General features: G+C 67.4%; 56 protein-coding genes and 2 tRNA genes. 28 read left to right on the plus strand and 30 right to left on the minus strand.

Annotation, left to right across the window (positions count from 1 at the left end; translation table 11 throughout):
- The 8 genes from M7H19_RS08215 to M7H19_RS08250 form a co-directional block, all read left to right on the plus strand.
- Positions 1-793, plus strand: a 793-nt coding sequence (locus M7H19_RS08215) for an acyl-CoA dehydrogenase family protein (protein WP_298179105.1), incomplete at its 5' end; no start/stop codon positions are given.
- A complete protein-coding gene (locus M7H19_RS08220) occupies positions 790-2397 on the plus strand; it encodes a carboxyl transferase domain-containing protein (protein ID WP_298179109.1) in 1608 nt (535 codons plus the stop codon). The genes M7H19_RS08215 and M7H19_RS08220, both read left to right, overlap by 4 nt.
- A 7-nt stretch (positions 2398-2404) precedes the next feature.
- Positions 2405-4402: a biotin carboxylase N-terminal domain-containing protein gene (locus tag M7H19_RS08225; protein WP_298179111.1), complete on the plus strand. Its 1998-nt coding sequence runs from the start codon at positions 2405-2407 to the stop codon at positions 4400-4402.
- Positions 4399-5556, plus strand: coding sequence for an acyl-CoA dehydrogenase (locus M7H19_RS08230; protein ID WP_298179113.1), 1158 nt, complete (start codon positions 4399-4401; stop codon positions 5554-5556). The genes M7H19_RS08225 and M7H19_RS08230 overlap by 4 nt, the downstream gene beginning before the upstream one ends.
- Positions 5557-5586: 30 nt before the next feature.
- Positions 5587-6429, plus strand: a complete 843-nt coding sequence (locus tag M7H19_RS08235; protein WP_298179115.1) for an NAD(P)-dependent oxidoreductase — start codon at positions 5587-5589, stop codon at positions 6427-6429.
- Complete coding sequence (locus tag M7H19_RS08240; RefSeq protein WP_298179119.1) at positions 6419-7042, plus strand: TetR/AcrR family transcriptional regulator; 624 nt, start codon at positions 6419-6421, stop codon at positions 7040-7042. Before M7H19_RS08235 ends, M7H19_RS08240 begins: the two co-directional genes overlap by 11 nt.
- Before the next feature lie 464 nt (positions 7043-7506).
- Complete coding sequence (locus tag M7H19_RS08245) at positions 7507-9726, plus strand: carbon starvation CstA family protein (RefSeq protein ID WP_298179121.1); 2220 nt, start codon at positions 7507-7509, stop codon at positions 9724-9726.
- Positions 9723-9959, plus strand: a complete 237-nt coding sequence (locus tag M7H19_RS08250) for a YbdD/YjiX family protein (protein ID WP_298179125.1) — start codon at positions 9723-9725, stop codon at positions 9957-9959. The genes M7H19_RS08245 and M7H19_RS08250 overlap by 4 nt, the downstream gene beginning before the upstream one ends.
- A gap of 90 nt (positions 9960-10049) precedes the next feature.
- Here M7H19_RS08250 and M7H19_RS08255 read toward each other — a convergent pair whose 3' ends face one another.
- Positions 10050-10949 (minus strand): dihydrodipicolinate synthase family protein, encoded by a 900-nt coding sequence (locus M7H19_RS08255; protein WP_298179128.1) that lies wholly within the window; start codon positions 10947-10949, stop codon positions 10050-10052.
- A 548-nt stretch (positions 10950-11497) separates the two neighbouring features.
- Here M7H19_RS08255 and M7H19_RS08260 point away from each other — a divergent pair.
- Positions 11498-12898: an APC family permease gene (locus M7H19_RS08260; protein ID WP_298179131.1), complete on the plus strand. Its 1401-nt coding sequence runs from the start codon at positions 11498-11500 to the stop codon at positions 12896-12898.
- A gap of 234 nt (positions 12899-13132) precedes the next feature.
- On the opposite strand, the gene M7H19_RS08265 is transcribed toward M7H19_RS08260, so the two are convergent.
- The 8 genes from M7H19_RS08265 to M7H19_RS08300 all read right to left on the minus strand — a co-directional run bounded on the left by M7H19_RS08265 (position 13133) and on the right by M7H19_RS08300 (position 21783).
- On the minus strand, positions 13133-13969 hold the full coding sequence (locus M7H19_RS08265; RefSeq protein WP_298179134.1) for a class II fructose-bisphosphate aldolase: 837 nt from the start codon (positions 13967-13969) through the stop codon (positions 13133-13135).
- 7 nt (positions 13970-13976) lie between these two features.
- Positions 13977-14861: an SIS domain-containing protein gene (locus M7H19_RS08270; RefSeq protein ID WP_298179136.1), complete on the minus strand. Its 885-nt coding sequence runs from the start codon at positions 14859-14861 to the stop codon at positions 13977-13979.
- Positions 14862-15914 carry an ROK family protein gene (locus M7H19_RS08275; protein ID WP_298179139.1) on the minus strand — a complete coding sequence of 351 codons (1053 nt, stop codon included), beginning with the start codon at positions 15912-15914 and terminating at the stop codon, positions 14862-14864.
- A gap of 6 nt (positions 15915-15920) precedes the next feature.
- Positions 15921-16850 (minus strand): carbohydrate ABC transporter permease, encoded by a 930-nt coding sequence (locus M7H19_RS08280; protein WP_298179142.1) that lies wholly within the window; start codon positions 16848-16850, stop codon positions 15921-15923.
- A complete protein-coding gene (locus M7H19_RS08285) occupies positions 16847-17764 on the minus strand; it encodes a sugar ABC transporter permease (RefSeq protein WP_298179144.1) in 918 nt (305 codons plus the stop codon). The genes M7H19_RS08280 and M7H19_RS08285 overlap by 4 nt, the downstream gene beginning before the upstream one ends.
- A gap of 63 nt (positions 17765-17827) precedes the next feature.
- On the minus strand, positions 17828-19051 hold the full coding sequence (locus M7H19_RS08290; protein ID WP_298179146.1) for an extracellular solute-binding protein: 1224 nt from the start codon (positions 19049-19051) through the stop codon (positions 17828-17830).
- Between the two features lie 82 nt (positions 19052-19133).
- A complete protein-coding gene (locus M7H19_RS08295) occupies positions 19134-20546 on the minus strand; it encodes a Gfo/Idh/MocA family oxidoreductase (RefSeq protein WP_298179148.1) in 1413 nt (470 codons plus the stop codon).
- A 298-nt stretch (positions 20547-20844) separates the two neighbouring features.
- Positions 20845-21783: a 1-phosphofructokinase family hexose kinase gene (locus M7H19_RS08300; RefSeq protein ID WP_298179149.1), complete on the minus strand. Its 939-nt coding sequence runs from the start codon at positions 21781-21783 to the stop codon at positions 20845-20847.
- 176 nt (positions 21784-21959) lie between these two features.
- Here M7H19_RS08300 and M7H19_RS08305 point away from each other — a divergent pair, with 176 nt between their 5' ends.
- Positions 21960-22745, plus strand: coding sequence for a DeoR/GlpR family DNA-binding transcription regulator (locus tag M7H19_RS08305; RefSeq protein WP_298179152.1), 786 nt, complete (start codon positions 21960-21962; stop codon positions 22743-22745).
- A 126-nt stretch (positions 22746-22871) separates the two neighbouring features.
- Here M7H19_RS08305 and M7H19_RS08310 read toward each other — a convergent pair whose 3' ends face one another.
- Positions 22872-23507: a TetR/AcrR family transcriptional regulator gene (locus tag M7H19_RS08310; protein ID WP_298179154.1), complete on the minus strand. Its 636-nt coding sequence runs from the start codon at positions 23505-23507 to the stop codon at positions 22872-22874.
- Positions 23508-23551: 44 nt separating this feature from the next.
- Here M7H19_RS08310 and M7H19_RS08315 point away from each other — a divergent pair, with 44 nt between their 5' ends.
- From M7H19_RS08315 to M7H19_RS08325, 3 genes are all read left to right on the plus strand, one after another.
- Positions 23552-24304: an SDR family oxidoreductase gene (locus M7H19_RS08315; RefSeq protein WP_298179157.1), complete on the plus strand. Its 753-nt coding sequence runs from the start codon at positions 23552-23554 to the stop codon at positions 24302-24304.
- Entirely contained in the window at positions 24301-25083 is a 783-nt protein-coding gene (locus tag M7H19_RS08320; protein ID WP_298179160.1) for an SDR family oxidoreductase, read from the plus strand. Before M7H19_RS08315 ends, M7H19_RS08320 begins: the two co-directional genes overlap by 4 nt.
- A 74-nt stretch (positions 25084-25157) precedes the next feature.
- The gene (locus M7H19_RS08325; RefSeq protein WP_298179164.1) at positions 25158-25760 is read left to right on the plus strand and encodes a TetR/AcrR family transcriptional regulator; all 603 of its coding nucleotides are present in this window, start codon (positions 25158-25160) and stop codon (positions 25758-25760) included.
- A gap of 8 nt (positions 25761-25768) precedes the next feature.
- Here M7H19_RS08325 and M7H19_RS08330 read toward each other — a convergent pair whose 3' ends face one another.
- The 7 genes from M7H19_RS08330 to M7H19_RS08360 form a co-directional block, all read right to left on the minus strand.
- Positions 25769-26920: an acyl-CoA dehydrogenase family protein gene (locus tag M7H19_RS08330; protein WP_298179167.1), complete on the minus strand. Its 1152-nt coding sequence runs from the start codon at positions 26918-26920 to the stop codon at positions 25769-25771.
- Complete coding sequence (locus tag M7H19_RS08335; protein ID WP_298179169.1) at positions 26917-28131, minus strand: acyl-CoA dehydrogenase family protein; 1215 nt, start codon at positions 28129-28131, stop codon at positions 26917-26919. The genes M7H19_RS08330 and M7H19_RS08335 overlap by 4 nt, the downstream gene beginning before the upstream one ends.
- Positions 28131-29339 (minus strand): acyl-CoA dehydrogenase family protein, encoded by a 1209-nt coding sequence (locus tag M7H19_RS08340; protein ID WP_298179171.1) that lies wholly within the window; start codon positions 29337-29339, stop codon positions 28131-28133. Before M7H19_RS08340 ends, M7H19_RS08335 begins: the two co-directional genes overlap by 1 nt.
- On the minus strand, positions 29339-30358 hold the full coding sequence (locus M7H19_RS08345) for a phosphotransferase family protein (RefSeq protein WP_298179174.1): 1020 nt from the start codon (positions 30356-30358) through the stop codon (positions 29339-29341). Before M7H19_RS08345 ends, M7H19_RS08340 begins: the two co-directional genes overlap by 1 nt.
- 106 nt (positions 30359-30464) lie before the next feature.
- On the minus strand, positions 30465-30926 hold the full coding sequence (locus M7H19_RS08350) for a MaoC family dehydratase (protein ID WP_298179176.1): 462 nt from the start codon (positions 30924-30926) through the stop codon (positions 30465-30467).
- Entirely contained in the window at positions 30923-31684 is a 762-nt protein-coding gene (fabG, locus tag M7H19_RS08355; protein WP_298179179.1) for a 3-oxoacyl-ACP reductase FabG, read from the minus strand. Before fabG ends, M7H19_RS08350 begins: the two co-directional genes overlap by 4 nt.
- 318 nt (positions 31685-32002) lie before the next feature.
- Complete coding sequence (locus M7H19_RS08360) at positions 32003-33121, minus strand: DnaJ domain-containing protein (protein WP_298179182.1); 1119 nt, start codon at positions 33119-33121, stop codon at positions 32003-32005.
- 300 nt (positions 33122-33421) lie between these two features.
- On the opposite strand from M7H19_RS08360, the gene M7H19_RS08365 reads away from it, so the two are divergent.
- Positions 33422-34195 (plus strand): hypothetical protein, encoded by a 774-nt coding sequence (locus M7H19_RS08365; RefSeq protein WP_298179185.1) that lies wholly within the window; start codon positions 33422-33424, stop codon positions 34193-34195.
- Positions 34196-34217: 22 nt separating this feature from the next.
- On the opposite strand, the gene M7H19_RS08370 is transcribed toward M7H19_RS08365, so the two are convergent.
- Positions 34218-34622: a DUF6401 family natural product biosynthesis protein gene (locus tag M7H19_RS08370; protein ID WP_298179187.1), complete on the minus strand. Its 405-nt coding sequence runs from the start codon at positions 34620-34622 to the stop codon at positions 34218-34220.
- 221 nt (positions 34623-34843) lie between these two features.
- Here M7H19_RS08370 and M7H19_RS08375 point away from each other — a divergent pair, with 221 nt between their 5' ends.
- The gene (locus M7H19_RS08375) at positions 34844-36532 is read left to right on the plus strand and encodes a serine/threonine protein kinase (protein ID WP_298179190.1); all 1689 of its coding nucleotides are present in this window, start codon (positions 34844-34846) and stop codon (positions 36530-36532) included.
- A 42-nt stretch (positions 36533-36574) separates the two neighbouring features.
- Here M7H19_RS08375 and M7H19_RS08380 read toward each other — a convergent pair whose 3' ends face one another.
- From M7H19_RS08380 to M7H19_RS08395, 4 genes are all read right to left on the minus strand, one after another.
- Entirely contained in the window at positions 36575-36928 is a 354-nt protein-coding gene (locus M7H19_RS08380; protein ID WP_298179192.1) for a hypothetical protein, read from the minus strand.
- Between the two features lie 124 nt (positions 36929-37052).
- Positions 37053-37766 (minus strand): metallophosphoesterase, encoded by a 714-nt coding sequence (locus M7H19_RS08385; protein WP_298179195.1) that lies wholly within the window; start codon positions 37764-37766, stop codon positions 37053-37055.
- Positions 37763-38047, minus strand: a complete 285-nt coding sequence (locus tag M7H19_RS08390; RefSeq protein WP_298179200.1) for a phospholipid-binding protein — start codon at positions 38045-38047, stop codon at positions 37763-37765. The genes M7H19_RS08385 and M7H19_RS08390 overlap by 4 nt, the downstream gene beginning before the upstream one ends.
- Positions 38025-38627 carry a hypothetical protein gene (locus M7H19_RS08395; RefSeq protein ID WP_298179203.1) on the minus strand — a complete coding sequence of 201 codons (603 nt, stop codon included), beginning with the start codon at positions 38625-38627 and terminating at the stop codon, positions 38025-38027. Before M7H19_RS08395 ends, M7H19_RS08390 begins: the two co-directional genes overlap by 23 nt.
- Positions 38628-38682: 55 nt before the next feature.
- On the opposite strand from M7H19_RS08395, the gene M7H19_RS08400 reads away from it, so the two are divergent.
- On the plus strand, positions 38683-38874 hold the full coding sequence (locus M7H19_RS08400) for a DUF2795 domain-containing protein (protein WP_298179207.1): 192 nt from the start codon (positions 38683-38685) through the stop codon (positions 38872-38874).
- An 84-nt stretch (positions 38875-38958) separates the two neighbouring features.
- A complete protein-coding gene (locus M7H19_RS08405; RefSeq protein WP_298179211.1) occupies positions 38959-40353 on the plus strand; it encodes an aldehyde dehydrogenase family protein in 1395 nt (464 codons plus the stop codon).
- A 30-nt stretch (positions 40354-40383) separates the two neighbouring features.
- On the opposite strand, the gene M7H19_RS08410 is transcribed toward M7H19_RS08405, so the two are convergent.
- The gene (locus M7H19_RS08410) at positions 40384-40929 is read right to left on the minus strand and encodes a YbhB/YbcL family Raf kinase inhibitor-like protein (RefSeq protein WP_298179213.1); all 546 of its coding nucleotides are present in this window, start codon (positions 40927-40929) and stop codon (positions 40384-40386) included.
- Between the two features lie 95 nt (positions 40930-41024).
- Positions 41025-42026: a selenide, water dikinase SelD gene (gene selD, locus M7H19_RS08415; protein ID WP_298179215.1), complete on the minus strand. Its 1002-nt coding sequence runs from the start codon at positions 42024-42026 to the stop codon at positions 41025-41027.
- A 157-nt stretch (positions 42027-42183) separates the two neighbouring features.
- Between selD and M7H19_RS08420 the strand changes: the two genes are divergently transcribed.
- The 7 genes from M7H19_RS08420 to M7H19_RS08450 all read left to right on the plus strand — a co-directional run bounded on the left by M7H19_RS08420 (position 42184) and on the right by M7H19_RS08450 (position 47882).
- Positions 42184-42275: transfer RNA gene (locus M7H19_RS08420), tRNA-Sec, on the plus strand.
- A gap of 30 nt (positions 42276-42305) precedes the next feature.
- Positions 42306-43607 carry an L-seryl-tRNA(Sec) selenium transferase gene (gene selA, locus M7H19_RS08425; protein WP_298179218.1) on the plus strand — a complete coding sequence of 434 codons (1302 nt, stop codon included), beginning with the start codon at positions 42306-42308 and terminating at the stop codon, positions 43605-43607.
- Entirely contained in the window at positions 43595-45346 is a 1752-nt protein-coding gene (gene selB / locus M7H19_RS08430; protein ID WP_298179220.1) for a selenocysteine-specific translation elongation factor, read from the plus strand. Before selA ends, selB begins: the two co-directional genes overlap by 13 nt.
- Before the next feature lie 183 nt (positions 45347-45529).
- Positions 45530-45889: a thioredoxin gene (gene trxA / locus M7H19_RS08435; RefSeq protein ID WP_298179223.1), complete on the plus strand. Its 360-nt coding sequence runs from the start codon at positions 45530-45532 to the stop codon at positions 45887-45889.
- Between the two features lie 65 nt (positions 45890-45954).
- Positions 45955-46227, plus strand: a complete 273-nt coding sequence (locus tag M7H19_RS08440; RefSeq protein WP_298179226.1) for a PASTA domain-containing protein — start codon at positions 45955-45957, stop codon at positions 46225-46227.
- Positions 46228-46956: 729 nt separating this feature from the next.
- Positions 46957-47421 (plus strand): NUDIX domain-containing protein, encoded by a 465-nt coding sequence (locus M7H19_RS08445; RefSeq protein WP_298179228.1) that lies wholly within the window; start codon positions 46957-46959, stop codon positions 47419-47421.
- 152 nt (positions 47422-47573) lie between these two features.
- Complete coding sequence (locus M7H19_RS08450) at positions 47574-47882, plus strand: hypothetical protein (RefSeq protein WP_298179231.1); 309 nt, start codon at positions 47574-47576, stop codon at positions 47880-47882.
- Positions 47883-47967: 85 nt separating this feature from the next.
- Here M7H19_RS08450 and M7H19_RS08455 read toward each other — a convergent pair whose 3' ends face one another.
- Complete coding sequence (locus M7H19_RS08455; protein WP_298179233.1) at positions 47968-48720, minus strand: alpha/beta hydrolase; 753 nt, start codon at positions 48718-48720, stop codon at positions 47968-47970.
- 149 nt (positions 48721-48869) lie between these two features.
- Positions 48870-49967 (minus strand): sn-glycerol-3-phosphate ABC transporter ATP-binding protein UgpC, encoded by a 1098-nt coding sequence (ugpC, locus tag M7H19_RS08460; RefSeq protein ID WP_298179236.1) that lies wholly within the window; start codon positions 49965-49967, stop codon positions 48870-48872.
- Positions 49968-50094: 127 nt separating this feature from the next.
- On the opposite strand from ugpC, the gene M7H19_RS08465 reads away from it, so the two are divergent.
- Entirely contained in the window at positions 50095-51303 is a 1209-nt protein-coding gene (locus M7H19_RS08465) for an ROK family transcriptional regulator (RefSeq protein WP_298179239.1), read from the plus strand.
- A 52-nt stretch (positions 51304-51355) separates the two neighbouring features.
- Here the strand turns inward: M7H19_RS08465 and M7H19_RS08470 are convergent, their stop codons facing one another.
- The 3 genes from M7H19_RS08470 to M7H19_RS08480 all read right to left on the minus strand — a co-directional run bounded on the left by M7H19_RS08470 (position 51356) and on the right by M7H19_RS08480 (position 52813).
- The gene (locus tag M7H19_RS08470) at positions 51356-51970 is read right to left on the minus strand and encodes an SRPBCC domain-containing protein (RefSeq protein ID WP_298179241.1); all 615 of its coding nucleotides are present in this window, start codon (positions 51968-51970) and stop codon (positions 51356-51358) included.
- A gap of 29 nt (positions 51971-51999) precedes the next feature.
- Positions 52000-52347, minus strand: a complete 348-nt coding sequence (locus M7H19_RS08475; protein WP_298179244.1) for a histidine triad nucleotide-binding protein — start codon at positions 52345-52347, stop codon at positions 52000-52002.
- Between the two features lie 112 nt (positions 52348-52459).
- Positions 52460-52813 (minus strand): Lsr2 family protein, encoded by a 354-nt coding sequence (locus M7H19_RS08480; RefSeq protein WP_298179247.1) that lies wholly within the window; start codon positions 52811-52813, stop codon positions 52460-52462.
- 622 nt (positions 52814-53435) lie between these two features.
- On the opposite strand from M7H19_RS08480, the gene M7H19_RS08485 reads away from it, so the two are divergent.
- Positions 53436-54629, plus strand: coding sequence for an aminotransferase class V-fold PLP-dependent enzyme (locus M7H19_RS08485; RefSeq protein WP_298179250.1), 1194 nt, complete (start codon positions 53436-53438; stop codon positions 54627-54629).
- A 117-nt stretch (positions 54630-54746) separates the two neighbouring features.
- Here the strand turns inward: M7H19_RS08485 and M7H19_RS08490 are convergent, their stop codons facing one another.
- Positions 54747-56069, minus strand: a complete 1323-nt coding sequence (locus M7H19_RS08490) for a M20/M25/M40 family metallo-hydrolase (RefSeq protein WP_298179253.1) — start codon at positions 56067-56069, stop codon at positions 54747-54749.
- 100 nt (positions 56070-56169) lie between these two features.
- Between M7H19_RS08490 and M7H19_RS08495 the strand changes: the two genes are divergently transcribed.
- Both M7H19_RS08495 and M7H19_RS08500 read left to right on the plus strand, forming a co-directional pair.
- Positions 56170-56257, plus strand: a tRNA-Leu gene (locus tag M7H19_RS08495).
- A gap of 288 nt (positions 56258-56545) precedes the next feature.
- Positions 56546-57553, plus strand: a complete 1008-nt coding sequence (locus M7H19_RS08500) for a ferric reductase-like transmembrane domain-containing protein (protein ID WP_298179256.1) — start codon at positions 56546-56548, stop codon at positions 57551-57553.
- The last annotated feature ends 118 nt before the right edge of the window (positions 57554-57671 follow it).

Genomic DNA, 57671 nt, shown 5'->3' on the forward strand with positions numbered 1-57671 from the left:
CAAGACCATCGGGGCGTTGGCGATCACCGAACCCGACGGGGGGTCGGACGTGGCGTCGTTGCGGACCACGGCGGTGCGCGACGGCGACCACTACGTCGTCAACGGGGCGAAGACGTTCATCACCTCCGGTTGCCGCGCCGATTTCGTCACCACCGCCGTACGAACGGGAGAATCCGGTGCGCACGGGCTGTCCCTACTGGTGATCGAGAAGGGCACGCCCGGCTTCTCCGTGAACCGCAGGTTGGAGAAGATGGGTTGGCACTGTTCCGACACCGCCGAGCTGTCGTTCGACGACGTGCGGGTTCCCGCCTCGCATCTGGTAGGGGCCGAGAACAGCGCCTTCGGTCAGATCGCCGTCCAGTTCGTCGCCGAGCGGCTCACGCTGGCCGTGCAGGCGTACGCCACCGCGCAGCGCGCGCTGGACCTCACGGTGGAGTGGTGCCGCCTGCGGGAGACGTTCGGCAGACCACTGATCTCACGACAGACCGTGCAGCACACACTCGCCGAGATGGCCCGCCGGATCGACGTCGCCCGCACCTACGTCCGCCAGGTGGCGGTACGCCATGCCGTGGGTGAGGAAGTGATCGCCCAGACGTGCTTCGCCAAGAACACCGCCGTCGAGGCGGGATCGTGGGTCGTCGACAAGGCCGTCCAGCTCCACGGCGGACTCGGCTACTCGCGTGAGTCCGAAGTGGAGAGACATTATCGGGACATGCGCATCCTCGGCATCGGCGGTGGCACCACCGAGATCATGACGACGTTGGCGGCCAAACGACTCGGATTCACCTCATGACGATTCTGAAATCCACTGTCGATGTCACCGACCCCCGGTACGTCGGCTATCGGGCGGCCATGCTGGACAAGCTCGCCGAAATCGAAGCCGAACACGCCAAAGCCGTGGCCGGAGGCGGGCAGAAGTACGTCGACAGACACCGGCGGCGCGGCAAACTGCTCGTACGCGAGCGTATCGAGCTGCTACTCGATCCCGACTCGCCGTTTTTGGAGCTCTCCCCACTGGCGGGGTGGGGCAGCGACTATCCGGTGGGAGCCAGCGTGGTCACCGGCATCGGCGTCGTCGAAGGCGTCGAATGCATGATCATCGGAAACGACCCCACCGTGAGGGGCGGAGCCAGTAATCCGTGGACCGTGCGCAAGATCTTCCGCGCGTCCGACATCGCACTCGCCAATCGGCTGCCCGTGATCAACCTGGTGGAGTCGGGCGGTGCCGACCTGCCGAGTCAGAAGGAGATCTTCATCCCCGGCGGGCGGTTATTCCGGGACCTCACCCGGCTGTCGGCCGCCGGTATTCCCACGATGGCGCTCGTGTTCGGCAACTCCACGGCCGGAGGCGCCTACGTGCCCGGCATGTCCGACCACGTGGTGATGGTGGAAGGCCGGTCGAAGGTGTTCCTCGGCGGGCCACCGCTGGTGAAGATGGCCACCGGCGAGGATTCCGACGACGAATCGCTGGGTGGGGCGGCCATGCACGCCCGCACCTCCGGTTTGGCCGACTACCTGGCCCGCGACGAGGTCGACGCCGTTCGGATCGGCAGACGGATCGTGCACCGGCTGAACTGGCGCAAGCTGGGTCCCACGCCGGAGAAGCCGACACCGCCCCGCTACGACCCCGAAGAACTGCTCGGGATCGTGCCCGACGACCTCAAAGTGCCCTTCGACCCCCGGGACGTCCTGGCCAGAGTGGTGGACGACTCCGCCTTCGACGAGTTCAAACCGCTCTACGGACCGAGTCTGGTCACCGGATGGGCGCGGATACACGGGTATCCGGTGGGGGTGCTCGCCAACGCGCAAGGCGTGTTGTTCAGCGAGGAGTCACAGAAGGCCGCGCAATTCATCCAGCTCGCCAATCAGACCGACACACCGCTGCTGTTCCTCCACAACACCACGGGCTACATGGTGGGTGCCGACTACGAGCAGGGCGGCATCATCAAACACGGCGCCATGATGATCAACGCGGTCTCCAACAGCCGGGTCCCGCATCTTTCGGTCCTCCTGGGAGCGTCCTACGGCGCCGGACACTACGGCATGTGTGGGCGCGCCTATGATCCTCGTTTCCTGTTCGCCTGGCCCAGCGCGAAATCAGCGGTGATGGGGCCACAGCAGCTCGCCGGGGTGCTCTCCATCGTCGCGCGCAACGCCGCGCAGGCCCGCGGCCAGGCCTACGACGAGGAAGGGGACGCCGCGTTACGCGCCGCCGTCGAAGCACAGGTGGAGGCGGAATCGCTGCCGCTGTTTTTGTCGGGCCGACTCTACGACGACGGGGTGATCGACCCGAGGGACACGCGCACCGTGCTGGGGCTGTGCCTGTCCGCCGTGCACTCCCAGGTCGTCCAGGGTGCCCGGTTCGACGGCACCGGTTTCGGTGTCTTCCGGATGTGAGGTCGCTGTGATAACGAATCTGCTGGTCGCCAACCGTGGTGAGATCGCGCTGCGGGTGTTCCGTACCTGCCGACAGCAGGGGATCGGCACCGTGGCGGTGTATTCGGACGCCGACGCCGACAGCCCCCACGTCGCCGCCGCCGACGCGGCCGTGCGACTGCCCGGCGTGGCCCCCGCGGACACCTACCTGCGTGCGGAGGCGGTGGTGACCGCAGCCCTCGACGCGGGTGCCGACGCCGTGCATCCCGGCTACGGGTTCCTCTCGGAGAACGCCGAGTTCGCCCGCGCGGTATCGGCTGCGGGACTGACCTGGGTCGGCCCGTCGCCGGACAGCATCGAACTCATGGGGTCGAAGGTCGAGTCGAAACGCGTCGTGGCCTCCGCCGGAGTGCCCGTGCTGGCAGAACTCGACCCCGACACCGTGACCGACGACGAATTCCCCGTGCTGATCAAGGCTTCCGCGGGAGGCGGTGGCCGCGGTATGCGGGTGGTGCGCGACCGGGAGGCACTGGCGGAGGCCGTGGAGAGTGCGCGCGCGGAGGCGGAATCGGCGTTCGGGGATCCGACCGTGTTCTGTGAGCGCTACCTCGAACACGGTCGGCATATCGAGATCCAGGTGTTGGCCGATTCCCACGGCACCGTCTGGGCGCTCGGTGAGCGTGAATGCTCCATCCAACGCCGACACCAGAAGGTCGTGGAGGAGGCCCCGTCACCGGCCGTGAACCCCGCTTTGCGCGAGCGGCTGTGCGAGGCCGCTCGCACGGTGGCGCGCGCGGTCGACTACATCGGCGCGGGAACCGTCGAGTTCCTCGTCACCTCCGACGGCGAGTTCTTCTTCCTGGAGATGAACACCCGACTCCAGGTCGAACATCCGGTCACCGAATGCGTCACCGGACTCGACCTCGTGGCACTACAGCTTCGTATCGCCGAAGGAGAAGCGCTCGTCGGAGAACCGCCGCAGGTACGGGGACACGCGATCGAGGCCCGTCTCTACGCCGAGGACCCGGTCGCGGACTGGCGTCCCCAGAGTGGCACACTGCACCGGTTCGCGGTGCGCGATGTGCGGGCGGAGTTCACGGTGCCCGATCGGCACGGCGTCCGGCTCGACGCAGGAGTGGTCGACGGATCCGTGGTCGGAGTGCACTACGACCCGATGCTGGCCAAGGTGATCGCATGGGGGCCCGATCGGGCCACGACCGCCCGGATGCTGGCCGGAGCTTTGGCCTCGGCACGCATCCACGGTCTTGTGACGAACCGGGATCTGCTGGTGGCGGTGTTGCGGCATCCGGAGTTCCTCGCCGGGAACACCGACACGGGCTTTCTCACTCGGCACCGAGCCGTCACCGACGCCACGCCCGCTGAGGCGACCGTGCGACTGTCGGTGTTGGCCGCCGCGTTCGCCGATGTCGCCCACAACCGGGCACGGGCGAAAGTGTTGGCCTCACTCCCGGCGGCATGGCGCAACGTGCCCTCGGCGCCGCAGGTGAAGATCTACCGGCACGGTGAGACCGAGCATCGCGTCCGCTACACCGCCGCTCGATCCGGACCGGTCGCCGAGGACGACCCGGACGTCGAGATCGTGGAGGCCACACCGGATCGCGTCGTACTGCGCCGGGACGGTGTGCGGCGCGCGTTCGACATCGCCCGCTACCCCGGTCTGGTCACCGTGGACTCGGCACTGGGCGCGGTGAACCTCACTCCGGTGCCACGTTTCTCCGGCCCGGAAGCCGAACTCGCCACGGGTTCGCTGGTCGCTCCGATGCCGGGCACGGTCACCCGGGTCGTCGTGTCGGTGGGAGACCGGGTACGTGCCGGACAACCACTGCTGTGCTTGGAGGCGATGAAGATGGAGCATCGCGTGGCCGCACCGGCCGAAGGCCGGGTCACCGAGCTCACCGCCGTCGAAGGAACCCAGGTGGAACAGGGCGTGGTGTTGGCCGTCGTGACACCCGACGAAGAGCGAGACGGGTCCGCCACCGCCGAAGCAGCGAAGGAGTCAGCGTGAACTTCACCGAATCGTCGGAACGGCAGGCGCTGCGGAAAGCCGTGGCCGAACTCGCCGCGAAGTACGGTCACGAGTACTACCTGGAAAAGGCCCGCAGCGGCGGCCACACCAGCGAACTGTGGGACGAGGCGGGCAGACTCGGCTATCTCGGTGTCTCGGTGCCCGAAGCCTACGGCGGTGGCGGTGCGGGGATCGGCGATCTGGCGGCGGTGTGCGAGGAGTTCTGCGCCGCGGGCACACCCATGCTGCTCATGGTGGTGTCACCGGCGATCTGCGCGACGGTGATCGCACGTTTCGGCACCGACGAGCAGAAAGCCCATTGGCTGCCCGGCTTCGCCACCGGCCAGGTGCGGATGTCGTTTGCCATCACCGAACCCGACGCGGGTTCGAACTCCCACCGCATCACCACCACCGCTCGCCGGGACGGTAGCGACTGGGTGCTGCGCGGACGCAAGGTGTTCATCTCCGGCGTGGATGAGGCCGACGCGGTGCTCGTGGTGGGCCGCACCGAGGACGCGCGGACGGGCAGGCTCAAACCCGCGTTGTTCATCGTGCCCACCGATGCCCCGAATTTCGAGTACCGGGCCATTCCGATGGATCTGGTGTCGGCGGACAAACAGTTCGAGCTTGTCCTCGACGACGTGCGTCTACCCGGTGACGCGCTCGTCGGTTCCGAGGACGCCGCTTTAGCCCAACTGTTCGCGGGACTGAACCCGGAACGCATCATGGGTGCTTCCTTCTCGGTCGGGATCGCCCGCTACGCGCTCGACAAGGCGGTGACCTACGCACAGCAACGCAGCGTCTTCGGCGCACCCATCGGCACACACCAGGGACTGGCGCACCCGTTGGCCGAGATCAAGATCGAGTTGGAACTCGCCAAACTCATGACCCAGAAAGCCGCGGCGATCTACGACTCCGGGGACGACGGTGCGGCGGGCGAGGCCGCCAACATGGCCAAGTACGCCGGGGCCGAGGTCGCCGTGCGCGCCGTCGACCAGTCAGTGCAGGTCCACGGCGGCAATGGACTGGCCTCCGAGTACGGTTTGGGCACGATGTTGGCCGCGGTACGGGTGGGCCGGATCGCTCCCGTGAGCCGGGAGATGGTCCTCAACTTCGTGGCCCAACACAGTCTCGGACTGCCCAAGTCGTACTGACGTCGTGAAGATCTCAGGAAGGAGTCACACGTGACCACGTTGGTCGGAAAGACCATCATCATGTCCGGGGGGAGCCGGGGCATCGGGGAGGCCATCGCCGTGCGTGCCGCGCGGGACGGCGCCAATGTGGCGTTGCTCGCCAAGACCGCCGAGCCGCACCCGAAGTTGCCCGGGACCGTCCACACGGCTGCGAAGGCGATCGAGGACGCGGGTGGGCAGGCACTGCCGATCGTGGGCGACGTTCGTGACGACGAGGCCGTGGTGTCGGCGGTCGAGCGCACGGTGGAGCAGTTCGGCGGCATCGACATCGTGGTCAACAACGCCAGCGCCATCGACCTCACCCCGTCGGAACATATTCCGATGAAGCGCTACGACCTCATGCAGGACATCAACGCCCGTGGCTCGTTCCTGCTGTCCCGCACGGCGATCCCGCACCTGCGCCGCGCCGACAACCCGCACATCCTCACCCTGTCGCCACCGATCCGGCTCGAGGAGAAGTGGTTCGAGACAGGGCACCTCGCCTACAGCATCGCCAAGTACTCGATGAGTCTGGTCACGGTGGGCCTGGCCGCCGAACTGCGCGCCGACGGCATCGCGGCCAACTCGTTGTGGCCACGCACGACCATCGACACCGCGGCCATTCGCAACGTGGTCGGCGCGGAGTTGTCGAGCCGCTCCCGCACCCCCGAGATCATGGCGGACGCGGCACACGCCATCCTCACCAAGCCGAGCCGGAAGCTGACGGGGCGGTTCCTCATCGACGACGAGGTGTTGGCCGCCGAGGGCGTCACGGACTTCTCGCGTTATCGCCTCGCCGAACGCGAGGAGGACCTCCAACTGGACTTCTGGGTCGACCCGGCCAATGACACGTGAACCGAGACAGGAACGCAGCAGGGCGACACGGCGGCGGTTGATGACCGCCGCCGTGGAGTGTCTGGCCGAACACGGCTGGACGAACACCACGGTGGCCCTCGTCGCCGAACGGGCGGGCGTGTCACGTGGCGCGGCCCAACACCACTTCCCGACCCGGGAGGACCTCGTGGTGGCCACGGTCGAGTTCCTGGCCGAGGAACAGATCGCCGAGGTGCGTTCCCGGGCGGAGACGCTGCCCCCAGGCCGCCGCAGGGCGTTGCCGGTGGCACGCATGCTGTTGAACCTCTACACCGGGCCGAAGTTCCGTGCCGCCCTGCATCTGTGGGTGGCGGCGTCCACCGACGAGGCTCTGCGTTCGGTGCTGGCTCCGCTGGAAGCCCGCGTCGGCCGGGAATCCCACCGAGTCGCGGCCGAGCTGCTCGGCGCCGACGAATCCCGGCCCGGTGTACGCGAGACCGTGCAGACCACGCTCGACCTGGCTCGGGGTCTCGGGCTGGCGAGTCTGCTCAGTGATGACTCGAAACGTCGCGAACGCCTCGTGCGGCAGTGGGCGACGGTGTTGGAACCGGTCGTGGAGGAACGCAGCGGAGGCCGGGTCCGCAGCGGGTCCTGAGGTTCGTCGCGGTCATTCCTCGTTTTCCGGCCATCGATGTCGATCGCCGTATTCATCGCAAGCGCCATCCTGCTGGAAATGTCCGTTATATAGGCATTCCCAGGCGTGTCCATAATGTTCCGATTCGAGGTGGGCGGTACTGCGTCGCCGCCGCTCTGTCCTGGCCGGATCACCTCCCGATCGCTTGCGTGGCCGGCTCACGAACCGTTGTGGGAAACACCCGTTAGGAGGGCTCAGCCTGGTCGCTTCGTGTGATAAATCTCTGAATCCTGACGATGCCGAGCAGCGCATACTCGCAAGGAGGCGGTACAGACCGCTGGACGAGTGACACTAGGGAGCACGTTCCAGCGACACCTTCCGACGTCGGTCGTAGAACACGGGTGAAAAGACGGGCCGATGACACTCCCACCACGGCACGCGACGAGCGCACCATTCGGATCGAACACACACGCGCAGGAGCACACATGGCAACGGTCGGGCATCCACCGGTCGAGGTGAACGACAAACCTCGATGGACACCGGGCAGAGTCGTGCTCTGGGTGGCGATCTCGCTGCTCGGGGCCATCGCCTGGACCATTCTCGCGTTGTCCAGGGACGAGCAGGTGAACGCGATCTGGTTCATTTTCGCGGCACTGTGCTCGTACGCGATCGCCTACCGGTTCTACGCGAGGTTCATCCTCACGAAGGTCCTCAAGGCCGATGACAAACGCGCCACTCCGGCGGAGCGACTGGAGAACGGCGCCGACTACAACCGCACCGACCGTCGAGTGCTCTACGGGCACCACTTCGCGGCCATCGCGGGCGCCGGTCCGCTGGTTGGCCCGGTACTCGCCGCGCAGATGGGCTACCTGCCCGGCACGATCTGGATCATCGTCGGTGTCATCTTCGCGGGCGCCGTGCAGGACATGGTGGTCCTGTTCTTCTCGATGCGCCGCAACGGCCGGTCGCTCGGGCAGATGGCCCGCGACGAGATCGGTCCCATCGGCGGTGCCGCCGCGATCCTCGCCGTCCTGGCCATCATGATCATCCTGCTGGCGGTGTTGGCGCTCGTGGTGGTGAACGCGCTCGCCGAATCGCCGTGGGGTGTGTTCTCGATCGCGATGACCATCCCGATCGCGTTCTTCATGGGTTTCTACCTGCGCTACCTGCGGCCGGGCCGGGTCACCGAGGTCAGCTTCATCGGCTGTGCCCTGTTGCTGTTCGCGATCGTCGCGGGTGGCTGGGTGGCCGAGTCGTCGTGGGCGCCGATGTTCACGTTGGACAAGGTCACGCTGGTCTGGTGTCTCATCATCTACGGTTTCCTCGCCTCGGTGTTGCCCGTGTGGATGTTGTTGGCGCCCCGGGACTACCTGTCGACGTTCATGAAGGTCGGCACGATCGCCCTGCTCGCGGTGGGTGTCCTGATCGCGATGCCTGCCACCACGATGCCCGCGTTCACCGAGTTCGCGTTCACCGGCGAGGGCCCGGCGTTCTCGGGCGCGTTGTTCCCGTTCGTGTTCATCACCATCGCCTGCGGCGCGTTGTCGGGTTTCCACGCGCTGGTCGCCTCGGGAACCACGCCGAAGATGGTGGCCAAGGAGCGGCAGGTCAAGCTCATCGGCTACGGCGGGATGCTCACCGAGTCGTTCGTGGCGATCATGGCGCTCGTCGCGGCCTGCGTGATCGACCAGGGTCTGTACTTCGCCATGAACTCGGCGGCGGGAGCCACGGGCGGCACGGCCCAGGGCGCGGCACAGTTCGTCAACGGACTCGACCTGCCCGGCGTGTCCACCACCCCGGAGGCACTCGACGAGGCGGCGGCCTCGGTGCAGGAGGAGTCGCTGGTGTCGCGCACCGGCGGCGCGCCGACACTGGCGGTGGGGATCTCGGAGATCCTCGGTGGGGTCTTCGGGGGCGCGGCGGCGAAGGCGTTCTGGTACCACTTCGCGATCATGTTCGAGGCCCTGTTCATCCTCACCACGGTGGACGCCGGGACGCGCGTGGGCCGGTTCATGCTGCAGGACACCCTCGGCAACGTGGTCCCGAAGTTCAAGAACACGTCGTGGCGGCCCGGAGCGATCCTGGCCAGCGCGGTGATTGTGGCCGCGTGGGGCTCGATTCTGTTGATGGGAGTCACCGACCCTCTCGGCGGAATCAACACGCTGTTCCCGCTGTTCGGCATCGCCAACCAGTTGCTGGCCGCCGTGGCGCTCACCGTGTGCGTGACGATCCTGTGTAAGACCGGCCGGGTCAAATACGCCTGGGTGCCGGGCATTCCCTTGGTATGGGATGTCGTCGTGACACTCACGGCCAGCTGGCAGAAGATCTTCAGCAGCGATCCGAACATCGGTTACTGGGCCCAGCACAGTGCCTACAAGGAAGCGATCGCGGCGGGCGAGACGTCCATGGGGCCTGCCGAGAACGTGGCGCAGATGGAACAGGTCGTGCGCAACACGTTCATCCAAGGCAGCCTGTCGATCCTCTTCGCCCTGCTGATCGTGGTGGTGCTCGTCGACGCGCTTCGGAAGTCGATCGGCGCCATCCGGTCCGGGCGGATCAGCGACACCGAACACCCGGCGGAGGAATCGCACGTGTTCGAGCCGTCGGGGCTGTTTGCCACCGCGGAGGAGAAACGTCTCCAAGCCCAGTGGCGGGAATGGGAAGCCGGACAAACCGGACAGGAGCCCACGGCGGTGCGGACATGACCGACCGTTCCGCCACGCGTCGCCTCGGCCTCTCGCGGGCTGGGGCGGCGCTGGCCCGTGGGTGGCGCGTGGTGAGTTGGTACGTCAAAGAAGTCGTCGGTGAGAACGACTATGAGCACTACGTGACGCACCTGCGTCGACACCACCCCGACACCCAGCCGATGTCCCGGCGCGAGTTCGAACGCGCCAAGTTGGACCGGATGGACACCGACCCGCAAGCCCGCTGCTGTTGATGCCCGGTGCGTGGCACCGGCGACGGTGCGTCCGAACAGGCTGTCCGCGGTGGGGCCTGCTCGTTCCTTGTGAGGAGGTCGAGCACTCTCCTATGGCCTGATGCCGAGTCCCTCGAGCACGCGAGCGACGTGGGCACGCTGGTCGTCGTCGAGGCCGAGAATCGGCAGCGGAAGACACGGGCGTCGGGCGAATCCCAGTTGCTCGGCGATCGCCGCGGTGACGTGTAAGCTTCCGCCGAGGTCGGAGAACAGGGCCCACAGCGGGGCGAGCCGCTCGGATTCGGCTGCCACTGCCTGATGGTCACCGTTCTGCGCAGCGCGTGTGATGCGCAGGGCGAGTTCGGGCAGGGTCCCGCCGATCACCGAATACCAGGCAGCACATCCGGAGACCAGTCCTGTCGCAGCCACGGCGTCCCCGGAGACCCCGATCGTCACCCACTCGGGGAGCGCGGCGCGGATCTTCGCGATATGGGCTCGTGCCTCGCCGAGATCGGTGGGCACGCCCGGGATCTTGAACGAAGCGATTCCGGGAAGTTCTGCGATCCGCGCGTACAGGTCGAGATTGAACGTGAAGCGTGTCGTGCCGGGATTGTCGTACACGATCACGGGAACCGAACTGTGTGCGGTGACGGTACGGAACAGTTCGTACACGTCGTCATCGGTGAGGGGTTGGTAGGTCATCGGTGCCAGCAGCAACCCGGCAGCACCGGCCCGCTGTGCGTCCTCCGCGTGGGCGAGGACCTGGGACGTGCGCAGTGCACCGATGCCGATGAACACGGGAACTGTCCCCGCGTGCTCGACGGCCAGACGTGCCACGGTGGCGCGCTCCTGACGGCTGAGGTAGGCATACGATCCGGTCGAGCCGAGTGCGGTGATCGAATCGACGCCTGCGGCGGCCAATCGTTCCACCTGGGTCGCGAAGGCCGCCTCGTCGACCACGTCGTCAACGAGGGGGATGAGTGGGAAGACGCTGAGTCCGGTGAACGTCACGGTCGTAGACCCCTTTGTCTGTCGCGGCTGCTGGAGGCTGGGCGAACTCATCGTCTCCCAACACTGTGGGAAGTCTGCCGACACCTGTGGCCTGAACCGATCCCGGGCTGCACCTCGACGAGGCTCGGAGCGGGGGCCTTTCCCGTGGAACTCGCCGGCACGTGCCACGGAATGGGTAGTGCGCTCCCATTCGGGTGGCTATCCGGATACTTCGCACCCAACGGCGATCGGACTCACTCCGAAGTGTTCGTCTACAGTCGATCGCTCCAACCCGACCAAGCCCGGACCGGTCGACAACGGCATGGTCCCCTGTTCACGGCCGCCTTCGCCGGCTGCCCGAACAGTCACGAACGAGTGTCTCGACGAGAATTCCAAGCTGAGTGACCTGGCAGCACACACTCCTCGTCGGTGACACAGGGACAACGGACCGTTTCGGTCCGCATCGCACCCTCACAGAGTGGGTAGTCCTCTGCCGGACATGCCCGACGGCGGCTCCACACGAGGTGGACAGGCCCCGCCGTTTGGCTACACCGCGCACTTCTCGAGCGATGACAGAGGAGATGAACGTGCCCGGCGACCCCGATGCCGCGCGGAAACCCGCCCTCAAGAAGGCCATCGGCCCCAAACTGCTGCTGTTCTTCATCATCGGGGACATCCTCGGGACGACGATCTACGCACTCACCGGTGAGGTCGCGGGCAAGGTCGGTGGGGCACTGTGGCTTCCCTTCCTGGTCGCCTTCGTCGTCGCCTTTCTCACCGCGTTCAGTTATCTGGAGCTGGTCGGGAAGTATCCGAAAGCCGGCGGCGCGCCGCTGTACGTGCACAAGGCGTTCGGAGTGCACCTTTTGACCTTTCTGATCGCTTTCGCGGTGATGAGCTCGGGGATCACCTCGGCGTCGTCCGCCGCGGAGGCGTTCAGCGGCGACTACCTGGAAGCGATCGTCGGGGAGGACGTGTCCGGGTGGGCCTGGCTCGTGGCGATCGGCTTCCTCGTGCTCCTATCGGTGATCAACTACCGCGGTGTCAGCGAATCCGTCCGGGTGAACCTGGTGCTGACCTGTGTGGAGCTCGCCGGTTTGGCCATCGTGATCGTCTTCGGGGCCTATGCGTTGTTCACCGGGACACACAGCACCGACGTGGACCCCGATCCCGGCCGTCTCGTGGAGTTCGACCCCGACACCTCACCGCTGTTGGCCGTCACCTCGGCCACCGCACTCGCCTTCTTCGCGATGGTGGGCTTCGAGGACTCGGTGAACATGGCCGAGGAGACCAAGAACCCCACCAAGACGTTTCCCCGGGCCCTCCTGCTGGGCATGGCCATCACCGCCACGATCTACTTGCTGATCGCGCTGGTCACCTCGACGCTGGTGCCCACCGACACGCTGGCGGCCTCGGACGGCCCGCTGTTGCTGGTCGTCGAGGCGGCAGCTCCGTGGTTCCCGCCGGTCGTCTTCTCTCTGATCGCCCTGTTCGCGGTGACCAACACCGCCTTGATCAACATGATGATGGCCAGTCGGCTCGTCTACGGCATGGCACAGGAGCGGGTCATTCCGCCTCCGTTCGGCGTGGTGCACCCGACTCGGCGCACGCCGTGGGTGGCGATTCTGTTCACCAGTCTCCTCGCGGTGATCCTGGTGAGCTCGCTGGAGATCGCCGCCCTGGGGAGTACCACGTCGTTGCTGCTGCTCATGGTATTCGCGGTAGTGAACATCGCGGTGCTGGTGCTGCGTCGGGATAAGGCCGAACATGAGCACTTCCGAGCACCCACCTGGGTGCCGGTGCTCGGGGCGATCAGTTGCGCGTTCTTCGCGAGCCCGCTGTCCGGCAGGCCGGCTACGGAATACTTCGTGGCCGGCATCCTGCTGGGTATCGGTCTCCTCTTCTGGGTGGTCAACTTCCTTGTCCGACGCCGCCGCGCGGCGTTCGATCCGGCGAAGCTCCGCAAGTGACCTGAGCCGACGCGATGTGGCGAGTGCCCACTTTTCGAGCAAAGCGGTACTCGTTCGCGTTAACCGAGCAAGTCAGCGGCATCGGCTTGTAAGCGATGCTTGCCTGCATTTGTTGTGTTCAGCTGGGACCTGCCTTGCCCTGTGTCTTGCGGTACAGGCCAAGGCAGGTTTGCCCTTAGCTATTCCGCTGAAGGCCACTTCGGGGTAACCCCGCCCCAGCGTGACTCCGCGTCGTCACACGGCGTCGAGGACGCGCAGGAGGCGGATGACCTCCTCGGTCATCGCGGTTCGGCCCGCGCCCAGGTATTTGCGGGGGTCAACCACGTCGGGATGTTCGGCGAGATAGTTCCGTACCGCGTCGGTGAGCGCGTGGTTGAGGTGTGTGGCGATGTTGATTTTCGTCATTCCGGCGCGGATGGCGGCGGTCAACGTCGCATCGGGTACGCCCGACGAACCGTGCAACACCAACGGGACGTCCACGGCCTCCCGAAGCTCACCGATCCGGTCCAGGTCCAGGACGGCGGTGCGTTCGGTCATGGCGTGCGACGAACCCACCGCCACCGCCAGCGAGTCGACACCGGTGTCGCGCACGAACACGGCCGCTTCCTTCGGATCGGTGCGCACCCCGGGTGCGTGCACGCCGTCCTTACCGCCGACCTCGCCCAGCTCCGCCTCCACGGCCGCGCCCACGGCATGTGCCTCGGCCACGACCTCGGCCGTGCTCGTGACATTGACGTCGTAGGGCAGCGCGGAGGCGTCGAACATCACCGACGTGAACCCCAGGTCCAGGGCCTCGCGAACGAGGTCGCGGTCGTCGGCGTGGTCGAGGTGCAGCACCAGCGGTGCCGACGACGCCTCGGCGACGGCGGTCACCGCCTTCGCCAGCGGTGCCAGCGCACCGTGGTAACGCATGGCGTTCTGACTGATCTGCAGCACGATCGTGCAGCCGGTCTCCTCCGCCGCCGCCGCATACGCCTCGGCGTGTTCGAGCTGGATGACGTTGAACGCGGCCACACCGCGACGCTCGCCGCGCGCACGGTGGAGAGCGTCGTGCGGAGTCACCAAAGGCATGGCTCGCTCACTCTCCTGACAGGACGATCGACCGGGTCAGGTGACGGGGACGGTCGGGATCGAGTCCCTTCGACAGCGAGTACGCCACCGCGAACAGTTGGCAGCGCACCAGCGTCAGCTGGGGGTCCTCGTCGAACCACAGCGCCAACGCCCCCGTGGCCTCCACTTCCTCGACGAGCCCGTCGGGGCGGGATCCGAGGAACACCACGGCGGAGTTCTCGTCGGAGATCGCCTTGGGACCGTGCCGGTAGTCCATGGCCGGGTACGACTCCGTCCACGCCAGCGCCGCCTCGCGACACTTGAGGGCCGCCTCGTGTGCGAGTCCGACACTCCAGCCCCGGCCGAGGAACGTGATCTGGGCGCGCTCCAGCAGTGCGGGCGGGACCGACCAGCGCGCCACGTCTTCCGCGGCCGAGGCCAGGGCCTCGATGTCCTCACCCAGACCTGCCCGCAGCAGCGACAACGTCGAGGTGGCGAACCGGGTCTGCACCACCGACTGTTCGTCGGCGAAGGGCAGCGTCACGACTTCGTCCGCGGCGTCGCGTCCGGGGGAGTCGGGATCGCCGATGACGGCGAGAGTCGGCACCTTCCCCCGCAGTTCCTTCAGCAGTTCGAGCACCTCGCTCGTCGTGCCGGAACGGGAGATCGCCACGACGAGGTCGTAGTCCCGGCCGGTGGGGAACTCGCTGGCGGCGAAGGCGTCGGTGACGCCGTGGCCGAGACCTTCCCGACGAGCGGCGTAGGCCTGGGCGATGAACCAGCTCGTGCCGCACCCGACGACGGCCACGCGTTGACCGCGGCGGGGAAGGGGGGAGGAGGCGGCCAGTGCGGCGGCCTGCCTCCAGGTGTCGGGCTGGCTGGCGATCTCGATGGAGACGAGGGGAGTGGTCAATTACTTTCGCTCCTTGTCGAACATGCCTTCGGTCGGACGCGGTGTGCCGGGTCGTTCGGTTTCGTCGGTGCTGTCGCGAGTTCTCGCCGCAACCGTGTATGCGGCGAGAACCGGATCGAGATCGATGTCGGCGGCCTGCCAGCCGAGCAGCGCGGCACCCCAGGAGCCGGCCGCTCCGCCGAGTACGGCGGGCAGGATGTGGGGAGCGGGGTGCACGGTGAGCCGTTCACGCACTCGGTCTCGCAGTGGCGCGAGCAGTGTTTCTCCCGCGTGGACCAGGCCGCCACCGACGACGATCCGAGCCACGCCGGTCACCCGGACCAGGTCGGCCATGACGGAGCCCAGCACCTCGACGGCGTCGTCCCACACTCGGCGGGCCGTCGAATCGCCTTCCCGGGCGCGGGCGAGCACGTCCCGGGCACCGTCGACGGGAGTTCCCGTCAGCGCCGCGTAGCGGCGGGCGATCGCGGCGGCTGAGGCGACAGTCTCCGCGCAGCCGCGCCCACCACAGGCGCAGGGTTCGCCTTCGATCGAGCCGCCGTGGCCGATCTCTCCGGCATAGCCGCCCGAGACCACCATTCGGTCGTCGAGCAGCAGAGCCGCGGCCAGTCCCGTGCCCACCGACACGTACATCTGGTCGGTGATGCCGCGGCCCGCGCCGAGCCGCCACTCCGCTGTCGCGCCTGCGCGCACGTCGTGGCCGAAGCCCACGGGCAGGCCGGTGTGTTCGAAGACCCGTTCGACCACGGGCAGTTCCCGCCAGCCCAGGTTCTCCGAGTACACGCACACCCCGCGGCGTTCGTCGACCGTGCCGGGCACGGCCAGACCGATCCCCACCGGCACGTGCGTCGAGGGCAGCGTGGCCAGTGCGGAGTCCACTGTGTCCAGCACTACGCCGAACGAACGTTCGGGCCCGTCCGCGGCACGAGTGGGGGCCATGCCGTGGTGGAGTACTCCGGTGTGGTCGGCGACGAGCCATTTGACGAAGGTCCCGCCCACGTCGAGGGCCACGACGGCGGGCTGCGGGGGCGGATCGTTGATCGTCTGGGACACGGGCACCTACTTGACACTTCCCGCCGTCAGACCGGCGACGAGTCGTTTCTCGATGAACGCGAACAGGACGACCACCGGCACGATCGCCACGATGGAGACGCCGAACACGTATTGCCAGGCCGAGTCGTACTGGCCCACGAACTTCGTCAGCGCCACCGACAGCGGTTGGTTCTCCGCCGAGGTCAGGATCACCAACGAGGCCGCGAACTCGTTCCACGCCGCCACGAACGTGAAGATGACCGCCGTGACGATCCCCGGCCACACCAACGGCAAGGTGACGCGGAAGAACACGGTCCATCGCCCCGCACCGTCGAGCTGCGCCGCCTCGTCGAGTTCCTTGGGGACCGACGCGAAGAACGAATGCATGATCCAGGTGGCGAACGACATGTTGAACGCCGTGTTGATGAGGATCATGGCGAGCCAGGTGTCCTGGATACCCCACGACAGCATCTGCCGGAACAGACCGGCCACCAGCACGGCCGGTTGGAGCATCTGCGTCACCAACACGCAGAACAGGAACGCCAGACGTCCCGGGAAGCGGAACCGCGCCGTGTAGTACGCGGCGGGGGTGGCCACGGCCAGGGTCAGCAGTGTGGCGCAGCCCGCGATGACCAGGGTGGACGTGAGGTTGTTCGGAAGCGGCGTCTCCGGGGTCGACCACATGGAGACGTAGTTCTCCGGTAGCCATTCCTCCGGCAGGTACGTGGGTGGCACGCGCAGGATCTCCGGGCGTGACTTGAACGAGCCCACGAGCATCACGAGGTAGGGCAGCAGGAAGACGATCGCCACGACCGCGCCCGCGATCATGCGCAGGGGTATCGATCCTCGGGCACCCGGTGCCTCCTGAGCGCGGCGGGACCGGCGCCGTGGAGAACCCGACGGTGTGGGAGCGGCCGGCTGTGTGGCCGAGGCGGTGGTGTCGGCAGTAGCGCTCATTCGTCGACCGCCTTCAGGGGTTTCACGATCCGGATGTACACCGCGATCACCACGATGACGATGATCAGGTTGAGTACGGCGAGTGCCGAGGCCATGCCCGAGTCACGCATGTCCTGGAGCACTTTGAACATCAGCGTGGTCGTGGTGTCGGCGTCGTATCCCGGCAGCGCTCCGGTGACGACACTGAGGATGGGGAAGTTGTTGTAGACGTTGATGATGTTGATGATCGTGGCTACCGCGAGCGCCGGTCGCAGGTGCGGCAGCACGATCTTGAAGTAGGTCACGCGTGGGGAGGCGCCGTCGATCCGGGCCGCCTCCAGCAGCTCGGGACTGACCGACTGCATGCCCGCCAGGAGCGTGTAGGTGGTGAAGGGCAACGAGACGAAGATGGCGATCCCGATGGCCACGAGGAACGCCGAGGGCATCGACTTGGTGAAGCCGAAGTCCGGCGAGTCGATGAGACCGATGTCGTACAGGAACTGCTGAACGATGCCGTAGCCCGGTTCCAGCCCGTAGTAGATGACGGTGGTCGTCATCACCACCGACGCCGCCCACGGCACGATCACGGCGAGACGTACGAACTGCCGGCCCGGGAACGCCTTGTTGAGCAGGTTCGCCAGCGCCAGCGAGAGCACGATCGTCACGACGACCACGACCGACACCCACAGCACGGTGCGCAGCAGCACCCCGGGGAGGGCGGGCATGTCGAACAGGGCCGTGTAGTTGTCGAGCCCCGCGCTGCCGCGGTCCACGCCGGTCTGCGAGATCTCCCGCGTGGAATTGACGATCATCAGGACGGCCGGGTAGAAGACGACTCCGACGATGAGTAGCAGACTCGGCCCGATCCACGGCAGAGCCCGCAACAGGTCCCGGGCTCTGCTCGTTCGGCGGCCGCCGGTGGTGACTGGTGACATCGACGTTCCCTTCCCGAAGGCGCCGGGTGGTCCCATGACGGATCACCCGGCGCCCGGATGCCCTCAGGCGTTGTCGACCTCGGCCTGGATGGCGGCCAACACCTGTTTCGGGTCGTTCCCCGCCGTGATCAACCCGATCTGGGATTGCATGGCCGCCTGGGCGGTCGCCCATGAGGGGTTGGTCGACGGGTAGAACTGCGCGTGGGGCAGCAACTCGAGGAACGGCTCCATGGCCTCGTTCGTTGATTCCTCCGCGCCGGACTTGGTGACGGGCAGGAATCCTTCGGTCTCCACGAACGACAGGTAGTTCTCCGGCTGGTAGAAGAAGTCGAAGAACGCGCCGATCTCTTCGGCCTTGTCCTCGTCGTTGCGGAAGGCCATGAGGTGGTCGGCCACGCCCAGCGTCACCTTCTCGTCGTCCTTCGTGGGAATGTCCACGATGGAGTAGTTCAGGTCGGGGTTCTTCTCCTCGATCATGCCCACGATCGGCGGAAGACCCATCGCCATGCCGAACCTGCCCTGGATGAACTGGTCCAGCATGGGAGTGCGCTGGGTGGCACCGGCGTCCGGCTGGGTCAGGCCGTCGTCATAGAGGCGTTTCATGAATTGCGCCGCCTCCAGGTTCTGAGGAGTGTCCACGGTGATCTCGTCCGGGGTGCCGTAGCCGCCCCCGGCGCCGAGGAACCAGATACCCGCTTCGGCCTGTGACTCCTCCGACCCGAGGGGCAGGCCGTAGCCGTAGGCGTCGGTGGAGTCGGTGACGGCCTTCGCCGCGTCGTACAGTTCGTCCCAGGTCGTCGGCGGCTGTTCGACACCGGCCTGTTCCAGTAGGTCGTCGTTGACGAACAGAGCCCTCGCCGAGGCGAACAGGGGGAATCCGTACTGCTTGCCGTCGACGGAGGCGTTCTCCCGGAAGGCGTCCTGGAAGTCGTCGATCGTCTCCTGCGACACCAGCTCGTCGGCCGAGTACAGCAGGTCGTCCTCCACGTAACCGGCGAAGGCGTCGATGCTCAAGATGTCGGGAGCCTCGTTCGTCTGCACCCGCGTGCGGATGACGTCGTTGATGTTCTCCCACGACTGGATCTCCAGGTTGACGGTCACACCCGGGTTGGCGTCCTCGAACTTCGTGATCACCTCCTCCCACAGCCTCTTCGTGTTGTCCGAATAGGAGGCGGCGAGCATCGTCAGTTCGACGCTGCCATCGTCTGCCGAGTCGTCGCCCGAACAGGCAGTGAGTGCCATCGCGGTCGCCGCGACCAGGGCAGTGGCCCGCAATCGTCTTGTCACGGCCGGTTCTCCTTCATGGTCGAGAGCAGAAGTCGGATGTGTGCGGTCGGTTCGGAAGCAGTGGCGGAGTCCCGCCCGTTTCTCATCGGCGGTTCCTGACCGGGGGCATGTCGGTCTCCTCGGAGTCCAGGCCCGGGCGTGGTTCCTTCCAACGGCCTCGCGTGAAGTCCGGGACCGCCACGGGGCGACTGCCCTTACGGATCGACTCTCCGGACAGAGGCACCGACGCGCACCACGTCGCCGAGTCGTACACGTCGATGTCGGGCACGAGTCCCGCTCGCATCTGCTGGACGATCCGCCACTGGAGGATGTAGTCCATGCCGCCGTGGCCGCCGTTGTTCTCCGCGTCGTCACCGACCTTGCGCCACAGCCAGTGGTCGTAACGGTCGAGGTACGGCTGGGCGTCCGCCCACTGGTGATCGTTGTGGTCGGGTTCGAGGTAGATGCGGGTGGGGTCGTCCTCGAAGATGCCGCGGGTACCGGCGATGCTGTTGATCCTGCTGTACGGACGCGGTGAGCTGACGTCGTGCTCGGCGCGCACCATCCGGCCCTTGGCGGTCATGAGCATGCTCGTGGTGCGGTCACCCTTGACGTAGGTGTCGCTCCACGACGGGTGGTCCTTGGGCATGAACCGCTCGCGGTAGTCGGCCAGTCCCAGTGCGGCCGAGCTGGTCGCCGTCAGGTAGGTGAACCGGTCGCCACGGTTGATGTCCATGCAGGCCGCGATCGGCGCGAGGCCGTGCATGGCGTAGAAGCTCGCGTCGATCTTGGTGTGCCACGCTCGCCGCCAGTCCTCCGGCGTGTAGTGGCCGTTGAATAGCAGGTCGCGCAGATCGTGCAGGTAGCCGCCGTGCCCGTTGGTGAGTTCACCGAACAGGCCGTCGTGGGCCATGCGCAGGATGGCCAGCTCGTTGCGTCCGTAAGAGCAGTTCTCCATCAGGAAGCAGTGGCGCCGAGCTCGTTCGCTTGCGTCCACAAGACCCCACAGCTGCTTGAGTTCCGTGGCGATGGGCAACTCGATTCCGACGTGCTTGCCGTTTCTCAACGCGGCCATGCCCTGCCGGAAGTGCCACTCCCACGGGGTGGCGACGTAGACGAAGTCGACCTCGTCGGATGCGCAGAGTGCCTCGTACGCCTTGTCGCTTCCGGTGTGGACGGTCGGTCGCCGGCCGGTCTCGGCTTTCACGGCATCGGCCGCACGGTGTGCGTGTTCGGGAACGGTGTCGCACACGGCGGTGACGACCGCGCCCGGAATGGCGGTCCAACCGGACAGCATTCCCATGCCCCGGTTGCCGAGCCCGATCAGGCCGATGCGGACCTCGTCGTAGCGGTCGAACGGAACACCGATCATCGAGCGTTGCCCACGGGCTCGTTGCGGAGCCTCGGCGGTGCTCGTCACCGCGTTCGCGGGCACGGCGCCACTCACGGCGACGGCTCCCGCTGCCAGCCCCATGCTCTGCAGGAACGTCCTTCGGCTCGGCCTGACCTCCACCATGACCTCTCCTCGTTGACAGTCGATGTGGCCGGCATCGGCGAATCCCGGTGAAGCCGGGCATGGGCGCCGCGGATGCCGTCTGGCCCGTGGTGGCGGCAATCTTTGCCGCGGCGCCAACAAGATGTCAAGAGTTGATCGAAACACAGGAGTTTCAATCAAAATCAATCAAGAAGTAGGCAGAGGCATGCTTTGTGCGCGGGGATCAACGACCCGGCGTCCGGGTGCCCGAATCCCGTGTGCGACGAATGGAGCAGTCGCTACCGCGCTACGGTCCAACCGGTCGTCCAGTGGGGAAATTTCAGTGTCGGTCCGATGTGGTCACGGACACGGTGGCTCGGGACCGGTGGTAGAAGTCGAGATCGACCTCACCCGCCACGGGTCGGGTGACGGCGGACGCGGACAGGGCGACGGCGTCGGCGAGATAGTCGGCGAACACCGCTGACAAAGGAGCGTTCGTGCCGTGCAACGCGCGCGCCAGTGCCGCCACCGCGGCGTCTCCCGCGCCGGTGGGATTGCCGTGCACCACCGACGACGGACGTACCCGCCAGGTCCGCGGACGGTCGGGATCACCGGCGACCGCGAGCATTCCGTCCTCGCCGAGCGAGACGACGACACCGCGTGCGCCGTCGCCGAGCAATGTTCGTGCTCCGGCGAGCGCATCCTCCTCGCCGGTCGCGGCACGCAACTCGTCGTGATTGGGTTTGATCAGCGTCGCACGCGCTCGGGCCGCGACCCGCAGGAGCGGCCCCGAGGTGTCGACCACGACCCACGTGCCCCGTGCCACGGTGCTGTCGACGAGCGTGTGCAGGGCGCTTTCGGAGGTCCCGGGCGGCATCGAGCCGGACACCACCACCACGTCGCCTTCACCGGCGAGATCGGCCACGACGGCGTTCAGTCGCCGCCATGCCGCGTCGTCGACGGGAGCGCCGGGTTCGTTGAACAGGGTCGTATCGGACTCGGTGACGATGGCGGTGGTGCGACGGGTCGGACTCTCGACCGACACCCAGCGTTGGTCGACGCCGCCGAGCAGGTGGCGCAGGCGGTCGCCGGTGTCACCGCCGAGGAATCCCGTACACGTCACCGCCTCTCCGAGTTGATGCAGCACGCGTGCGACGTTGACACCTTTGCCGCCCGCGGTCTCGGAGACCTGCTGGACTCGGTTGACATCGCCCCACCGTGCGTGTGGGAGGTGGTAGGTGACATCGAGGGCAGGATTGGGCGTGATCGTGAGGATCATGGGGGCTCGCTTCCCGCTGCGGTGATAGATACCGTTCGTTTCGGCGGAGTTTGAATCAGTTTCCGTCACGAGGCCAGTACGATGAGGACGATAGCACTCGGCCCGACCGTCCGACGCGGTATTCGGCGGCATACCGAGGAAGCCTTGCCCTGGCACGACAGTGAAAGAGAGAGGCGATGAACCGCCACGAGAGGTTAGCGGGACTGCTCGAACTCGTCATCGAGAGGGAGAGTGTCCACATCGACGACCTCGTGCGCGAGCTCGGTGTGTCGGCGGCGACGGTGCGGCGCGATCTCGACGAGCTCGCCGAGCAGCAGCTCATCACTCGTACCCGCGGAGGCGCCACGACGGCCCCCGGTTCCTCGGATCTCCCTCTGCGTTATAAAACGGCGCGCTACCCCGAGGAGAAGACGCGCATCGCGCGCGAGGCAGCGTCGATAGTGGACCCGGGTCAGGTGGTCGGGCTCAACGGTGGAACGACGACCACCGAGGTGGCCAGGGAGATCGCGGTGCGTCCCGAGCTTCGCAGCCACACGCCGGGGGATGAGGTCGTCGTGGTCACCAATGCCGTCAATATCGCCAATGAGCTCACCGTGCGCCCCCACCTGCGGGTGGTGGTGACCGGAGGCGTGGCTCGCGCGTTGAGCTATGAGCTCACCGGGCCGTTGGCGGCTCCCATTCTGGAACAGATCACGCTGGACGTGCTGTTCCTCGGTGTCGACGCGATCGATGTCGAGCGGGGTGCCGCCGCGCATCACGAGGGGGAGGCGGCGGTGAACGGTGTGTTCGTCACCCGCGCCAACCGGGTGGTGGTGGTCGCCGACTCGGCCAAGCTCGGTAGGACGGCGTTCGCGACGATCTGCGGGATCGAGGCGGTGGACACGCTGATCACGGACACCAATGCCGACCGCGGGGTGGTGAAGGAGTTCCGCCGCAGCGGGGTGGAAGTCGTCCGGGTCTGAACGCTCTCCTGTCCGGAAGTCCACGGAAGGGGTAGCGCCAATGCTGAGCGACCGCTTAGTATGTTGCGTGTCCGACGGGGTGTGCCCGTGACGTGCCGGTAGGTGGGAGGTGCGTGTGCGCCGCGGTCAGCTCGATCGGTCCGGCGACCGGTCCGGGTCGGCTCCCAACATGCGCAGCGCGAGCTCGCCGTACTCCCGGCCCAGCGTGGTGGGCGATTTACGCGACTGCTCGGTGTACCAGCGGGCGACGTCCACCCCGAGCGAGAGCACCGCACGAGCGGCCGTCTTCGGGTCCGACACCGTGAAGTCACCCGCTTCGGCGCCGGCCACCACGAGATCGTGCACGATGCGCTCGATCTCTCGGCGCAACTCGATGACGACGCGGTACTCCTTCTCCGGCAGCGCACCGAGTTCGTACTGCACCACGCGCGCGATCGTGTGGCGTCGTGCGTGCCAGGCGACGAACCGTTCCACGATCTCCCGCATGGCCCCCACCGGAGTGTCGGCCTGTTCGGCGGCGCTCATCACGAGGTTGAGTGCCTGTTCGTGGCCACTGCGGCTGATCTCGAACAGCAACGCCGCCTTGGAAGGGAAGTGCACATACAACGCGGCCGGACTCATGCCGGCATTGGACGCGATGTCGCGGGTGGTGGTGGCGTGGTAGCCGCGCTGGGCGAAGGACTCGACACCGGCGAGCATGAGCCGCCGCGCCGCGTCTGGTTGAACATCCGGCCACAAGTCGGCCGACAGCGACATCGACATGCCCAAATTGTAAGCGAGTGCTTAGCGTGGATTGGAGAACGGCCGTGGAATCACTGAAGGACCGGGTCGCCATTGTGACAGGAGCCAGCCGGGGGATCGGCTTCGGGGTGGCCCAGACACTCGTCGACTCCGGCGCGAAAGTGGTCATCACCGCCCGGAAGCCCGATCCGTTGGCCGAAGCCGTCGAGCGGCTGGGCGGTGACTCGGTGGCGCTCGGCGTACCTGGTAAGGCCGACGACGCGGACCACCGGGACGAGGTGGTGCGGCGCACGTTGGAGACCTTCGGCCGCATCGACTTCCTCGTGAACAACACGGGGATCAACCCGGTCTACGGATCGATCCTCGACGTGGAGACCGAGGCTGCCGCCAAGATCTTCAACGTCAACGTCCTCGCGCCGCTGGCGTGGACGCGGAAGGTACGCGACGCGTGGATGGGCGAGCACGGTGGCGCGATCGTCAACGTCTCCTCGATCGCCGGGTTGCGAACCTCGCCCAACATCGGCATGTATGGCGTCAGCAAGGCGGCGCTCCTGCGACTGACCACCGAGCTCGCCCAGGAGCTGGCTCCGGCGATCCGGGTGAACGCCGTGGCTCCCGCCGTGGTGAAGACCGCCTTCGCCACAGCGTTGTACGCCGACCGTGAGGAAGAGGTGGCCGCCGGTTACCCGATGAAGCGGCTCGGTGTCCCCTCCGACGTAGCGGGAGCCGTGACGTTCCTGCTGTCGGACCAGTCCGCGTGGATGACAGGGCAGACACTTGTCGTCGACGGTGGTGTCACGCTCGGCGGTGGACTGTGACACTCGACCTCGACGGGGCCGGTGTCGTCGTCACGGGTGGAGGTAACGGCATCGGAGCGGCATTGGCCGCGCGGTTCGCCGCCGAAGGCGCCCGGGTGGTCGTCGCCGACCTCGACGGTGCCGCCGCGTCGGCCGTGGCGGAACGGGTGGGCGGCGTGGCCGTGGCCGGGGACGCGGCGTCGGTCGAAGGGGTGGGCGCGCTGGTGGGAGCGGCTCGCGACGCCCTCGGGGAGATCGACCTGTTCTGCGCCAACGCGGGCATCGCCGTGCCCGGCGGGCCGGACGCCTCCGAGAAGGTGTGGTCGCGGGTCTGGGACGTCAACGTCATGGCCCACGTCCGCGCGGCACGTGAGTTGTTGCCCCGGTGGCTGGAGCGGGGGAGTGGACACTTCCTGGCCACCGTGTCCGCGGCCGGGCTGCTGACGAACCTCGGCTCGGCACCGTACTCGGTGACCAAGCACGCCGCCCTCGGATTCGCCGAGTGGCTTTCGGTGACCTACCGGCACCGCGGTATCCGGGTGCAGGCCCTCTGTCCTCAGGGGGTGCGTACGGACATGCTCGCCAACTCGGGCTCGGTGGGCACGGTCCTGCTGGGGCCCGGCGCCATCGAACCCGAGCAGGTCGCCGATGTCACCATGGAGGGTCTGCGTGACGGGCGGTTCCTCATCCTGCCGCACCCCGAGGTCGCCGAGTACTACGCGAACCGGGCCACCCGAACCGAGCGTTGGCTGGCCGGCATGAACAAGCTGCAACGCAAACTCGAGGACACGTCGGAATAGCGACGCCGTACGGGACGGTGACGACGAGTCGCCGGCGACGAGGTGACGAACCGGGGAAGGATCGGCCGATCGGTATGCTCCCAACGGTGAGTGTTCCCGAAGGCCGGTCCGCCGTGCAACGGAGGTTGCTGTCGGCTGCGACGCGATTGTTCGCCGAACACGGTTTCGATCGCACGTCGGTGAGTCAGATCGTCGAGGCCGCGGGCGTCACCAAAGGCGCCATGTACCACTACTTCCGCTCCAAGGACGACCTGCTCTACGAGGTCTACGCGCGGGTGTTGCGGGAGCAGACACGGCGGCTGGAGGCGTTCGCCAGCGGTGACGAACCGGTGACGAAGCGACTTCACTCCATCGCCTCGGACGTCGTGGTCAGCACGATCGCCAACCTCGACGACGCCACGATCTTCTTCCAGTCCCTGCACCGGCTGGACCCGGCGATGCGCAAGGCGGTGCGCGCGGAACGACGTCGCTACCACGAACGGTTCCGAGGACTGATCGAGGAAGGACAGCGCGCCGGGCTGTTCCGTTCGGACAAACCCGCCGATATCATCGTCGACTTCTTCTTCGGCGCGGTGCACCATCTCGCCTACTGGTACCAGTCCAGCGGGGAGCTGTCGGCGCAGCAGGTCGGCGATCATTTCGCCGACCTGCTGCTCGACTCGCTCGAGCTGAGCTGAGCCCGGCCTCAGGACGCCGGAAGGTCCACTACCTCGGCGAGACGGGCGCGGTGCCGCCCCGGTGTGCCGAGTGCGAGTTGGTCGGCCTTGGCTCGCTTGAGATACAGGTGCGCGGGGTGTTCCCAGGTCATACCGATGCCGCCGTGCAGTTGAATCGCCTCTTCGGCGGCGTGCACGGCCACGGTCGCGCAGTAGGACTGCGCCACGGCCACCGCCACCTCGACGTCCGAGTCGTCACCGAACGGGTCGGTCCCGGCGAGCACGTCGGCGGCGTAGCGTGCGGCGGCGCGGGCCGCCACCAGTTCGAGCCACACGTCGGCGAGGCGATGCTTGACCGCTTGGAACGAACCCACGGGCCTGCCGAACTGGTGTCGTTCCCGCACATACGCCACCGTGGTGTCGAGGCACCACTGCGCCACGCCCAGCTGTTCGGAGGCGAGCAGGCCCGCCGCCGTCACCAGTCCTTGTCGCAGCGCGGTGACGGCTTCTCGCCCCGTGACCAGTTCCCGCGCCGACGCCTGCCGCATCGTCACGTCGCCGACCCGCCTGGTGAGATCGAACGACACCACCTCGGTGACATCCACTCCGGAGTGGCCGGCATCCACTTCGTACAAACCCTGACCGTCGGGTCCGACGGCGGGCACCACGAGTACATCGGCCGTCGAGGCATCGGCGACCGTGGTGACCGTCCCGGTGAGCACGGGACCGTCGGAGCCGGACGTGGCACGCACCGCCGTGGGGAACGCCGCTTCTGGCGCGGTGGACAGGGCAACGGCGAGCGCACCCGTCGTCTCGCCCGTCGCCAGTCGTCGCAGTAGCGCGGCCACGTTTTCGACTTCGGTGTCGGCCCGCAGGAGTACCGAGGTCGCCAGCACAGCGCTACCGAGGAACGGCACGGGAGCCACGCTGCGGCCCAGCTCCTCCAATACGAGAGCGGTCTCCCTCGTCGACACACCCTGACCGCCGAGCTGCTCCGGTACCGGCAGTCCCGCCAGTCCCAGCTCGGCCGACAGGGTGCGCCACAACGCCGTGTCATAGGGTTCGTCGCCGTCGACCCGGGCCACGAGCGCCGACGGTTCGCAGTGTTCGGAGAGTACGTTCCGCAACGTCGCGCGGAGATCGGTCTCCACATCGGAGTACAGCAGGTCGGGAGTCTTCACCGGGGCAGGTCCTTCCACGCGACGTCCTTGTCCGTCCTCGGCTCGGTGGGAAGTCCGAGGACGCGTTCGGCGATGATGTTGCGCAGCACTTCGGACGTGCCGCCCTCGATGGAGTTGCCCTTGGCCCGCAGATAGCGATAGCCCGCCTCACGCCCGACGAAGTCGACCAGTTCGGGCCGCCGCAGCGACCAGTCGTCGTAGCGCAGCCCTTCCTCTCCCAGCAGTTCGAGTTCGAGCCCCGACAGCTCCTGGGCCAAGCGGGCGAAGGCGAGTTTCATGCCCGAGCCCTCGGGCCCCGGTTCACCGACGGCGAGTTGCTGGCGCAGTCGCATTCCCGTGAGCCGGAACGCCTCCTGCTCGACCCACAGCCGCAGGAGTCGTTCGTGCAGTTCCGGGGTGCGTAGCTCGGGGCGTCGACGCCAGGTGTTCACCACCTTGCCCAGCATCCCGCTCTCCCTAGAAGCGGCGTTGCCGCCGATGGCCACCCGTTCGTTCATCAGGGTCGTCTGCGCGACCCTCCAGCCGTCACCGACCGGACCGAGCCGGTGTGCGTCGGGAATGCGCACGTCGGTGAGGAACACCTCGTTGAACTCGGCTTCTCCGGTGAGTTGCCGCAGCGGCCGGACCTCCACCCCGGGGTCGGTCATATCGCACACGAAGTAGGTGATGCCCCGGTGCTTGGGCACGTCCGGATCGGTGCGGGCCAACAGAATCGCCCACCGTGCGTTGTGCGCGGAGGACGTCCACACCTTCTGTCCGGTGACGATCCAGTCGCCGTCGTCGTCCCGCACGGCACGGGTGGCCAGTGCCGCCAGGTCCGATCCGGCTCCCGGTTCACTGAACAGCTGGCACCACACCTCCTCGCCGGTCCATAACGGACGGAGGAAGCGTCGTTTCTGTTCCTCGGTGCCGACGGCGAGGATCGTGGGTGCCGCCATACCGAGTCCGATGCCGTTACGTCGGGGGTCGTTGTCCGGCGCGTTCACCGCGGCGAACTCGGCCTCCACCACCGATTGCAGTTCCCGCGCCAACCCCAGCCCTCCGAGTCCGGTTGGGAAGTGCACCCACGCCAGGCCCGCGTCGAAGCGAGCGCGGAGGAACTCCAGGCGCTCGGTGGTGACAGGGTCGTGTTCGGCGAGGAATTCGGCCACGCGGCGGCGTAGTTCCTCGGCTTCCGTGCGGGGGTCCGTGTCGTCCGTGTCCGTCGCCATCACCGGTACCTCTTCAGCTCTCGCCTGGCCAGGGAACGTTTGTGCACTTCGTCGGGTCCGTCAGCGAGCCGCAGGGTGCGCACCGCGGCCCACAGCGAGGCGAGCGGGAAGTCCTGGCTCACCCCGCCCGCACCGTGTAGCTGGATGGCCTTGTCGAGAATCCACTCCACGGTCCGGGGCGTGGCGATCTTGATGGCCTGGATCTCGGTGTGGGCACCCTTGTTGCCGACCGTGTCCATGAGCCACGCGGTCTTCAACACCAGTTGCCGCAACTGTTCCACCCGCACCCGCGATTCGGCGATCCAGTCCTGGACCACGCCCTGTTCGGCCAGCGGTTTGCCGAACGCGACTCGCGCGACCGCGCGGCGACACATCAGCTCGATGGCACGCTCGGCCATGCCGATGGCGCGCATACAGTGGTGGATGCGGCCGGGCCCGAGCCTCGCCTGCGCGATGGCGAACCCGTCCCCCTCACCGCCGATGATGTTGTCGACGGGCACGCGCACACGGTCGAAGACGATCTCGGCGTGTCCGCTGGATTCCTCGTCCCCGTAGCCGAACACGGTCATCGCCCGTTTCACGTGCACGCCGGGGGTGTCCCGGGGCACGAGCACCATGCTCTGCTGCCGATGCGGTTCGGCGTCCGGATCGGTCTTTCCCATGACGATGAAGATCCGGCAACGCGGGTTCATCGCGCCGGAGATGAACCACTTGTGGCCGGTGATCACGTACTCGTCGCCGTCCCGTTCGATACGGGTCCCGATGTTGCGTGCGTCGGAGGAGGCGACGTCGGGCTCCGTCATGGCGAAGGCCGAGCGGATCTCGCCGTCCAGCAGCGGCCGCAGCCACTGCCGACGCTGCTGCGGCGAGCCGAACTGCGCCAGCAGTTCCATGTTGCCGGTGTCGGGTGCAGCGCAGTTGGTGGCGATCGGGGCGAGGTGTGGACTGCGCCCGGTGATCTCGGCCAAGGGCGCGTACTGGAGGTTCGTCAGGCCCGCGCCGTGTTCGCCGGGCAGGAAGAGGTTCCACAGACCGCGCTCGCGGGCTTCGGTCTTGAGCTCCTCGATAATCGGCGGAGGCGCCCATGGGTCGGCGGCGGTCCGCGTCTGTTCGGCGAGTACGGGTTCGGCGGGGTACACGTGCTCGTCCATGAACTCGAGCAGCTTCTCGCGGTACCGCTCGGTGGTGGCGTCGTACGCGAAGTCCATCAGACCTCCTTGAGAGTGGCGTTTCCACGCGCCACCAGTGGCGCGACACTCGCTCCGATGCGGTCGAAACCTTCGCCGACCGTCTTTCCCTGACTGAATCGGTAGTAGATGCCCTCCAAGATCACGGCGAGCTTGAAGAACGCGAAGCCGAGATACCAGTTCAGCGCCGAGGTGTCCCGTCCCGACGTTCTCGTGTAGCGCGCGATGAGGTCGTCGACGGGTGGGAAGCCCGGTGCGGTGGCGACGCTGCTGACCTCGTCGCCCAGCGCTTCGCCCTCGGTGTAGGCGATCAGCAGGGCGATGTCGGTGAGCGGGTCGCCGAGTGTGGACATCTCCCAGTCCAGTACGGCGGTGATGGTGTCGTCGTCGGCGACGAGGAGGTTGTCGAGCCGGTAGTCACCGTGCACGATCGTCGGTTCCGGCGACGACGGCAGCCGAGCCGACAGTCGTTCGCGCAGGGCGTCGATTCCCGGGATGTCGCGGCTGCGGGAGGCATCGAGTTGCTTGCCCCATCGCCGCAGTTGCCGTTCCAAGAAGCCCTCGGGCCTGCCGAAGTCGGCCAGGCCCACCGAGACGTAGTCGACGGCGTGCAACTCGGCCAGAGTGTCGATCATCGCCTCGGCGATGTGCCGCGTTCGTTCGGGGCCCAACGGAACGAGCTGGTCGCGGTGCCGGTAGGGGGTGCCCTCGACATGGTCCATCACGTAGAAGGGCGCTCCGAGCACCGAGGTGTCCTCGCACAGCAACACGGTGGGTGGCACGGGGACCGGGGTGGCCGCGAGGGCGCTGATGACAGTGTGCTCGCGGCGCATGTCGTGCGCGGTGGGCAGCACGTGGCCCAACGGCGGGCGGCGGACCACCCAGCGGTGGGTGCTGTCGTCGACGACGTAGGTGAGGTTCGACCGGCCTCCTTCGATCACCCGGGCACGCAACGGTCCGGTGACCAGGTCCGGGCGCTGCCGGTCGAGGTGGGCGCGCAGCCGGTCCAGGTCGAGTCCCGGAGGGTTCTCCTCACTCATGTGACCTCCTCGTCACGGTGGGACGCGACCCGGTACCGACCGGTCGGTATGGGGCTGTCAGCCGCGGCTCCCGGGCGGTGGCGAGTCGCGCCCACCAGATTCGTTCCTAGGGCACCATCAACACGACGACCTCGGCGACACAGGCGGGTTTGTCCGCGCCCTCGATCTCGATGGTCCACCGCACTACGGCTTGTTTGCCCTGAGCCGTGTCGGTGACGGAGGCGAGATCGGCGGTGGCCCTGATACGGGAGCCGACGGTCACCGGCTGCGGGAACCGCACCTTGTTGAGGCCGTAGTTGATGCCCATGCGCAGACCCTCGACGCGGTAGATCTCCGCGCCCAACTTCGGGATCAGCGACAGCGTGAGATAGCCGTGGGCGATGGGCGCGCCGAACGGTCCTTCGGCCGCCTTCTCCGTGTCCACGTGGATCCACTGGTGATCGCCCGTGGCGTCGGCGAAGAGGTTGATCTGGTCCTGTGTGACCGTGTGCCACTCGCCGGTGCCGAGGGACTCGCCCACGGCGGCGGCGAAGGCGTCGAGGTCCGGGAAGACGCGTGTGGTGCTCATGCCTTCGGACCGCCCGCGACGTAGATGACCTGGCCGGACACGAACGACGCTTCGTCGCTGACCAAGAACGACACCACGTTGGCGATGTCGGAGGGCTTGCCCACCCTGCGCACCGGGATCTCGGCGGCGGCGGCCTCCTTGAACTTCTCGAACGGCACCCCGAGACGTTCGGCCGTGGCCGCGGTCATGTCGGTCTCGATGAAACCGGGCGCGATCGCGTTGACGGTGACGCCGAACTTGCCGAGTTCGATGGCCAGCGTCTTGGTGAAGCCCTGCAGACCTGCCTTGGCGGTGGCGTAGTTGGCCTGTCCCCGGTTGCCCAGGGCCGAGGTACTGGACAGATTGACGATGCGTCCCCAGTTCTGCTGAGTCATGTGCTTCTGCGCGGCGCGACTCATGAGGAAGGAGCCCCGCAGGTGCACGTTCATCACCGAGTCCCAATCGGAATCGGTCATCTTGAACAGCAGGTTGTCCCGGGTGATACCCGCGTTGTTCACGAGTACGGTCGGCGCGCCCAGCTCCTCGGCCACCGTGGCGACGGCTGCGTCCACCGAGTCGGAGTCACCGACGTCGACGCCCACGCCGAGTGCTCGGCCGCCGTCAGCGGTGATCGCCTCGGCGGCGGTCTTGACAGCGGTTTCGTCGAGGTCGGCCAGGGCGACGGCGAACCCGTCCGAAGCCAGCCGCGTGGCGATGGCCGAACCGATGCCCCGGCCGGCTCCGGTGACGATGGCGACCCGGGAAGGGGAGTCGGTCACTATGATCCTCCTCGTTGAGTGAACCTGTCCTCGTTGCCGAGTAAGCGTGCGCTTAGCACCGTACCAGGGATCGCCCGTATTGGGGATGAGATCGTTTTCGTGGTGACCCTCACCGTCGGACGCCGTCGGAGATGCTCGACGCTTTGCTTTTCTGACACGGAGTGGAGCGACCCGCGACCAGCGGCGGTGTCCTCGAACCGTTGAACGCGCGGGCCGACGTCGTCGGGTCCCGGACCGGTGTGACGCGGTGATACCGAGCCGCAGCCCGTCCGGGTGAAGGCGGTCACCGGGTCGTGATCGGGCGTCGGCCGAGGCCGGTCACGCGTTGGTGGGCGTGGGGGACAGGCCCACGACCTGGCCGAGCACGGTGCGAAACACGTGCCGGTCCACGGTGACGGGTTCGGCGGCGAGCCAGTCACCCAGCTGCCGTACGAACTGTTCCGGGGTCATCGGAGGAGCGTCGCCGTCGTCCTGCTCATCGGTGGTGATCTCGCCCTCGCGGCTGGGGTAGAGCACCAGCGCGCCACGGACTTCCACGTCCGGCAGCAGTCGGCGGAACGCCTCCACGCTGGTGGGCAGCTGGGTGCCGCCGCCTCGGAATCGGCGGCCGTTGCGGGTGAGGGTGCCGTCGTCGGCCAGGGCGTAGTGGCCCGGCAGCCACGACTTCGACTCCACGACGACGAGCCTGCGTCCGCACAGCACCGCGTGATCGACGTCGGCGAAGACCGAGTCGGGCCAGGCGAGGCCGTGGAAGATCCGGACTCCGGGGAGGCGTGTCAGATAGCGCTCGAACAGCTCGGCCGTCAATCGCTCCGCCACTTCGTCCGGCTCGGAGCCCGGAGAACCGAACACGACCCGGTCGCCGAACTCGTTCCGGAACGTTCGCACCGTGCGTAGCGACTCCAGGTGGCGTCGCACGAGCAGTACCGCCGCCGCCACGGCCGACACCACGAGCAGCAGCCACACGGCCACCAGCCATACGGAGAACGCGAACGGCACCACCAAAGGAAGCGGCAGCAGCACGGCCCCTGCCAGGGCGCCGGCCGCGGGCGCGTGCCCCGGTGAGCCCGGGTGGGCGTAGTGCACCCGGGAGACGCCTTCCATCATGCGCCACCACGGCAGGTGCGCCACATCGATGTCGGGGACGGTGGGTACGAAATCCGGGTCCTCGCCGAACCGGCGTGGCCTCGACCAACGGGCCGCACGTTGCTCCGCTGCCACCTCCAGTGACGGCCGCCTGCCGCGGCGGTCGTAGGCCGCGCGCAGCATCGGGTCGGACAGGGTCTCGTAGGCCGACTGGAGCAGCTGGAATTCCTCAGCCGAACCACCCGCGTCCGGATGCGCCCGAAGTGCCAGGGCCCGATAGGCCGACTTGATCTCCCCGGGCGTGGCGTCCCGTGCGATGCCCAGCAATGCGTAATAGTCGACCTCGGCCACGCTCACCTCCCGCTCGCGCGCTCAGACTATGACGCGTACACCCGGTCTAGGGACAACGACCTGTGGATATCCGGTCACTCCCTGTGTGCTAAAGATGATCATTTCATCTTGCCACTCGCCCATCCGCCTCCGTTCGGGAGTCATGCCGGCACGAAAGGATGGCCGCGGTTCGTGAGTGTCCTGTCTGGAATGGGGTAATCCCCCGCGCAGCCGACAAACGGTGTGGCCTGACGTCAAGCTCAATGGTCCTGCCCGCATGTAGGAGAGGACCGGCCGACCACGGAAAGGATGTGGGCACCGGTGAATATCACGGAATCGTTCAACGACGCGCTTCGGTCGGTCATCACCTTTCTACCGAAGTTCGCCGCCTTCCTGGTCATCCTGCTCATCGGATGGCTGGTGGCGAAAGGCCTGCGCAAGCTGGTCGACGTCGTACTGGAGCGGCTCAACTTCGACCGCGCGGTCGAACGCGGAGGCATCAAGCGCGCACTGGAGCGGTCGAAGTACGACGCCAGCGGTCTGGTGGCGGCGATCGTGTTCTACGCCGTGCTGTTGATCGCATTGCAGATCGCGTTCGGCGTATTCGGCCCGAACCCGGTGAGTGACCTGTTGGCGGCCATCGTGGCGTGGCTGCCGAGAGCCGTCGTGGCCATCGTGATCATCGTCGTGGCTGCGGCCATCGCCAACGCGGTCAAGGACATCATCAGCGGGACTCTCGGCGGCCTCAGCTACGGATCCGTACTGGCCACCGTGGTCCAGGTGTTCATCATCGGTCTCGGTGTGATCGCCGCGCTGAACCAGATCGGTGTCGCCACCTCGGTGACGACGCCTGTACTGATCACGGTGCTCGCCACGATCGGCGCGGTTCTCGCCATCGGCGTGGGCGGTGGCCTCGTGAGGCCCATGCAGCAGCGTTGGGAACGGTGGCTCGACCGTGCCGAGCAAGAGGTGCCGAACGCCAAGGCACAGGCGGCGGCCTACCAGCGCGGCAAGGAAGACGTCACCCGGGCGCAGACCGAGCCGATCGAGACGCAGGAAGAACAGACCCGGACCGCTCATCCTCCGCAGTCCTGAGGTTTTTTCGGTGCCGCGGGGATCAGGCGAACAGCAGTGGATCGATGTCGGAGATGTCGTCCACGGACGAGGCGTCGGCGAGGACGCAGACCGCGAGCAGCCGGGACGCGATCCACTCGGCCGTACCGGAGATCGGTTCGGGATCCGGCTGGGTGGATATCAGCGTGCGGTGGTTCTCGGGAGTCCAGCCCGCCTCGGCCGCCGCGTCGAGCACTCCCTGGGCGTAGGCGGCCAGTTCCACCACCCCGCACCGGGCGCCACCGAGCGCGAGACTGTCCCTGACAGCGGCCGCGTGCTGGTCGACGTAGGCGAGCGATCCCGCATCGAGGGCCGACGTGCTCAACCCGGCCGAGGCGAGTCGCTCGGCGAGAGTGTCGAGATCACGTCGGGCGTAGGACACCTGTCGCGCGCCTGACAACCAACCCATGGCGGGACAGCATACGAAAGTGTTATGTGCCGGTGCGCAGAGGGCCGTCGCCACGGCAAGTCGAGTGCGGCTCCTGGGCGTGGGCTCCGCGGGGTGACATAACTGGAGAGCAGCCCTTTTGTCGGTACCGGGGTACTTCTTCGGCCCACAGGCTTGCCGGACCTGGGCAGTCACTGTGATCGTGACGCTCTAGTCTGTCGGGGTGACAGGAGGGTCCACAGGTGAGTGAGGGCGACAAAACACTGATCGCGGGGCGTTACCGGCTGGAGAACCAGATCGGCAGTGGCGCGATGGGCGTCGTCTGGCGTGCCATCGACATCCGTCTCGATCGGCCGGTGGCGGTGAAGCAACTGTTGTTGCCACCGGGGTTGAACGACACCGAGACGGAGAAGGCACGGCAACGGGCCGCCCGGGAGGGCCGGATCGCCGCTCGCCTTCAGCACCCGAACGCCATCTCGGTGTACAACGTCGTCGACCACGACGGTCAACCCGTGCTCGTGATGGAGTACTTGCCGTCGCGCAGTCTCTCCGACGTGCTGGAGGAACGCGTCACCCTGCCTCCGCAGGACGTGGCACGTATCGGTGCTCAGGTGGCGGCGGCGCTCACCGCCGCGCACGGGGCGGGGGTCATCCACCGCGACGTGAAACCCGGCAACATCCTCCTCGCCGAGGACGGCACCGCGAAGATCACCGACTTCGGCATCTCCAGGGCGGCGGGCGACGTCACGCTGACCAGCACCGGCTTGCTGGCGGGCACCCCCGCGTTCCTCTCCCCTGAAACGGCCCGAGGCTCCGAGCCCGGCCCCGCGGGCGACGTGTTCTCCCTCGGTGCCACGTTGTACGCCGCTGTGGAGGGCAGGCCACCGTTCGAGAACCCCGGCAACGAGATCGCCATGTTGCACGTGGTGGCCGCCGGAAACATCATCCCGCCTCGCCAGGCCGGAGAGCTCGACGCGCCACTGCGTTCGATGCTGCAGTCCGAGCCGCACACGCGGCCGACCATGGCCCAGGTGGAGGAGACCCTGCGCGCGGTCGCCGAAGGGCGGTCCGGGGGCGCCGACGCCCCCACGTTGCCCTCCTCCCCACCCGTGCGTGGCTCGACGCGCGTGGACCTGCACCCGGCCTCCGTCTCGGCCATCCCGTCGGTGGGGCATCCGGCGCCACACACGCCTTCGACGGTTCCCCCGGTGGGCGGAGCGGACCAGACCGTACCGCCCTCCTCGCCGCACACCCCGGCCGCCGGCTTCTCCGCGCCGTCCCCGTCCGGAGACGGCGGTGCCGGGCGTTCGCGGGCGCGAACGGTCACCACCACCCTGTCGGTGCTCGCGGCGGCTGCCGTGGGGGTTCTCGTGGCCGAGCTGATCGTGGGCGGCACCGGGAGTTCCGACGCCTCCACCGAGAGTGACACCGCTGGCGGGGACCAGACGACCGCATCGGCGCCGGCGCCTTCCGAGACACAGCCGCCCGTGTCGGAGTCCTCGACGGCCGCACAGCCGACCAGTTCGAGCACACCCACGCAGGAGGCCCCGTCTCCCGCCGAGCTCGAACAGGCGGTCGCCGACTACTACGAACTACTACCCGAGAACGCGGACCAGGCGTGGCACCACCTCGGGCCCAGTCTGCGTGAGCAGGGTAGGCGCAGCTACCGCGACTTTTGGTCGAGCATCGGGGACGTCAGTATCGTCGACGGTCCGAGGGCGGTCGGGGGACACCTCGTGGAGGTGGAGATCGACTTCACCGTGGCCGGGAAGGGCGTCATCCGAGAGGTGCACAGGCTGGGCATGATCGTGCAGGGCGGTCGTGTGCTCATCGACACCGACGAGATCATGTCGATCACCGAGATCGGCGAGCCGGACGAGGACGAGGAAGACGAAGAGGACCGGGAAAACCGGGAAGACGAGGAAGACTGACAGCCTGACAGGCTGTCAGGCCGACACCGGCTCCGTGGAGGGTCAGGGGTACCGGTCGCCCTTGGGCTGGCCGGACTGAGCCGGAACACCGTGTGGCGGAGAAGTCACCGATCCACTCGTGACCCCGCCACTCACCGCGGAGCCGTGTCGGGTGCCCCCGGGCTGCTCCGGCCGGATGTCGTGTTGCCCCGAGGTCGGAGTGGCCCCCTGCTCCAGCTCTTCCAACCTCGTCCGCATCGCCATCACCACGGGCAGACGATCGGCGTGTTCCCGCTCGTACGTGAGCAACTGTTCGAGCTGCTCGCTCGTCAGCGAACGGATGCGATCACGCAGCGCGGTCACGGGAAGGTGGTCGTAGTCCGCCAGAGGAAGCTCGTCGCGGCGTTGCGTGCTCATGAGCGTTCTCCTTTTCTGTTCGCAGAGACCTCATTCGACAGCGGATACAGCGCTCCTGCAGCTCCTGCCGCTCTCGTCCCCACAGCCTTCCCTTCACACGGTGGGGTGAAACCGAAACCGCCGATCACTCCAGGTCGTACAGCGCGTATGCCGACCGGATCACCGGCTGGGCCACGTTCCGCACCCGCACGCCACCGGGAGTGACGCCGTGCTCGCAGCCTCTGTGTGCGTGGCCGTGCAAGGCCAGCGTGGTCTCCGTCTCGTCGACGACTTCGCCGAGCTGATAGGCGCCGAGGAACGGGTAGATCTCCAGCGGCTCGCCGTGCAGCGTGTCCGGTATGGGCGAGTAGTGCATCAATGCCACGCGTACGTCGGCGTCCAAGGACTTCAGCGCCGACCGGAGCCTGTCGGCGACCTCCACGGTGTGGTCGACGAACGCCTTCATCTCCGGTTCCCCGAACGCGCTCGCGCAGCGTCCCTCGAATCCGCCGCCGAAGCCCTTCACCCCGGCGATGCCCACCCGCCGGCCGTTCACCGGCAGCACCACACCCTCGCCTTCGAGCACGCGGATTCCGCTTTCCCCGAAGAGGATCTCGGTCATCTCGTCGACCGCGTCGCTGTGGTAGTCGTGATTACCGAGGACCGCGTAGATCGGCAGCCCCAGGTCACGGAACTCGTGCGCGACGATGCGGGCCTCCGCGGTGGTGCCGTGCCGGGTGAGGTCGCCCGCCAGCAACAACACGTCCGCGCGCTCGCTCACCTGCTCCAGGGCGGGCCGCAACCTGCCCTGCGCGTCCTCTCCGAGATGAACGTCTCCCACCGCCGCGATTCGGATCATCGCAGGACCTCGGAGTCCGGGGGCTCGGTCACCTCGACGACATGGACGTCGTTGTGCAGCTGCAGTCGTGGTTCTTGCTCGTGCAGCACCGTGTCGAGGTGATCCTTGTACTCCTGCGACGACACCGTTCCGCTGATATAGACGTGTTGTCCACGGATGTCGACCTGAAGCCCCAGCTCGCCCGTTCGGGCGTCTTCCGCCAGGGCGCGCCGCAGTCGGGCAGCGCGGTATTCGGGAGCTTCCTCGAAGGGGTGTTCCTCACCATGGCCCTTGTCCTGCATGGGCGTCTCCTTTCCCGGGAGCGAATCGGCCTCCGTCGGCGACTCCGAGGTCGGTGAGCAGAGTCAGAAACGCTCGCGCATAGGGTGAGTCACCGGTCTGCTGTGCCACCTCGGCCCAGTCGATCTTTTCGCGCACGGAACGGGCGATCAGCAGCAGAGGGGTGAAGTCGCAGCGATGGGGACCCAGGATCAGCAACTTGTCCACCATGAGTTCCGTCGCCGGTATGACCGGCGCTGTCGTGGCTCCCACTCTGAGTTCTTCCGCTCTGCGGAGCCGTTCCGGCGTCACCGGTCGGCCACTCGGCCGGAAGATCAGATCGACGAGACAGTCGCCGTCGTAGACCTTGAGTAACCAGTCCTCGGGTGGATCGACGGCACGCATCCCCGCCGCGACCAACACCTTCCGGGCTATGGGGGCGTCCTGTTCGGTGACGAAGACGTCCACATCGTGCTCGGAGGCCGGCCCACCATGTGCGTACGCAGCACACCCTCCGGCGAGCGCGAAACGCACCTCGTGGGAACGCAACGTGTTCGCCACGCGCATCGCCGTACGTAACAACTGATCGGGTCCGGCATCCACCGTGCTCGGTTACCCGAGAGCCACCCAGGGTATGCCGGGTTCGGAGGTGAGAACGATGGCGCAACCCAGCCCGATCCGAATGCAGAAATACCTCTCCGGTGTGGACTATCCCTGCAACAGGGAAGACCTCGTTCAGCACGCCCGTGACCAGGGCGCCGACGACGACGTACTCCGGAATCTGGAGTCGATCCCCGACCGCACCTACGACGGTCCCAATGCCGTCAGCGCGGAATTCTCCAAGAGCTGACCCCTGAGAGCAGCGACCGGTCCGATCACGCCGGTCGCTGCTGCCCGCTTTTTGCCACCGACCCCGTGAGGGTGATGTACGCCGATGACCGATCTTGCCGTGGAACTCGACCTGCCGTCGGCCGAACCCGCCGACCCGAACAGTATCCGTATCGACAATCCCGCCGACGGCCGTCTGGTCGGGTGGGTCGCCATGGCCACGCCCGAGGAAGTGGCCGGAGCCGTCGCCGAAGCGAAGAGCGCCTTCCCCGGTTGGGCCGCGACCTCCGCGGAGCAGCGGGGCGCGGCACTTCGGGCCGCCGCCGACGCGCTCGCCGACCGCGCCGCCGACCTGGCGAAGGTGAATGCGGCGGAGACCGGGAAACCCGTCGCCGAGGCGCGGGAGGGGGTGCTCGCCGGGGTGGCGGCGCTGCGGCAGTACGCCGAGCTCGGCCCGCTGCATCGCGGCCGCTCGTTGCTGGGTGAGCAGTCCGCGACCGACCTCATGGTGCCCGAACCGCGCGGTGTGGCGGCGGTGCTGACGCCGTGGAACGACCCGGTCGCCGTGGCGTGTGGCCTGGTGGGGGCGGCTCTGGTCACGGGCAACACCGTGGTGGCCAAGCCCAGCGAACGTTGCCCGCACACGGGATTGCTCTTCGGCGAGGTGCTGCGTCCACATTTCCCCGAGGGTGTGGTGAAACACCTCGCCGGAAACGGCACAGTCGGCGCGTGGCTGGCCGGCAACACCGACATCGATGTGATCGCGCATGTCGGCAGTACCGCCACGGGCCGGAAACTGGCCGCCACGGCGGCGAGGACGGGTGCCAAGGTGTTGCTGGAGAACGGTGGTAACGATCCGCTGCTCGTGGACGGCGACGTGGACCCGGTGTGGGCGGCCGAGCAGGCCGCCACGGGCGCGTTCGCCAACAGCGGTCAGATCTGTGTCGCCGTGGAACGCATCTTCGTCCACCGAGACATCGCCACTCCTTTTCTGGACGCGCTCATCGCTGCGGCCGAACGTGCCGGGATGCTGCCGCTCGTGGACGTGCGACACCGGGACGCCGTGCACGAACATGTCACCGACGCCGTCGCCTCCGGAGCCCGGCTCCAGGCCGGGGGCGTGGTACCCGACGGCCCCGGTTCCCTGTACCCGGCCACGGTGCTCACCGGCTGCGCACCGGGGATGCGAGTGCTTCGGGAGGAGACGTTCGGCCCGGTGGCACCCGTGTGCGTGGTGGACGACTTCGCCGACGGACTCGCCCGCGCCCGCGACGATGACTACGGTCTCGCCGCGACCGTGCTGACGCGGTCGATGGAACATGCTCAGCGGGCATGGCGGGAGCTTCCCGTGGGCACGGTCAAGGTGAACTCCGTGTTCGGTGGCGCTCCCGGTGGCGCGGCGCATCCGAGGAGAGTCAGCGGCCACGGCTACGGCTACGGGCCCGAGCTGCTCGACGAGTTCACCGCCACCAAGGTCGTGCACGTCGAGCCCGCGCCGTAGGTTCCGGGCGCTCCCGGCGGACGGTTCTGATCAGCGGCCGAACAGCCCGACGAGCGTTCCGGTGGCCAGGGCGTGGTCCTCGGCGGCGGCGTGCACGTCCTCCGCCGTGGTGCCCTCACCGAGACCGAGAGGCCGGTCCACGGCGTAGAGACGGAAGAAATACCGGTGCTCCCCGTCGCCCACGGGCGGCTGTGGTCCGCTCCAGCCCAGTTCCCCGAAGTCGTTGCGACCGAGCACGGCCTCCGACGGGGGTGTGTCGTCGATCCCGGAGGTCCCGGGCGGGATCGACGACACCACCCAGTGGGTGAACACACCGCCGGGCGCGTCCGGGTCTTCACACACCAGAGCCAGTTCCTCCGTGCCGTCGGGCACGTGCGTCCATTCCAGTGGCGGCGCTTCGTTGCCTCCCTGGCGGGAGTACCGCCGCGGAATGAGCGTGCCGTCGTTGAAAGCCGGGCTGCGCAGCTCCAGATCGGACGCGATGGGGCGAGGGGGTTCGTCGATCGACGGATCACCCCTGCTGGTGCCCCGGGTGCCCTTCGGGCCGGCCGCGCGGTCCCGTGTCGGGTCGGCCATCGCCGGCTCCTTCCCTTTCGTTGCCGAGTGGGTTCCCCCCAAGGTGTTCCCCCACCGGGGTGGAACGAATCCGGCGGCCTCACCGCACCACGGCCTCACCGCACCACGACGATGTGCTCCTGGCGCGGCACGAGTTCACCGATCACCGGTGCCCCCGGCAGTTCACCCGCCACCAGCAGGCCACCCGAGGTTTGGGCGTCGGCGAGCAGCAGCGCCGTCTCGTCGTCGACCCGGGATAGGTCGGTGTACGGGCGAACCCAGTCGAGGTTGCGGCGCGTGCCGCCCGAGACGTACCCCTCGCGCACGGCGGCGTACGCGGCGTCCAGCACCGGCACCGAGGCCGAGTCGATCACAGCCGTCACCCCGCTGGCTCGCGCCAACTTGTAGAGATGGCCGAGCAGCCCGAAGCCCGTGACGTCGGTCGCGCAACGGATTCCCGCCGCCACCGCCTCCTGCGCGGCGTCGGCGTTCAACGTCGTCATCACCTCGACGGCTTCGGCGAAGGATTCGCCGGTGGCCTTGTGGCGGGTGTTCAACACGCCCACACCCAGTGGTTTCGTCAGCGACAACGGCACGCCGGGGCGCCCGGTGTCGTTGCGCAGAAGCGTCTCCGCCGACGCGAGACCGGTGACGGCCAGACCGTACTTCGGCTCGGGGTCGTCCACACTGTGTCCACCGGCGAGGTGGCAGCCCGCCCGCGCGCACACTTCCGCGCCACCGCGGAGCACTTCGGCGGCCAGGTCGAACGGCAGCGTCTCCCGCGGCCAGCACAGGAGGTTCACCGCCACCAACGGTGTGCCGCCCATCGCGTAGACGTCGGACAGCGCGTTGGTCGCGGCGATGCAGCCCCACTCGTACGGATCGTCCACGACGGGGGTGAAGAAATCGGTGGTCGCGATGACGGCACGATCACCGTCGAGGCGCACGGCGGCGGCGTCGTCCCCGTCGTCGAGGCCCACGAGTAGCTCACCGGCGGGTGACACGGGTGTGGTGAGCGGGGTGTCCATCAGACCTCGGACCACGCTTTCCAGCTCGCCGGGCGGGATTTTGCACGCACAGCCGCCTCCGTGGGCGTATTGGGTCAGTCGGTATGCCATTCGACCATATTGGCGCTGTGTGTCGCCTCGCGCAGGAGATGTCGATCGCGCTTTCCGTAGGCCGCGATCGAGGTGGCCGCCCTCCGGGGCCGCTGCTCCTCGTGTTCGTCGCGCTGCGCACCGTGAATCTTGCTGGCACGATGTCGGTATGTCCCAGGGAGGCGCTTCCGGCCTGGTGACCGGCACGGTCTTCAAAACCGTTGAACGGCGGACACCGTCGTTGGCGGGTTCGATTCCCGTTCGCCTCCGCGATGCCGTCCTTGCCAGGGGAGGCGCTCGGTGACCGACGCGCGCAGACGCATTCCGCGAACCGACGTCCTGCTCAGCGAGCCACGATTGGCCAAGGCCGTGGAAGACCTCGGGCGGGAGCTCGTCAAGAACACGGTCACGACGGCGCAGAACCGTGCGCGCGCCGGCGAGATCCCTCCTGAAGCGGTCGTCGACGAGGCGGTGGCCTCGTTGCCACCCGCTGCCTCGTCATTGCGGGAGGTACTCAACGCCACCGGGGTGGTGGTCCATACCAACCTGGGGCGGGCGCCGTTGTCCGCCGCCGCGCTGAAGGCCGTGCGGATCGCGGGTGGCAGCACCGACGTCGAGTTCGACCTCACCGACGGCCGGCGAGCCCGCCGGGGCCGAGGCGCGCTCGACGCTCTCGCTCAGGCTCTTCCGGAGACCGGCGGCTCCGACGGCGTTCACGTGGTCAACAACAACGCCGCCGCGCTACTGCTGTGTGCCCTCGTGCTCGCTCCCGGCAAGGAGATCGTCATCAGCCGTGGGGAGCTGGTCGAGATCGGCGATTCCTTCCGCATCCCCGACCTCGTCACCTCGGCGGGAGCACGGCTGCGTGAGGTGGGCACCACCAACCGCACTCGGCTCACCGACTACACCGACGTTCTCGGACCCGACACCGGTTTCGTGCTCAAAGTCCACCCGTCGAACTTCCGCGTCACCGGTTTCACGTCGCAGGTACCGATCGCCCAGCTCGCCCGTCTCGACGTACCCGTGGTGGCCGACATCGGTTCGGGGTTACTCCGCCCGCACCCTCTGTTGCCGGACGAGCCCGACGCCGCTTCGGCTCTGGCCGCGGGCGCCGATGTCGTCACCGCCAGCGGCGACAAACTGCTCGGGGGTCCGCAGGCGGGACTGTTGTTCGGCGCTCACCCGGTGATCCACAGGCTGCGGCGTCATCCGGCAGCGCGAGCCTTGCGCGTGGACAAACTCACGCTCGCCGCGCTGGAGGCGACCGTGCGCGGGCCTGAACCACCAGTGCGGCGGTTCCTCGAAGCCGACGTCGACGTGCTGCGTGCGCGGGCTGAACGGCTCGCGGCGACTCTGGTGCGACGAGGGGTGGACGCCGCGGCCGTGTCCTCGACGGCAGCGGTCGGGGGAGGCGGTGCGCCCGGTGTGGAGCTGCCGAGTGCCGCGGTCAGTCTCTCCGAGGACTACGCGCTTCGGTTGCGCATGGGCGAACCCGTCGTGGTGGCCCGGGTCGAACGGGGGAGATGCCTGCTCGATCTGCGTACCGTTGAGCCCGAGGCCGACGAACGCCTGGTGGAAGCCGTGTCCCGATGCATGTCGTAGCCACGGCCGGGCACGTCGATCACGGTAAGTCCACTCTGGTGAAGGCCCTGACCGGGATGGAGCCCGATCGACTCGACGAGGAACGCCGCAGGGGCCTGACCGTCGACCTCGGATTCGTGTGGACCAACGTGGCCGGAGCGACGTTCGCGTTCGTCGACGTACCGGGACACCAACGGTTCGTGCCGACCATGCTCGCGGGCACCGGGCCGGTGGCCGCCGTGTTGTTCGTGGTGGCGGCCGACGAAGGCTGGCAGGCCCAATCCAGTGAGCACCTCTCCGCACTCGACGCGTTCGGAGTCCAGCATGGTGTGCTCGCCGTGACCAAGGCCGACAGGGCGGACCCGGAGCCCGTGCTCGCCGAGGCGGGCGAACGTCTTGCGGCCAGTAGCCTCGGCCAGGTTTCCGCTGTCGCGGTCAGCGCGCGCACGGGCGAGGGGATCGACGCTCTGCGCGCGGAACTCGCGGCCCTCGGACGGAAGCTTCCCGCCGCCGACACCGGGGCGGACGTGCGCCTGTGGGTCGACAGGGCGTTCACCGTCCGCGGCGCGGGAACGGTCGTCACCGGAACGCTCGGCGCGGGAACGCTGCGGGTCGGCGACGAGCTGGCGTTCGGGCGCGACGAACGCCGTTGCGTGGTGCGGGGTCTGCAGTCGTTGGGACGGGCGCACGACACCGTGGAGGCGGTGGCACGGGTCGCGGTGAATCTCCGAGGCCTCGATCGCCACGACATCGACAGGGGAGATGCCCTGCTCACCCCGAACGCGTGGCGATACACCCGTGAGATCGACGTGCGACTGCGCGGTGACAAGGCGGGGGATCTGAACCACGAGCTGGTGCTGCACCTCGGCGCCGCCGCCATACCCTGCCGTGTGCGTCCCCTCGCGACCGACTTGGCGCGGTTGTCATTGTGGACCGAGCTGCCGTTGCGGGCAGGCGACCGGGGGCTGCTGCGTGACCCCGGTCTGCACCGTGTGCCCGCGGGGATCGAAGTGGTGGACCCACGGCCCCCCGGACTGCGGCGCCGGGGAGCGGCGCGGGCTAGGGCAGAAGAGCTGGCCCACCGTGATGCAGCCGCCGGGTACGTCCATCGCCACGGCGTCGTCGCCGTCGAGGAACTACGAGCACTTGGCTGGGCCGCACCCGGGCCGTGCGTGGGACGCTGGGCCGTCGCCGAAGGGCTGCTCGATCGACTGGCCGGGCGCATACGAGACCTGGTAGCCGACCGGTGTGCCGGTGACCCGTTGTCCTCCGGCCTGCCGATGGAGTCCCTTCGAAGGGAACTCGGCGTGCCCGACGATCTGCTCACCGCCGCGTTGCCCACCACCGGACTCGTGGTCCGGGACGGCATCGTGCTCGACCCGAACGTGCTCCGAACGCTGCCCGAGACGGTCGAGCGAGCCGTTCGCGTCGTGGAACGGCGCCTGGGACGTGACCCGTTCGTGGCCCCCGAAGCGCACGACCTCGCCGAGTTGGGGCTGGGGCCGAAACAGCTCGCCGCCGCCGAACGGGCGGGACGGCTGGTCCGCATCGCGGACGGTGTCGTGCTGGCCCCCGACGCCTTCGACGCAGCCGTGCGCGTGTTGTCCGCCCTGCCCCAACCGTTCACCGTCAGCCAGGCCCGACGTGCGCTGGGCACCACGCGCAGGGTCGCTGTTCCACTACTCGAACGACTCGACGCCGAGGGCCACACCCGACGGGCGCCCGACGGCACGAGGACGCTGCGCCGATCTTCCCCGTGAAAGCGACCGAGACGCGGCGACTACGCGACGACTACGAGACGGCTGCGCCGCTGCTTCCTGGGTGCGTGGACGGTTCTTTTTGCCCCACCGAGCTCTTGAGCAGCGCTTTCCCCTACATGGAATGGCGCGGATCGCCGTGGTGTTGACCGAGAGAGAAGTCCACGAAAAACAGGGAGAAACCCAATGGCGACAGTCGAACTGACGAGCGAGAACTTCAACGAGGTAGTCGGAGGATCGGGCACGGTCTTCGTGGATTTCTGGGCATCGTGGTGCGGGCCGTGCCGTACTTTCGCGCCCGTGTTCGAGCAGGCTTCCGAGCAGCATCCGGACATCACCTTCGGCAAGGTGAACACCGAGGAACAGCTTGAGCTGGCACAGGTGTTCGGCATCTCCTCCATCCCCACGCTGATGGCGGTACGCGACGGTGTCGTGCTCTACGCGGAACCGGGGGCGCTGCCCGCTCCGGCTTTCGAAGAGCTCATCGACCAGGTCCGCCAGGTCGACATGGACAAGGTGCGAGCCGAGATCGAGCGCCAGAGCTGAAGGCGGCCGCCGGCACCCACGTTCGCGCACTGTGGTCTGCGATCGTGGGTGCCTACAATGACTTCATGGATAGACCTCGACCGGTCACCGAGGTACCCGACGTCGTGGGTCTGGGTGCCGATGATGCGTGCGACATCGTGCGTCGTGCCGGGCTGATTCCGGTGGCGCCCGGCGGTACCGAACTGCCGATGTCCGGAATCGTGACCGCGCAGCGCCCGGTGGGTGCCGCGGGCGCGGTCGAGGGCGCGGAAGTGGTGCTGTGGATCAACCCCGGTAAGGAAGCCACAGTCGGTGCCGGAAGTACCGGCCCATTGGAGACCGCGTCACCTGATCTGTGACCCGTCGTGAGCCTGCGGTGCGAAAGCCACGGGATACGCTGATCGCTGCCCGAAAAAGAGCGCCCGCGGGCCTGGGGAACGGGACGAGTCTAGAGCCGTGCCGGGGCACTCGGCGACGACCGAGGAGCTCGGATGGGCCCTGAAGTGTGATTCGATGGAGCAGACCGCTGACGGGGGAGAGGCGCGGGCCGGATCCTCGTGCGGCGCGCTGCCGCGACCGAAGCGCGGGCGCGTTCTCGCTCCCGGCACGGTAGGCAGACGATGACGGTACCCGTCTCCTCTCCGTCGGTGTCGATCAGCGACGCGATCCTGGCGGTACGGAAACCGCATTCACCACAGACGATCGCCGGTGCGTCCGGGTGGAATCTGACGCGCTTGTCGCCGGCTGTCGATGTCACAGCACATCGCCCTCCTCACTATGTGTGAACGGACTGCCAGCCGGATACCCAGGTGTCGCAATGACACACGGCGTAGACGAGAAAATTCTTGTTCCGTCGATCCGGTGACAGGAGGTGCGGGTGTCCACGACGCACCAGGTTCGAGCGCTACTTGCACGGTGGTTCGGCTGTGCCGAAACAGACCGTCGGCCCGGTATTTCACCGGACCGGCTTATTCTCTCGCCGCCGGACTGTCGTTGAGGACGCATGACGTAGCGCCTGTGGTCGGTGGTGGAAGTGGCTTCGCCCGGGCGGCGGGACAAGCGGTGGAGTGAGCGAGAGGTCGACGAGCATGGCACCTCGGCGTAGCGCGGGGATCCTGCTGTATCGCGTCGTCGACGGTGCGATACAGGTGCTGCTCGGCCACATGGGCGGACCGTTCTGGACGCGACGCGATGCGGGGGCGTGGACGGTGCCCAAAGGCGAGTACGAAAGCGACGAACACGTCGAGGTCGCGGCGCGTCGGGAGTTCGTCGAGGAACTCGGCATATCGCCACCTGACGGCGAGCTCGTGCCGCTGGGCGAGGTGCGCCAGTCCGGTGGCAAGATCGTGACCGCGTTCGCCCTGCGGGGTGATCTGGACCCCGACGCGGCCGTTGCGGGAATGTTCTCGATGGAATGGCCCAAAGGGTCGGGCGTGGTGCGTGAGTTCTCCGAATTGGACCGGTTTGCCTGGTTCGGCCTCGGCCGGGCGAAGAGCAAGCTCGTGGTCGCACAGCGAGTGTTCGTGGAACGGCTCGCGGAACATCTCCGTTGAGTACGTACGTCCTTCGAGTGTCCACGTTGGCCGTGAAGGCATCGTCTGTGTGGAAGCCATGTCGATGACGTCGGGTTCTGGATCGATCGGGTGTGGCGAGCTGATCCTGGCCATACTGTTTGTCGCCCCCTGCCAGGGGTACGTCTGCTGCCATGAGCAGCGCACCGCAGGCTCCGCCGGTGGGGGCGGGGTGGGTCCACGTCGTGGGCGACCCCGGCCACCGGATCGTGCTCGCAGACGGCATGGCGGTGGAAGTTCTCGCATCGTATCCGGTACGGCCGGACGCCGGGCTCTACAGCATCGCTTCGGCGATCGAGTTCCGGTGCGCACAGTGCTGTGAGGAGTGCGAGGCGACCCTCGTCGCCGTCCGCGACCATCAGTTGCTCTGTCCGAGATGCTATGGCGCGCTCGGAGCTGTGCAGACGCCGACAGGCCAGCCGCAGGAGCAGAGTGCCGCGTGAACTTGCCGCAAGGGCCACGCGGACCCCCTTCGAGGTTGTCCCACCAAAGGTCCGAGAGGGCCGAGAGAACCGAGAGGACTTTGCCTCAGCGCACCGAGAACGGCGTCGGCCGTGGATCGGCACTCCACTGCGCCAGCCGGAGGCCGAGCAGGGTGTAGACATCGGGGTCGAGTCCCATCCCGGTGTGGGAACTGGTGACCTCGACGCATTGCGCGTAGGGGTCCTGGCACAACCACCATGGCACGACGGAGTCGTGGCGGGAGAACACCGACATCGCGGGCACCTGCCGGGGCAGGGGTGTGCTCAGCAGGGTCGCGTTCGTCCGGTAACAGTTCCCGCCGAGACAGTCGGCGTCGAGCAGTCCGGGGACTCCGAACGCGGACAGCCTCACCAAGGCCTGCACGAATTCGAGACCGCGGGTGTGCACACCGAGTGGGTTGAGCACGGGCGCGGCCAGCATCACCAGTCCTCGCACCAGGTCGGGCCTGCGGGTGGCGGCGAGCCTGCCGAGCCACCCTCCTCGGCTCTGCCCGATGACGACCACTCGACGGCCGGTCGCACGCGCGAGGTCCTCCAGCCGGTGCTCGAGATGGTCGACCAGTCGGGTGGTGCAACCGAGGTTCATTCCGGTCCGTGTGCCACGAGGGTGGTAGCCCCGGGCGGAGAGCCAGGCGCGGAGCAGACGTAGGCTCCAGTCACCGAAGCCGAACCCCGGAATCAGCAGTACACCCTGCCCGGTTCCGTCACCGGCGTCTCCAGCTCGCCAGACGGGATGCTGTACCAGCTGCTGGATCATCCGCGCGGTGGGGACCAGCGTCCGTTGCCGAGTCGACCGCATCCTGACTCATACCCGGAGCAATCCCGACCGAAAACAGCCGTGTCCGCAGTCTGCGTAGCCGTGTCCGCAGCTTGTGTAGCTGCGTGCTCGCGGTGTCGTCTGGAGCGTGCTTCACGCCGTCCTTTCTCGCCTTGCCCGGCGGAAAACACTCAGGCCGTCAGGCGAACACCGCTTTCGGGGTCGAATGTGTGCGCGGCCTCCGCGTTGCGGAGGGTGACTCGGATGGTTTCGCCGAAAGACGGGGTGCTGTCGGCTTCCGCGCGGACGATGAATCGCTCATGACGGCCACCGACGTCCACTTGCCCATAGACGTAGGCGTCCGAGCCGAGTACCTCGACAAGCTCGACCTTCAGTTCCAAAGCGGGCTCGTCGGCCGAGGCGGGACGCAGACCCTCCGGTCGGATACCCACCGTCACCTCGCGAAGGCGGGCGGCGTCACCGCCGAGTACGTCGCGGGCCACGGGAACGGTGAGACCGTCCAGCAAAGCCCCTCCCTCGGTCAGCGGCACGGTGGTGAGGTTCATGGCGGGGGAGCCGATGAAACCGGCCACGAACACGTTCGCCGGGGCGTCGTAGAGAGCCTTGGGCGTGTCGCACTGCTGCAGCACGCCGTCCTTCAGCACCGCGACCCGGTGTCCCATCGTCATGGCCTCCACCTGGTCGTGTGTCACATAGACGGTGGTGGTGGCCAGCCTGCTCTGCAAAGCGGTGATGTTGGCCCGGGTCTCCACACGGAGTTTCGCATCCAGGTTGGACAGCGGCTCGTCCATCAGGAACACCGCGGGCTCACGCACGATGGCGCGGCCCATCGCGACTCGTTGACGCTGGCCTCCCGACAATGCCTTCGGCTTGCGATCGAGGTAGTCGGTGAGGTCGAGCAGCCGGGCCGCCTCGGCCACGCGTTCGGCGATCTCGGCCTTGGGCACCCGCTTGATCTTGAGGGCGAATCCCATGTTCTCCGCGACCGTCATGTGCGGGTAGAGCGCATAGGACTGGAACACCATCGCGATGTCACGGTTTTTGGGGGAGACCTCGGTGACGTCCTTGCCGCCGATGGTGATGGAGCCCTCGTCGACGTCCTCGAGTCCGGCGAGCATGCGCAACGCGGTCGACTTGCCGGAACCGGAGGGCCCGACCAGCACGAGGAACTCGCCGTCGGCGATGTCGAGGGACAGCTTGTCCACGGCCCGAACAGGTGGGTTGCCGGGGAAGACGCGGGACGCTTCGACGAACGAGACCTCAGCCATGGTGCGTTGTTCCTCTCTACGGGCGAGCTTCGATCACGGCTCGTGGTGCGCACTGTCTACCGGTCCTCACCCGATCGTGGCTAGAGTTGGAAAGTCCAGTGGACTATCTAATCGGGGGAGAATCATCGTGGAGCGGGATGCTCCGGCGCGTCCGGTGCAGCAGCACGCGCACAACCTGGCGCTCGTGTCTCGGCTGGTCTCCGCGCACGGACCGGTCTCCAGGGCGGAGTTGGCGCAGCGCAGCGGGTTGACGAAGACGACGGTGACGCAGTTGACCCGCGAGCTGTTGGACGCGGGGCTGATCCGCGAACTGGGCATCACACGGGCGAGTGGTCCCGGTAGGCCCGCCACTCACCTGGTGGTGAATTCGTCCGGCCCGGTGGGGATCGGCGTGCAGATCGAGGCCGATCACGTGGCGGGCTGTCTGTTCGACCTCACCGGACGGGTGCGGGACCGAGCCCTGCGAAGAGGTGACGACCTCCGGGGTGACCCGGCTTTGGCGACGAAGGCGGTGGAGCCGGTGTTGCGCAGACTGCTGGCGGCGGCGGATGCGCGGGACACGGTGGTCGCCGGCGTGGCCGTGGGGGTACCCGGGAGGGTGGACGAGTCGGGCCGGGTGAGGTCGGTGGAACTGGGCTGGACCGATGTGGAGCTGTCCCGGCTGGTGATGCGTCGGCTGGAGGCCTTGAGCGGTGGAGTCATCCCGGTGACGGTGCACAACGGGTTCCGGCTGGCCGCGTTGGCGGAACACTGGTTCGGCGAGGTAGGCACGGACGAGCGACCGCTGATGGTCGTCTCGGGGGAACTCACCGTCGGTGTGGGCGTCGTGAGCCTTGGGGAGAGGACCTCGTGGACCACCGGAACCGCGGGGGAGCTGGGGCATGTCCGGGTCCGGCGTGGTGGCGATCGCTGTGTGTGCGGGGCTCGGGGATGTCTGGACACCGTGTCGGGCCCGCGAGCCTTGCTTCGAGCGTTGGGGGAGGACACGCCGATGGCGTCACGGCTGTCCGGTGGCGACAGCCGGATGCGCGCTCTGGCGCGTTCTCGTGATCCGGAACTGGTCGGAGCGCTGCGCCGGGCGGCGAGAGCTCTCGCCGACACTCTTGCCGGGGCCGTGGCCGTGCTCGGGCCTGCGGCAGTGGTCCTCGGCGGTCATTTCGCGCCGTTGGGATCGCCTTTCGCCCGACAGGTCGCCGGCGAGCTGACAAGCCGATGCGGTCAGGCCGAGGTGTCGGTGTCGGCGTCGAGTCTGGAAGGCGACGCCGTCGCCCGAGCCGCCGCCGCGACGGTCACCCGACGGATCGTGGACGACCCGGCTCGGTGGATGGAGAGCTGATACCTCTCCTCTTACGGGGAGGGGGAACGCATGTCCTGCCCGGCCCGCCTGTTCACGCGGTGGCGGGCGGTGTCAGGTCGGGTGCCACTCGCTGCAGGCACGTCCGAACGGCGTCGGCGAGGTCGTCGGCAGCTGCGACGCCGGACGCCTCGGTGGCCGTGACCCATGCGCTCACCGAGTGCTGGGCGAAGACCTGAACTTCGGCCGAGGCACGCCAGGTCGTGAGGTCGTCGGCGGTGTCACCGGAGACGAATCGATCGAGGCTCGCCACGATCACATCCCACATCGGACCTCGACGCACCGCGCCATCCGAGGGTAGACCGGTGTGGACGAGTTCGAGCACGGTGTCGCCCTGTTCATCCGATGCCAGGCGGACCACCACGTTCGTCTCGTCATCCCAGGTGACGGTGAACAGGTGCGGCGGTACACATTCCAGTACCGTGCCCTCGGCATGGCCCTCCACCTCGAAGGCCTCACCCACTCGGAGGTGGCCTGTGACCGGGGCGAACCAGGCCCGGATCAGGTCGGGTTCGGTGATCGCCCGCCACACGGTGTCGACCGGACGCGGGAACCGGCGTCGAAGTACCAGAGCACAGTCGGCGGTGTCCGAGGAACCGCTCGTGCGGACTTCGCGGTAGGTGGCGGTGAGTCTGTCAGCGATGTCCATCGTCTGGCGTCCCTCTCCGCGGCCGTCCGTCACCCCGGAGGCCATGTGAGGTTACGGCCGCCAAGTACATGGCAGTGGACGTGGAAGACCGTCTGGTTGGCGTCCGCCCCGGTGTTGAACACCAGTCGGTAGCCGGAGGAGTCCACGCCGTCTATCTTGGCGACTTCGCCCGCGACCGCGAGCACCTCACCCGCGAGCCTGGGATCGGCCACCGCCATCGCCGCGGCATCGGGGTAGTGCTCCTTGGGGATCACCAGGACATGGGTGTCGGCCTGGGGATTGACGTCACGGAACGCGAGCACGTTTTCCGTCTCATGTACCACGGTGGATGGTACGGAACGCTCGACGATCCGGCAGAACAGGCAGTCTGTGCTCACACGTTCACTCTAAGCGGCATCGCGTGTACGCGCGAGGCCCACGTGGGTAGTGGAGTGTTCCGGCTCACCCGGTCCGACCGAGTCGGGTGAGCCGGCGAAGCACTGATTTGTTTCAGTGGGCCCTGCGGTAGGCCTCCGCGACTTCGGAAGGGATGCGGCCACGGTCGGAGATCTCGTAGCCGTTCTCCCGGGCCCAAGCGCGAATGGCCTGGTTCTGTTCCCGTTCGGCGGTGGAGGAGCGGGTAGTGGCCTGCCCGTTGCGACGACGGCGGCTGGACGTGCGCTTCCGGCCGCCCGCCCGGCGGGCATGCTCGATGTATTGGGCGAGCGCATCCCGCAGTTCCTCGGCGTTCTCCGTCGATAGGTCGATCTCATAGGTGACGCCGTCGAGGGCGAACTGCACCGTCTCGTCGGCTTCTGAACCGTCGATGTCATCCACGAGGGAGATAAAAATGTGCTGCGCCACCAGTTCCTCCTGCTTTGCGCCGGTCGGTAAATGAATTGAAGTCTGCTGGTCAAGAAGTGTACCCGACGGTCATGGCGGGTTGAGCATGTGCCGTTTGCTCTAACTGCGGATAAGGAAAGTAGCCTGTTGGGTTCACAACGCCTTCACTCGCAGCGCAGAATGCGCACCGCAGTTGCGGGTAAGCGAAGCGTATTCATCGCAGGTGGGCGAAGTGGGACTCAAGCGGTAGTGGGAGCTGGATGGTGCCGCTTCTCAAACAGCGATACGGATAGCGCCCATGCGGCTTTTTCGGTGACATAACGCCGCTTCCGGCCTCCGCGCACTCCCCGAACACGACGGTGTCCGTCCCTTCCGGGCGCAGACCATTGTGCGGCGGGGCCATGCGGCCGGGGTGGGGCGCCACGGTGTCGGGTGATTCCGTTGGCCGGAACGGGTGGGCTTCTTCATCGATTTACTACCTCGTCCGCGGCTTTTTCGAAAGAAAGTTCCGGGTCGCTGTTCGAGTCCTCGAATACTTCGCTTTCCCGAACATCGGCCGCTTTCCTCGGTGAACTCCACCTCGTATGTCGAGCTGCGGCGTAGCGTGTCCGGTCGAGACGGGCCTTGGCGAAAGGAGAGGCTGTTGATCCACAACAGCGATACTCGGAAGAAGGTTGCGAGGCTGAGGGCGGACACTCCGGCGTGTGAGAATGTCGTCCATTTCAACAACGCGGGATCGTCCCTGCCGCCGCGCCCCGTGGTGGACCGGATGGTGCGGCACTTGCGGCGGGAGGAGACCGTCGGCGGTTACGAGGCCGCCGACGAGGTTGCCGACGAGGTCGAGAGCGTCTACGAGTCCCTGGCGGTACTCGTAGGGGCCCGATCGGAGGAAATCGCGATCACCGACAGTGCCACACGGTCATGGCTGGCCGTGTTCACGGCGCTGCCGTGGCGCGAGGGGGACCGGGTCCTCACCGCCGTACCGGAGTACTCCAGCAACATCATCGCCATGCTGGCCGCCGCGCGCGACCGCGGTATCACGGTGGACGTGGTCCCCAGCGCTGGCGAGGGCGAGATCGGCCTCGACGCGTTGCGGAGCATGCTCGACGAGCGTGTCCGCATGGTCGCGATCACCCATGTGCCGACCAACGGCGGACTGGTGCAGCCGGTGGACGAGATCGGCGCGGTGGTCGCGGACAGTCCGGCGTTGTTCCTGGTGGATGCCTGTCAGAGTGTGGGACAGGTGCCCTTCGACCTCGAGGAGACGGGCGCGGACGCGGTGTCGTCCACGGGACGCAAATATCTGCGGGCTCCTCGAGGCACCGGATTCCTCGCAGTCCGACGCTCGACGTTGGACCGGTTGACGCCCGCGTACCTGGACCTGTACTCAGCCCGGATCGACGGTGACCGGGTGCGGTTGCGCGATGACGCGCGGCGGTTCGAGCTGTTCGAGCGCAACGTCGCCGCTGTGCTCGGCCTCGGCGCGGCCGTGCGGTACTACCTCGACGTGGGACCGCAGTGGGTGCATGACTATGTCACCGAGCTGGCCGCGCACCTGCGGGAGCGGCTCGCCGATATCCCGGGAGTGACCGTCACCGACATCGGAACTCGGAAGTCGGGCATCGTGTCGTTCCGTGTCGATGCCATTCCGGCCGATGTGCTGGTGGCCCGGTTGAAGGAGCGTGGTTTCCACGTCACCGTCTCGGCCGCTTCATCCACCCCTTGGGACATGGAGGAACGTGGGCTCGACGCGCTCGTGCGCGCTTCGGTGCACTACTACAACACACCCGACGAGGTGGCCCGGTTCTGTGCCGAGGTGGCCTCGTTTTCGAGGTGAGCGAAATAACGAAAACCGTATGGCGGGAGTGGACTCACAGCTACCTGACCGTCCACGGTGAACAAGAATTCGGGGAGGCCACCGTGGAAACGGTGACCTCCCCGAGGTTTCGAGGGGTCAGCAGTTACGGAAGAACCGGTCCAACACGCGCGTGCCGAACCGCAAGGCCTCCACGGGGACACGCTCGTCGACGCCGTGGAATAGCGCCGAGAAGTCGAGGTCTGCGGGCAGTTTCAAGGGCGCGAACCCGAAGTTGCGGATGCCGAGCCGTTGGAACGCTTTCGCGTCGGTACCGCCGGACAACATGTACGGCAGAGTGCGTGCACCGGGATCCTCGGCGACGACCGCGGCGCTCATGGCGTCCACGATCGCGCCGTCGAACGTCGTCTCGACCGGTGGCAGTTCCAGCCATTCCTTCTCGATGTCCGGGCCGAGAAGTTCGTCGAGCTCCCGGTTGAACGCCTCTACCCGGCCGGGCAGGATGCGGCAGTCCACGGTCGCCTCGGCCACCGACGGGATGACGTTGGCCTTGTACCCGGCGTTGAACATGGTCGGGTTGGCCGTGTCCCGCAGCGTGGCGCCGATCATGCGGGAGATGTTGCCGAGTTTCGCCACGGCGCCTTCGATGTCGTCCTCGGGGAAGTCCCAGCCGGTGATCTCGGTGACCCCGGCGAGGAACTCGCGCACCGAGTCGGTGAGGACCAGGGGGAAACGGTGATTGCCGAGCTTGGCCACGGCCTCGGACAGCTTGGTGACCGCGTTGTCGCGATGCAGCATCGACCCGTGTCCCGCCGTGCCGCGCACCCGCAACGTCATCCAACGGATGCCCTTTTCGGCGGTCTCGATGAGGTAGGCGCGCACGTTGTCACGCAACGTGATGGAGAAGCCGCCGACCTCGCTGATCGCCTCGGTGGCGCCCTCGAACAGTTCGGGGCGGTTGTCCACCAGCCACTGCGCCCCGTACAGGCCGCCGGCTTCCTCGTCGGCCAGGAACGCGAAGATGATGTCGCGCGGCGGCACGATGTTGTGGCGCTTGTAGTGCCGTGCCAGGGCCAGCGACATACCGACCATGTCCTTCATGTCCACCGCGCCGCGGCCCCACACGTAGCCGTCCTGGATGGCGCCGGAGAAGGGGTGCACCGACCACTCGGAGGGGTCGGCGGGCACGACGTCGAGGTGACCATGCACGAGCAGCGCACCCCGACTCGGATCGGCTCCTGGTAGTCGAGCGATCACATTGTGTCGGTTCTTGGCGCCGGACTCCACGTAGGTGATCTCGTAGCCGACCTCGGTGAGCTTCTCGGCCACGTACTCCGCGGCTTCCCGTTCGCCCACCAGCGTGGCCGGATCACCGGTGTTGGTGGTGTCGATGCGGATCAGGTCGCTCGTCAGCGTCACCGCCTCGTCGGCGGCCTCGTCGATCAAGTTCGGTTCCGTCACCGCTCATTCCTATCATTCGCGCAGGTGAGCTCGTTGTGGGCGCGAAAAGCACCCCCTGTGCACGAGCTGTTGGGCCATCCGCTACTCTATTTCCCAGCAAGTCCGAGTGGCGGAATGGCAGACGCGCTAGCTTGAGGTGCTAGTGCCCGTTACAGGGCGTGGGGGTTCAAGTCCCCCCTCGGACACCACCCCACAAAAACCGGCCGTAGTGATGCACGGTCGGTTTTTTTGTTGATGACCGCCTCAGACATCGTTGTTTCAAGTCTCCGCCGCTTCCCCGGAACGTCCGCCGAGCATCGAGCATCCGGAGCAGGCATTGAAGTCCGAATGGCCGTCGCTGACCGGAACAGCCGATTGACCATCTCGCCCGCGCCGTGGAAGAAAGATGGTCAGGTGTATCGATTCACCGGCGTGCCGGTTTCCTGGACCGGAGGTGCGAGGTGGGTGCTCGGCGGAACACGCGTCGCCGTGGAGGTGTGGACCTTCCCGCCTTACGAGCGGACTTGCGTGCCGCGGTGCCGGACGCGACCGCCGCCCTGGTCGTCACCGTCGCGATCTTCGTCTGGCTCTACGCGCGAGTACGCTCCGGCTCGTCGCCGAGCGTCACGGTGATGCCGTTCATGGCCGAGGCCGACACCTATGTCATGTACTGGTTATGCCAGGCATTCGGTTGGTCGGCCCTGCTGTGGGCGTGGGTCACGACCATGCTCGGCTTGCTGCGCTCCGGCCACACTCCACGCTGGTTCCCGGTGCCACCCAGGCGTCTGGAACGGTGGCACAGGACCACGAGTCTGACCACGGTCGCGCTGATGTTCCTGCACGCCGCGCTGTTCTTCGCCGAGCTGGTACGGGAGAACGAGGACGACCAGGCATGGGCGGGCCGACTGTGGAGCGCTTTCGTCGACACCTTCGTCCCCGGTGGGTACGACTCAGGCACCGGCAAGGTCGCTATCCTGATCGGCCTGTTGGCCTTCTATCTCGCGATTCCGCTCGGACTCGCCTACTACCTCCGGACGAGACTAGGTGCACGGTCATGGCGTGCGCTGCACCGATTCGTGTTGGCGGTGTACGTGATGAGCGCGTGGCACACCCTGCTGTACGGAACGAACGTGTGGTTCGACGGGTGGCCGAGGACCACGTTGTGGCTGCTGCAATTACCGCCTGCACTGCTGCTTTTGACACGGCTCATCGTTCCCGCGCGCCCGAGCGAACGTGGTGGCGCGTTGCGCGGACGTCCGATGGCGTTGATCCTGCGCATCGTGGCGCTGACGGCGGTGGCCGCCACGATCGCCACGATCATCGTGGTGGTGGTCAGCGGACGAGACGGGGGCCGGACTCCCGGGGTGGGCGGAGCGGGTCTCAACGTGACACCGGGCATGGTCTGGGCCGGATTCGCCGTCTTCGTCGTGATCCTGGCCGTGGCGGTGGGCCTTTCCCGACGAGGAGAACCGGTGAGGACGGTTGAACGGGCTGTCCCCCGTTAGGCCGAATTCAGCAAAGACCGATTCGGCGCTCGCGTGGAGTTCCATTGTGGGGTGGGGTTTTCCGATATCCAACTTCTGCTGATCTCCACCCGTTCGGTCGCTGGCTGATCGTGATCTC

The sequence above is a fragment of the Saccharomonospora sp. genome, assembly GCF_027317685.1.
In the GTDB taxonomy this organism is placed as follows: Bacteria; Actinomycetota; Actinomycetes; order Mycobacteriales; family Pseudonocardiaceae; genus Saccharomonospora.

Coding starts and splice junctions, on each gene's coding strand:
- M7H19_RS08220 (WP_298179109.1), top strand. CDS start 790: ATGACGATTCTGAAATCCACTGTCGATGTCACCGACCCCCGGTACGTC.
- M7H19_RS08240 (WP_298179119.1), top strand. CDS start 6,419: ATGACACGTGAACCGAGACAGGAACGCAGCAGGGCGACACGGCGGCGG.
- M7H19_RS08245 (WP_298179121.1), top strand. CDS start 7,507: ATGGCAACGGTCGGGCATCCACCGGTCGAGGTGAACGACAAACCTCGA.
- M7H19_RS08250 (WP_298179125.1), top strand. CDS start 9,723: ATGACCGACCGTTCCGCCACGCGTCGCCTCGGCCTCTCGCGGGCTGGG.
- M7H19_RS08260 (WP_298179131.1), top strand. CDS start 11,498: ATGACAGAGGAGATGAACGTGCCCGGCGACCCCGATGCCGCGCGGAAA.
- M7H19_RS08265 (WP_298179134.1), bottom strand. CDS start 13,969: ATGCCTTTGGTGACTCCGCACGACGCTCTCCACCGTGCGCGCGGCGAG.
- M7H19_RS08280 (WP_298179142.1), bottom strand. CDS start 16,850: ATGAGCGCTACTGCCGACACCACCGCCTCGGCCACACAGCCGGCCGCT.
- M7H19_RS08285 (WP_298179144.1), bottom strand. CDS start 17,764: ATGTCACCAGTCACCACCGGCGGCCGCCGAACGAGCAGAGCCCGGGAC.
- M7H19_RS08295 (WP_298179148.1), bottom strand. CDS start 20,546: ATGGTGGAGGTCAGGCCGAGCCGAAGGACGTTCCTGCAGAGCATGGGG.
- M7H19_RS08300 (WP_298179149.1), bottom strand. CDS start 21,783: ATGATCCTCACGATCACGCCCAATCCTGCCCTCGATGTCACCTACCAC.
- M7H19_RS08305 (WP_298179152.1), top strand. CDS start 21,960: ATGAACCGCCACGAGAGGTTAGCGGGACTGCTCGAACTCGTCATCGAG.
- M7H19_RS08310 (WP_298179154.1), bottom strand. CDS start 23,507: ATGTCGATGTCGCTGTCGGCCGACTTGTGGCCGGATGTTCAACCAGAC.
- M7H19_RS08325 (WP_298179164.1), top strand. CDS start 25,158: ATGCTCCCAACGGTGAGTGTTCCCGAAGGCCGGTCCGCCGTGCAACGG.
- M7H19_RS08335 (WP_298179169.1), bottom strand. CDS start 28,131: ATGGCGACGGACACGGACGACACGGACCCCCGCACGGAAGCCGAGGAA.
- M7H19_RS08340 (WP_298179171.1), bottom strand. CDS start 29,339: ATGGACTTCGCGTACGACGCCACCACCGAGCGGTACCGCGAGAAGCTG.
- M7H19_RS08345 (WP_298179174.1), bottom strand. CDS start 30,358: ATGAGTGAGGAGAACCCTCCGGGACTCGACCTGGACCGGCTGCGCGCC.
- M7H19_RS08350 (WP_298179176.1), bottom strand. CDS start 30,926: ATGAGCACCACACGCGTCTTCCCGGACCTCGACGCCTTCGCCGCCGCC.
- M7H19_RS08370 (WP_298179187.1), bottom strand. CDS start 34,622: ATGGGTTGGTTGTCAGGCGCGCGACAGGTGTCCTACGCCCGACGTGAT.
- M7H19_RS08380 (WP_298179192.1), bottom strand. CDS start 36,928: ATGAGCACGCAACGCCGCGACGAGCTTCCTCTGGCGGACTACGACCAC.
- M7H19_RS08385 (WP_298179195.1), bottom strand. CDS start 37,766: ATGATCCGAATCGCGGCGGTGGGAGACGTTCATCTCGGAGAGGACGCG.
- M7H19_RS08390 (WP_298179200.1), bottom strand. CDS start 38,047: ATGCAGGACAAGGGCCATGGTGAGGAACACCCCTTCGAGGAAGCTCCC.
- M7H19_RS08400 (WP_298179207.1), top strand. CDS start 38,683: ATGGCGCAACCCAGCCCGATCCGAATGCAGAAATACCTCTCCGGTGTG.
- M7H19_RS08405 (WP_298179211.1), top strand. CDS start 38,959: ATGACCGATCTTGCCGTGGAACTCGACCTGCCGTCGGCCGAACCCGCC.
- M7H19_RS08410 (WP_298179213.1), bottom strand. CDS start 40,929: ATGGCCGACCCGACACGGGACCGCGCGGCCGGCCCGAAGGGCACCCGG.
- selD (WP_298179215.1), bottom strand. CDS start 42,026: ATGGCATACCGACTGACCCAATACGCCCACGGAGGCGGCTGTGCGTGC.
- selB (WP_298179220.1), top strand. CDS start 43,595: ATGCATGTCGTAGCCACGGCCGGGCACGTCGATCACGGTAAGTCCACT.
- trxA (WP_298179223.1), top strand. CDS start 45,530: ATGGCGACAGTCGAACTGACGAGCGAGAACTTCAACGAGGTAGTCGGA.
- M7H19_RS08440 (WP_298179226.1), top strand. CDS start 45,955: ATGGATAGACCTCGACCGGTCACCGAGGTACCCGACGTCGTGGGTCTG.
- M7H19_RS08445 (WP_298179228.1), top strand. CDS start 46,957: ATGGCACCTCGGCGTAGCGCGGGGATCCTGCTGTATCGCGTCGTCGAC.
- M7H19_RS08450 (WP_298179231.1), top strand. CDS start 47,574: ATGAGCAGCGCACCGCAGGCTCCGCCGGTGGGGGCGGGGTGGGTCCAC.
- M7H19_RS08455 (WP_298179233.1), bottom strand. CDS start 48,720: ATGCGGTCGACTCGGCAACGGACGCTGGTCCCCACCGCGCGGATGATC.
- ugpC (WP_298179236.1), bottom strand. CDS start 49,967: ATGGCTGAGGTCTCGTTCGTCGAAGCGTCCCGCGTCTTCCCCGGCAAC.
- M7H19_RS08470 (WP_298179241.1), bottom strand. CDS start 51,970: ATGGACATCGCTGACAGACTCACCGCCACCTACCGCGAAGTCCGCACG.